This is a genomic window from Streptomyces sp. NPDC026673 (genome assembly GCF_040638135.1).
Classification (GTDB): Bacteria; Actinomycetota; Actinomycetes; order Streptomycetales; family Streptomycetaceae; genus Actinacidiphila.
The window spans coordinates 1-57,671 of record NZ_JBEZXR010000048.1 but is presented as its reverse complement, the minus strand read 5'-3'; the positions used below and the strand labels follow the sequence as shown (position 1 = coordinate 57,671).

Below are 57,671 nucleotides of genomic sequence, written 5' to 3'. Positions count from 1 at the left end.
AGGCGTCGCGGCCTTCCTTGACGGCGATGGCGGCTATGACGAGGGCGGCGATGGGGTCGGCCCACGACCAGCCAAGGGTGGCGTTGAGCACCAGGCCGGCCAGGAGTACCGCGGACAGGTAGGTGCACAGCAGGGTCTGCTTGGAGTCGGCGACCGCGGAGGCGGAGCCGAGTTCGCGTCCGGCGCGGCGCTGGGCGGCGGACAGGGACGGCATCACGGCCAGGGACAGGGCGGCGATGACGATGCCGGGGATGGAGCGTTCGGCCTCGCCGGTGCCGGTCAGGGCGCGGATGGCGTCGATCGTGACGTAGGCGGCGAGCGCGAAGAACGAGACGGCGATGATCCGCAGGGTCGTCTTCTCACGTGCCTCGCGCACGGCGTGGTCACGGGCGGAGAACTGCCAGGCGACCGCGGTGGCGGAGGACACCTCGATGATCGAGTCGAGCCCGAAGCCGATCAGGGCGGTGGAGGAGGCCAGGGTGCCGGCGGTGAGGGCGACGATCGCCTCGATGACGTTGTAGGTGATGGTGGCTGCGACCAGGAGGCGCACACGTCGGGTGAGTGCGTCGCGGCGGGCCGGGGAGGGCCCGAGGGATATCGCGGTCATGTCAGCAGCAGCCCTTCTCGTCGGCCTCGGTGCAGGTCGGGTCCGTTTCGACCGCGAGGACGGTTGCGAGCAGGTGGTCCAGTGCGTGGCCGAGGCGCTGGTCGGCGAGCTCGTACCGGGTGCGGCGGCCGTCGGGGACGGCAACGACGAGGCCGCAGTCGCGCAGGCAGGCCAGGTGGTTCGACAGGCGGGTCCGGGAGATGGCGAGGGCGTCGGCGAGGTCGGCCGGGTAGGCCGGCGCCTGGCGCAGGGCGAGCAGGGTCCGGCAGCGGATCGGGTCGGCGAGCGCGCGGCCGAAACGGGCCAGCACCTCGACGTCGGAGGCAACGGTCAGCACACCTACGACAATACATAGATTCCTGAATTCAGGGAATCTTGAATCATGGGCGGCTCTACCGCACGGGCATGTCGGCCGGCCTTCGGTCGCCTCTCACGACATGGGCGCGCAGATGCGGCTTGCATCCTGTACCCAGGTACAGGTTTACCGTCGAAGGTGTCCCGGAGAGCCGGGGCGGGACGACGGGAGAGAGGTCATGGCTCAACTGGACTGGGTGCCGCAGGCGTGCACGCTTCCCACCGCCGAGCGGCCGCTGCGGGTCGCGGAGTGGGACACCCTCTTTGCCCGGCGGCTGCGTGTGGTGACTCGGGCCTCGTCGAGCCGGGTCCGCCTGGAGCTGATGGGCGGGCCGGGCGTGGAGCACGACGTGCGGGCTCTGGCGGAGCGGGAGGCCGGCTGCTGCTCGTTCTTCACGTTCACTGTCACCGCCGAGGCCGGCGCCGTACAGCTGGACGTGACCGTGGACCAGGCGCACAAGCCGGTCCTCGTCGCCCTCGCGGAGCGGGCCGAAGCCGTCGCCGGGAGCGTGCGGTGAACGGCGGCCTGCGTAGTGGGCAGGTCGCAGAAGCGGCCGGGGTGAACCTGCAGACCCTGCGCTACTACGAGCGGCGCGGGCTCCTCGCCGAACCCGAGCGGAGCCCGGGCGGGCACCGCCTCTACGGTGACGAGGCCGTGACCGCACTGCGGGTGATCAAGGCCGCGCAGCGACTCGGGTTCACCCTCGACGAGGTGGCCGAACTGCTGGAAGCCGGCCGCCATCGGCACGGCCGTGCCGTCCCCGGTCTTCAAGAACGCGCATCCGCGAAACTCGCCGAGGTCGACGCGAAGATCACCGATCTCACCACCATCCGCACCGCCCTCATGGCCGCAGTGGAGGCCGGGTGTGACGACCTGACCAAATGCGCCTCCAGCCCGTGCTGCCCCATACCGTTCACCGACCTCGCCGAGGAGAACCGCCATGCCGGACCCTGCTGCTGACCGCCCATCACGCCACCGGCCCGCGAAGGCCCTCGCGTCGCTGGCCGGGCTGGCCTGCGTCGCCTGCTGCGCCCTGCCCGCTCTGATCACCGCGGGCGTGGTCGGCGCCGGAGCCGCGACCGTCGTGGCCTGGCTCCCCGCCCTTGCCATGGGGCTCGCCGCGCTTGCCGTGAGCGCCTGGTGGTTCGGCCGGCGCCGCCGCTCCTGCACGTGTACCGCGTCTGCCTCTCAGAGCGGCTGCAGCTGCGGAAAGGCCGCGGTCCCGGACCCTTCCCGGCCCACGGTCGACGCGTAGGCTCGGCCCTGTCCGCGCCGCTCGGTCGGCGAGAACCCCCAGGCGAGTAGAAAGTGACAGCGGTGACAGCGCAGCAGGACCACCAGGACCAGAGTGTGGTTGAGGCGATGGAGCGGCACCAGGTCGCCGTATATCTCGGGGCGATGGTGGCCGGCACGGCGCTCGGGCTGGCCGCCCCCTCGGCGGGCCCCGCCCTGGAACACGCGATCAACCCCGTCCTCGCCGCCCTGCTGTACGTCACCTTCCTCCAGGTGCCGGCCGCCGACCTGCTGCGGTCCCTGCGCGCGGGCCGGTTCCTGGCCGCTGCCCTGGTGGTGAACTTCGTGGTGGTTCCGGCCGTCGTCGCGGCCCTCTTCGTGTTCGTCCCAGATGACCAGGCGGTGCGGATCGGGGTCCTGCTGGTGCTGCTGGCGCCGTGCGTGGACTACGTGATCGTCTTCAGCGGGCTGGCCGGTGGCAGCAACCAACGACTGCTCGCCGCGACCCCGCTGCTGCTGATCGGGCAGATGCTGCTCCTGCCGCTGTTGCTGTGGATGTTCATGGGCCCGGACCTCGGCGACGTCGTGGAGGCCGGGCCGTTCCTGGAGGCGTTCGTCTTCCTCATCGTCATCCCGCTCACGCTCGCGTGGCTCACCCAGGCGTGGGCCACCCGCCGCGCTGCCGGACGGAAGACCGCCGACGGGGCGACGGCGGCCATGGTGCCGCTGATGGCCGCCACCCTGTTCACCGTGGTCGCCTCGCAGATCCCCAAGCTCGGTGGCAGCCTCTCCGACGTCGCCCGCGTGATCCCCGTCTACGCGGCGTTCCTGGTGGCGATGGCGTTCGCCGGCCTGGGCGTCGCACGCCTCTTCCGGCTCGACGTCCCCGACAGCCGCGCGATCGTCTTCACCGGGGCCACCCGCAACTCCCTCGTCGTCCTGCCCCTCGCTCTCGCCCTGCCGGACGACCTGGCCGTGGCCGCCGTCGTCGTGGTCACGCAGACCCTCGTCGAGGTCATCGGCATGGTCGTCTACGTCCGCGCGGTCCCCCGCCTCGTCCCCGCCCGCTGAACCATCACGACGGCCTGCCTGCCACCTGACCTCGCCGAGTCACCGGCGCTGGGGAAGGCTCACTGCCCGCCGAGCCGTATCACAGCCACCACGTACAGACTCACGGACACCGTCAGAAACACGAAGGCGAGAATCGTGTGGACAACGAGCCCTCGGTCCGGGGCAAGACCCAGATGTGCCCGGGCCGCACGGCTGACCCGGGCCCCGGCGATACCTCGTGCGGCATTCGCGTCCGCCTTCTCGATCGCTCGGCGCAGTTTCCTGCGGCTCGTCTCGGTCGTGACGCCGAGCCGTACGCCATGCGCGTCGCGCACCACCAGGGTGCGGTGCGCGCCGCCGTACGAGAAGGTCGTCAGCAGCCGGACGGTGGTGATCCCGTTGAGGTCGACGGACCGTTCACCGGTCAGGGTGTGTGCAGTCAGGCACGACGACGAGTGCCGGAACGGCGCTCGCTCCTCGCACAGTGCGGGAAGGAACACGAAGCCGCCGATCACGGACAGCAGACCGAGGAGGATCGGCGTGCCTTCGGGGACTACCCCCGTCCGGGCCGGCCCGTAGGCTCCGAAGGGCAGCAGGAAGACCGCCACCACCAGGCCCGACCCTGTACGCGCCCGCGCCACGGTGCGGGTTGCGCTTGCTCGCACTGACACCCCCTCGCTGCCGGAGGACACCAGCATGACCGAGCGGCAGGCTTTGCGTATTGCCGCTGTCCGGCAATCTTCGGTCGATGTCGGTTTCCCGAGCCGGGAGCCTCGCGGGACGCGGGTGTGTCGAATACCCCTGTTGAGCCACTCCGGGAAACCCGTATCCCGGAGACGACGCCGATGGATTTTCCAGTCGCGGACATAAGCCTTCCGTCAATGTTCCGAACGGAGCGGAAGAGGCGGATCTCCTGGCTGTTAGCCTCCGGACCGTTATCCCGGTCCTGTCCGGGATTGCGCGTGGGTCGTCGCTCCCGCGTGCCGCATCACGGTTTCCCGAAAGGCATTCGCATGCTCCTCTCCACGGCCGAGTCGTGGTTCCGCCGGTACTCCGGAGACGGCCATCCCGCCTTGCGACTGGTCTGCTTCCCCTATGCCGGCGGCTCGGCGTCGCTGTTCCGCGGGTGGGGCTCCCGGTTGCCCGACGGTGTCGAACTCCTGGCGGTGCAGTATCCGGGCCGGGAGGACCGCAGGCGTGAGGAGCTCATCGGAGACATGGACGAGCTGCTCGACCGGGTCAGCGGTGCCTGGGCCGAACTCCCAGAAATGCCCTATGCGTTCTTCGGGCACAGCATGGGCGCCATGGTGGCGTACGAGCTGGCCACCCGGCTGGAGCGGACGACCGGGCAGGGCCCGGTCCATCTCTTCGTCAGCGCCGCGCACGCGCCCGGTACGGGCACCGTGCCGACGGACGCGCCACCGGAGGAGCTGGCGAACCACATCGACCGCTACTTCGGCGGTCTCCCCGCGGAGATCCGCGACGACGAAGCCTGGGTCCGCCAGTTGACGCAGCTCTTGGCCGCCGACTTCGCGCTGTACCGCTCGTACCGTCCGCGTCCCGGCGCCCCGTGGCGGCTCGGCGCGGCCATCACGGGCTTCGCCGGCGACCAGGACCAGGTGGTGCCCGCCGCGCACATGGCGTCCTGGGCGGACCGCACCGCCGCGGGGTTCGAGCTGCGCAACGAGCCGGGGGCCCACCTCTTCATCCGTGAAGGGTGGGCCCCCGTCGTCGACACCGTCAGCGCCGTGCTGCGCCCCCGCCTGCTGGGCTGAGCAGCGCCGAATCCGCCTCGTCCTGCAGGGCGTCCGCCTGGCCCTGCAGGACGTCGAGGTCCTCGGAGATGACGCTGCCGGTGGGGATGTCGGGCAGCCTGTCCTCGATGCGCCGCAGCGGACGGTAGCGCAGCCCGAGAACGCCCCAGCAGGACAGCAGGAGCCCACCCGTGATCATCAGCAGGCCCATGCCGCGGCTCGGTCCGTCGCCCAGTACGGTCTGGAACACGTGGCTCCCGCTGACCAGCGGGCCGAAAACGTGCTCGTTGAGCACCGGGGTCAGCAGGAAGCCGAGCGGCATCATGGCGGTGGCCAGCATCTGGTTGGTCGCCACGACCCGGCCCTGGAGCTCCAGGCCGACCTTCGCCTGGATGATCGCCAGCCAGTGCGCGTTGAGCACGGCGTTCAGTGCCCACCACAGGAACAGGCCGATACCCATCAGCACCGGTGCCGGCCGCAGGCCGATCAGGGCGGTGGCCAGGCCCATGCCGACCGTGGTGGCGATCATGCCGTCGGCGCGGCGGCGGGTGCCGCCCCAGAAGGCCATGGCCAGTCCGCCGACCGCCGCGCCCAGGCCGCCGGCGGCGGTCACCAGGCCGAGGACGGCCGGGGTGCTGAAGGACAGCACGAGCGGGGCGGTGAGCACCGTCGTGGTGGCGGTGATGTAGTTGACCACCACGAAGAAGACCACCATCGCCACCATGGGTTTGCGGCGCACGATGAAGCGCCAGCCGCCGGTGATGGCGGAGGCGAAGGTCTCCCGTCGCTTGCGGAACAGGCGGTCGGGGAAGCGCACGGCCAGCAGGACCGCCGCGCCGCCCGCGAGGCCCACCAGGTCCAGGGCGATCACGCCGCTGAGTCCGGCCAGAGTGATGAGCGCTCCGCCGAGGACGGGTGCGATGAGGGTGCTGAGCGCTGTGCCGAGTTGGGCCACGCCGTTGGCCTGTGCCAGGTAGGGCTTCGGTACGAGCTGCGCGACGGCCGCGAGGTAGGCCGGGCGCTGGAACGCCGCGGTAAGCGAGGTCAGCCCGGCGAACACGGCGATCTGCCACACCTGGAGCGCGCCGGCGGCCGCGACCGCGGTGAGCGCGGCCAGCGCCGTGCCGTAGACGGCGGTGCAGCCCAGCATGACCTTGCGCCGCTCGTAGCGGTCGGCCACCGCGCCTCCGAGGGGGGCGCCGAGCACGGCGGGCAGCAGGGCCAGCATGGTGATCATCGAGTAGTAGCCGACGTTGTGGGTGCGCTGGTAGACCCATACGCCGAGACCGAAGGCGGTCAGGCTCGCGCCCGTCAGCAGGATCGTCTGGCTCAGCGCCAGCAGGGCGAATCTCCTCAGGTCGCGCAGGTCCTGACCGGCGGGCCGGCCGGGACGCGCGGGGGCGGCTGACGGCGTGCTGCCGGGCGTGGCGTCCGCGGCCGGACGGGCGGTGATCCGTGCGGAGACGATGTCGGCGAGTTCGCCCGCCTGGTGCTTGACGAAGTAGTGGCCGGCGTCGGGGATGCGGGCCAGGTCGACCCGGTCGGCGAAGGCGTACCACTCGGCGTACCGCTCCTCGGACAGTTCCGTGGTGCGGTCTCGGTCGCCGACGACGCACAGCACGGGCGTGCGCAGGCGCGCCGCCTCGGGGGTGCCGAGCCGGGCGCTGAACCAGTCCACGGCCTGGCGTACGTCGTGCCGTACGCCGCGGATCACGGCCTCCTCGGTCGCCTCCTCCAACTGGCCGCCGAGGGCGGAGAGCACCTCGCGGTAGGCCCGGTCGGAGGTCCAGCGGTCGCTGGGGAACCAGCGGTCCACCAGGGAGGAGAGGCGTCCGGGGAGCCGGGCCGTGGGAAAGGACGCGCCGAGGACGACGCCGGCCAGTTCGGTGCCGCGCGCCTCGAGTTCCAGGGCGAGGCCCACCGCGGTGGCGGTGCCCACGCAGTGCCCGTAGACCAGCACGGGGCCTTCGCGTCCGGCGAGTTCGTCCCGGCAGCCGTCGATCAGCTCGGCGAGGCTCGGCATGACCTCGTCGGGACGGGCCGGGTCGTGCCCCGGCGGTTCCAGGGCGAGGACCTCCGCGTTCGGGTGACGTGCCGACAGCTCGGCGGCGAGCGGACCGTAGGAGGCGGCGGAGCCGCCCGCGTACGGGACGCAGAGCACGGTCAGCCCGACGGCTGTGCCTTGTGCCGGTCCGGCCAGCCGCTGGAGGAGACGGGTGTCGCGCTCGGCGGGCCCGTCCAGGAAGAGCGCCAGGTCGCGCACGGTGGGGCGGGTGAACAGGTCGATGACCCGCAGGTCCGGGTCGATGGCGCGGGCGGCCCGCAGGGCGCGGAAGGAGTCGCCGCCGAGGGCGAAGAAGTCCTCGTCGACGTCGAGGTCGGCGTCCGGGAGTTCCAGCACCTCCTGCCAGACGGCGGCGATGCGGCGCTCGGTGTCCGTGCGGGGTGTGACCCGCTCGGCCGGGGCCTGGGCCGACGGCTGGGGCAGGGCGGCGCGGTCCACCTTCCCGTTGGGGGTCAGCGGGATGGCGGGGATCGCCGTCAGGGCGGTGGGCACCATGTGGCTCGGCAGGTCGGCGCGCAGCGCGGTGCGGGCGGCCTTGATGTCCAGCGGCTCGTCGCCGGCGGGGACGAGCCAGGCCGCGAGGTGGCGCTGGTTGCCCGAGCCGACGGCCAGGACGACGGCCTCGCGTACGCCCGGTAGGGCGCGGCAGGCGGCGGCGACCTCGCCGAGTTCGACCCGGTAGCCGCGGACCTTGACCTGGTCGTCGAGGCGGCCGAGGAACTCGATGAGGCCGTCGGCGCGCACGCGGACGCGGTCGCCGGTGCGGTAGCAGCGGCGGGTGCCGTCCAGCGGATCCGGGACGAAGGCCCGTTCCGTGGCCTCGGCGTTGCCGAGGTAGCCGCGGGACACACCGGGGCCCGCGATGAGGAGTTCGCCGGGGACGGTGGCCGGCAAGGGCCGCCCCGCCGGGTCCACGACGTGGCAGACGGCGTTGGGGAAGGGCGTGCCGAGCGGGGCCACCGGTCCGCCGCGCCGGTGCGGGTCCACCTGGCCCAGGTCGCAGCCCAGGACCGAGATGGTGGTCTCGGTCGGGCCGTAGTGGTTGTGCAGGACCAGATCCGGGCGGGCGGCGCGGATGCGGTCGGCCAATTCCCACGGGCAGGGCTCCCCCGCCAGCACCAGGGTGCGACGCGGCAGCACGGCCGCCAGATCGCCGTGGGCGGCGAGGAGTTCCACGTGGCTGGGGACCATCTTGACCACGTCCACCGGGTGCGTGGTGAAGTACGCGGCGAGCCGTTGCGGGTCGGTCGCGGTCTCGCGGTCGACGAGGTGCAGGGTGCCGCCGCTGATCAGGGCGCCGAAGACCGACAGATAGCCGAGGTCGGCGGCCGCGGTGGACAGCAGGGCGAAGGAGCGGCCGTGGCCGTCGACGCGTTCCAGGCCGCCGTGCGCGTAGTGCACGAGGCTGCGGTGCTCGACGGCCACGCCCTTGGGCGTGCCGGTGGAGCCGGAGGTGAAGATGACGTAGGCGAGGTCGCCCGGGGAAGTCCTGGTGTCAGGCCTGGTGTCCGGAAGCGTCGCGTCGGCGGCTGTCCCACCGATGAGCGTGGTCGCGACGGCGTTCACGCGTCCGGCGAGTTCGGCCTGCACGAGCAGGTGCTCGCTGCCCGATGCCGCCAGCGTGGCCGCCAGCCGCTGGTCCGGGTAGGACGGCTCCAGCGGTACAAAGGCCGCCCCCGCCTTGAGCACGCCGAGCATGGCGGCCGCCAGGTCCACGCCGCGTTCGGCGAGGACGGCGACCGGGGCCTGGGGCCGTACTCCGGTCGCCAGCAGCCGGTGGGCGACCCGGTTGGCCCGGCGGTCCAGCTCGGCGTAGGTCAGCGAACCGTCGGCGGCGACGACCGCCACGGTGTCCGGGGTGCGGTCCGCCCAGTCCTCGACCAGGGCGTGCAGGGGGCGGTCCAGCGGGTACGCACGGACCGGTCCGTGGACGACGCCGGCGCCGGGCTCGTCGAGCGCGAGTGAACCCACGGGGGCGTCGGGGTCGGCCAGCAGCCCGTCCAGCAGGCGGAGGTACCAGCCGGCGAGGCGTTCGGCGCTGTCGGGCTCGAATCGCTCGGCCCGGTACTCCAGGATGCCGCTGAGGGTGCCGTCGGACTCGCGCTCGAAGAGCTGGAGGGCGAGGTCGGCCTTGACCGAACCGGTCGTGATCTCGCGGAACTCCGTGGTCAAGCCCGCGAAGAGCTCGCGGACGTCGGGCCGGCGGTAGAGGTTGGCCATGGTGTCGAACAGGGGGTTGGCGCCTGCCGAGCGCTCGGGGCGCACCCGTTCCACCACGCGCTCGAACGGCACGTCGCCGTTGCCGATCGCGTCCAGGACCGTACTCCGCACGCGGTCCAGGAGCGTCCGCCCGGAGGGGTCGCCGGACAGGTCGGCGCGCATCACCACGGTGTTGACGAACAGGCCCACCGCGCGGTCGCTGCCAGGGGTGCGGCGGCCGCCGTCGGGGACGCCGACGGGGATGTCCGTGCTCCCCGAGATACGGGCCAGCAGCGCCTGCCAGGCCGCGAGCAGCACCATGAAGGGCGTGCAGCCAGACGACGAGGCCAGCGCGCGCAACCGCGCGCGAACCTCGGCGGAGAAGACCAGCGGCACCGCGCCGCCCAGGTCGGAGGGGACCGGGCGGTGCGGACGGTCGGCGGGCAGGTCGAGTCCCGCGCCGCATCCGGACAGTCGTTCCTCCCACCAGTCCAGGCGGGCGTCCTCCAGTTCCGCGGGGAGCCGCTCGGCGACGGCGGCGTACTGCGGTGCCGACTCAGGTACGGGACCAAGGCCCCGGCGGGCGGCGTACAGCGCGGCCAGGTCGTCGATCAGCAGGCCGTTGGACCAGGCGTCGGTGGCGATGTGGTGGACGACCAGCAGCAACGCGTGGTCCTGCTCGCCCACGGTGAAGCAGGCGGCCCTCAACGGGCACTCCTGGTCCGGCGCGATCGGGCGGCGGACGCGTTCGCGCACCTGCCGGTCCAGCTCCTCCTCGGGATCGGGGTGGGCGGTGAGGTCGACGTCCTCCACGGGCACGTCGGCGACGGGGCGGATCCGCAGCACCGGCCGCGGTCCGGAGGCGTCCACGACACCGCGCAGCACCCGGTGCCGCTCGGCGAGGTCGCGTACCGCGCCGAGCAGGGCCTCCCGGTCCAGCGGCCCGCGCAGCCGCAGCAGCACGGGCACCAGGTAGGCCGGGCTGTCGGGCTGCAACTGGGCCTGGAACCACAGGCGTTCCTGGGCAGTGGTGAGGGGTGCGGGAGCGTCGTCGTCACGGGGGGCGCCCTGCCGGGCGGCCGCGGCGCGCGTGGCCAGCAGGGCGCGCAGCCGGTCCTGGTCGGTTGCCGGGGTACGGACGGGGGACGTGGTCATCGGGCACCGCCTTCCGCGTCGAGGAGGGCCAGCGCGTGGCGTTCGACCTCGGCCGCCAGATCGATCAGCACGGGAAGTTCGAAGACGCTGCGGACGGGGAGTTGCACGCCGAGCGCGTCGTGGACCTCACGGGTCATCCGGATCGCGGTCAGCGAGGTGCCGCCGAGTTCGAAGAACGAGTCGGAGGCGGTGACCCGTTCGGTGCCCAGCAGTCCCGTCCAGACGTCCGCGAGGAACTCCTCGATGACGCCGGTGGGTTCCGTGCGCCGCTGTGCGCGGTCGGCGGCCGGCGCTGCGGGACTCTCCACGGGTGGCGGCTCGGGCAGCACGATCGCGGAGCACGGCCGGTCGGGTTCGGCGACGCCTTCGGTCAGTACCCGGAGGAAGCCGTCGAGCAGCGCCGCGGCGGCTTCCGCGTCGAAGCGCTCGACGTCGTGGACGAGGTGGATCTCGGTGCCGGCGGCCGTCTCGTTGACCAGGAAGGTGGCCTCGTTGGGTGCCGCCCCGGTGTCGAGTTCACCGAGTGCGGTCAGTTCCACCGCTCCCGCACGGGCCCGTACCGGGGCGCCGGCGGGGCGTACCGACAGCGTCACCGGGGTCAGCGGAACCCCGGGCAGCCGTGCCACGCCCGCGGAGTCGGCGGCGGCGGACAGGGCGTCGGCGGACAGGTCGGGGTGCCGGAGCGTACGGTTGCGGGCCAGCGTCGCGAGGGCGGCCACCGACCGGAAGGTCTGCCCGGGTTCCCAGCGCACGCGGACGGGCAGGACGGCGAGGAGCGGGCCGACCACCCCTTCCAGCTCCACCAGGTCACGGCGGACCGCCGGAACGCCGACGAGCACGTCGCGGTCGCCGGTCCAGTGGCCCAGGAGCACGTCGAGGGCCGCCAAGTAGACGGCGAACTCGCCGAGCCCTGCGGAGGCGCCGAGGCGGCGAACCGCCTGCGCCGTCTCCGCCGCGAGGGGGCGGACCAAGCGGGTCCCGCGCTGTGCGGACGGTCCGGTGCGGGCACGCCGTGCGAGGGCGTACGGGGGCCGGGCACCGGTCAGTTCGCCGTCCCAGAAGGCGCGGGCGGCCCGGTCCGCGGCCGCGTGGACCTCCTGCTCCCAGCGGGCCACGTCGCCCGGTTGGAGGGCGGGCTCGACCGGTGCGGCGCCCGCCAGGTGCGCGGCGAGTTCCTCCAGGAGGATGCCGGCCGACCATCCGTCGAAGGCGAGGTGGTCGACGGCGATGACCAGGCGCGCGGCGTCGTCGGCCGTGCGCACCAGGGTGGCACGCAGCAGTGGTACGTCCTCGTCGGGCGCGAAGGTCTGCCGGGCGGCCCGGTCGACCAGGGCCTGAGTCTCGTCCGCGGTCAGGGTACGGGCGTCGTGTTCGGTGAAGGGCACGGGGGCCGCCGGACGGACCTCTCCCCCGGGAACGTCCGGGACGTCCGTTCCGCCGGCGCCGGGCGCCGGCTCGCGCACGACGGTGCGCAGGGCCTCATGCCGGGCGGCGAAGGAGTCCAGCGCCGCGATCAGCTCGGCGGTCCCGACGCGGCCGACGATGCCGATGGCGAACGCCTCGGCGGTGACCCCGGGAAAACCGCTGACCTGACGGGTGGTCCACAGCTGCCGCTGCATGTCGGTGAGCGGTACCCGCGCGCTGCCCGAGTCCCTGACGGGCAGCGGCACCGGCGCCTCGGCGGCTCCGGCGACACGGCTCGCCAGCGCCGCGACGGTGGGCTCGGTGAGGAAGTCGCCGGGGCTCACGGCGACACCGAGTTCCGCGCGGACGCGGGCGACCACCTTCGCCGCGGCGAGCGAGTGTCCCCCGAGGGTGTCGAAGCGGTCGGTCCTGCCGACGCGGGGCAGTTCCAGGACGGCCGCGATCACGGCGGCCACCCGCTCCTCGACTCCGTCACGGGGTGCCTCGTACGGGTCGCCCTGCGGTGCGCCGACGGGTGCGGCGGGCATGGGGGGCAGCGCCGACCGGTCGACCTTGCGGTTCGTGGTCTGGGGCAGTGCGTCCACCACCATGATCCTGGACGGGACCATGTACTGCGGGAGTTCGCCGCGCAGGTGCCGCAGCAGGCCGTCCTCGTCGACGCGCAGGTCGCCGTCCGGCACGGGGGCCTCGGCGTAGGCGTGCAGCACCCGCGTGCCGTCGGCGTCCTCACGGGCGACCGCGACGGCGTGCCGTACCCCGGGGTGGCGGAGCAGCGCGGCCTCGACCTCGCCCAGCTCGACCCGGAACCCGCGGATCTTGACCTGGTCGTCGATGCGCCCCAGGTAGTGCAGGACGCCGTCCACCCGGCGCACCAGGTCACCGGTGCGGTAGCGGCGGCCGCCCGGGGAGGCCGGGTCGTCCACGAACCGCTGCGCGGTCAGCTCCGGCGCACCGAGGTAGCCTCGGCCCACCAGAGGTCCGGCGACCCACAGTTCGCCCGGTTCGCCGTCGGCGACCGGCCGCTGCCCGGCGTCGCGGACGGTCAGCTCACCGCCGGCGATGGCCGCGCCGATCGGCGCGCTGTCACCGCCGTCGCGTTCCAGGACGTGGACGCTGCACGCCACGGTGCACTCGGTGGGCCCGTAGACGTTGACGACGGTCTCCACGCCGGGCTGGGCGTAGACCCGGTCGACCAGCGGCCGGGTGACCGCCTCGGCACCGATGTTGACGCGGCGGATGCCGCGGGGAAGTGGCTGCTCCAGCAGGGTGGCGAGGGCCGAGGGCGTCGCACCGATCATGGTGATCTCGTCGCGTGCCGGGAGCGTGGGCAGTGCCAGGATGTCGTCCGCCAGGACCACGGTGCCGCCGGTGGTGAGAGGCCCGAAGATCTGCAGGACCGACTGGTCGAAGGAGATCGACGCGCTGGCGAGTCCGGCCCGCAGGTGCTGCGGGTCGTAGCTGCCGGCCACCCAGTCCAGCAGCGCGACGACCGAGGCGTGCTCGATGACGACGCCCTTGGGCGTGCCGGTGGAGCCCGAGGTGAACAGGACGTAGGCCGTGCCGTCTCCGGCGGGGACCGTCCGGTCCCCGCTCTCCTCGGCGGGGACCGCGCCGGTGCCGTCGTCGACCAGTACGGGCGTGGCGCCGGTCGCGGCGACCGTGGAGGCCGCCTCCTCGGTCGTCAGCACCTCGCGCAGTCCCGCCTGCTTGACCATCGCCGTCAGCCGGGACAGCGGCAGGGCGGGGTCGAGCGGGACGTAGCCGCAGCCTGCCCGCCACACCGCCAGCAGTGCGGCCGGCAGGCGCTCGTCGCGTCCGAGGCAGACGCCCACCAGGCCGCCGGCCGGTTCGGACAGCAGGCCGGCGAACCGGGCTGCCAGCGCCGCCAGTTCGCGGTAGGTGGTCCGGTGCTCACCCGCGATCACCGCGGTGGCGTCCGGTACGCGCTCGACCTGTGCTCGGAACAGGTCGTACACACTGGTCATGGGGTCTCTTTCGAAAGACTCGATGTGCTCGTTGCCGCTCGTGCGACCGCTCATGCGACCGACAGCCCCCCGTCCACGTGGAGCAGCGTGCCGGTGATCCAGGACGCCGCGGGGCTGGACAGGAACAGCACGGAGGAAGCGATGTCCTGCGGGGTGCCCAGGCGGCCGAGCGGGAGGGAGTCCGCCCGCCCGGCGAACGCCTGGGCCGGGTCGCCGTCGGGGACGGCCAGCATGTGCGCGGCCACACCCTCGGTGGGTACCGGGCCGGGTCCGACCGCGTTGACGCGGATGCCGTACGGTCCCCACTCCCGGGCCCAGGAGCGGGTCAGGGAGACGATGGCGGCCTTCGCGGCGCCCGCGTGCGCGAAGCCGGGGAAGCCGCGGTCGGGTTCCGGCACGACGATCGAGGTGATGGCGGCGTTCCCGGCGGCCCTGAGGTCCGGCAGAAAGGCCATCGTGGTGTTGAAGGTGCCCGTCAGGTCGATGTCCACGACGGTGCTGAAGCCCCGCAGCGTCATCTTCTCCGCCGGGGCGCGGAAGTTGCCCGCGGCGTTGTTGACCAGGACCCGGGCCGGGCCGAGCCGTTCGGTGACGGTGTCCCGCAGCGCCTGGACCTGTTCGGGGCGGCGTACGTCGCACACGACGTCCAGGCAGGGGCGTCCGGTGCGCGCGGTCAGCCCTTCGGCCGCGGCGCGCAGTCGTTCGGCGTTGCGGGAGGCGATGGCCACCCGGGCGCCGTGGCGCAGCAACGCCTCGGAGATCGCCAGGCCCAGGCCGGAGCCGCCGCCCGTCACGACGGCCACCTGACCGTCCATCAGGGAGGGGTCGAAGAACCGCTGCCCGCTCACGCGCCCCTCACCTCCTGCGCCATCAGGCGCACGGTGGGGCGCTCGAAGAGGGTGCCGATGGAGATGTCCACGCCGAGTCGGTCCTTGATCCGGGTCATGAGCTGGACGGCGGTCAGCGAATCGCCGCCGAGGTCGAAGAAGTCCTGGTCGGGGCCGAGGTCCGGGATGCCCAGGGCCTCCGCCCACAGTTCCCGCAGCGCCTCTTCCGCATCGTCCGCGGCAGGGGCCGCGGCGGGAGCCGCGGGGACGGGTCCGGCAGCCGCTGGGCTGACCGGAGCCGGTGCCGGAGCAGACGCCGGGGAGGGTACCGGCTCGCTCGTCACCGGTGCCGGGGACGCCACGGGCGCGGCGGGCACTACGGGTACTGCGGGCTCTGCCGGCGTCGTGGCGCCGGGCAGCGTACTGCCCGCCGGGGTGACGGCGACCTGGCCCAGGAGCTGCCCGGACAGCAGGCGCAACAGCTGCCTGGTGCCCTGCCCGGGCGTCAGCGCGTCCGTCAGTTCGCCGGACGACGCCGGTGCGGAGGCCGCGACGGGCGCGGGGGCCGCGACGGGCTCCGCGCGGCGCATCCGGAAACCGCGGACCAGCAGCACCGGGCGGCCCTGTGCGTCGTGCACGTCGACGTCGCCGACGACCATGCGCGACTCCGCGCGCAGGCCGTGGGCGCGCACCAGGATCTCGCCCGGCAGGTCGGCGAGGACGGTCACCCGCTCGTAGTGGAACGGGAGATGACCGGCGTCGCCGCCGCCCTGGATCAGACCGGTGGCGCGGTCGAGCAGCGCCGGGTGGACCGGGTGGTCGGCGAGGTCGGCGGAGTACGGCGCACCAAGGGTGAACCTGGCGAGCCGGTCGCCGTGGTCGGTGCCGACGACGTCCACCGCGTCGCCCCATCGCGGACCCATGTCCACCAGGGAGTCCGCGCCACGGGAGGGTGCGTCCAGCCCGACCACGTCGAGGCTGTCCAGCAGCGCCGGGACGAGGTCGGCGGCCTGCGCGGAGGCGCCCGCGCCGATGCGGCAGCGGGAGTACTCGGCCCAGCCGTCCTGCTGCCCGGCGGGCCGCGCCAGCAGGCGTACCGCGCCGGCCGCGAACTCCACACGGACCTCGACCGGTCCGTCCGCGGCGAGCGGAGCGGTGAAGACCAGGTCGGCCAGCTCGATCGGGCTGCCGGCGCCGGCCTGGCCGGACTCCCGCGCGGCACGGACGACGAGGTCGATCTGCCCCGTCCCCGGCACCACGGGCCGTCCCGCGACGCGGTGTTCGGCCAGCAGCCAGTCCGCCTCGGGGTCCAGCACCAGGCTCCACACGGCGTCCGCGGTCGAGGAAGGTTCGGTGGCGGGGGCGCCGGTCAGGCCGCCGCGGCCCGCGGCGGCCCGGGTCCCGGAGGAACCCCCGCCCGCGGCGCGGACCTCGGCCAGGGTGGAGGAAGTGGCGGCCATTCCCACGCCGCTCCACGCGGGCCAGTTGACGGAGATCACCGGGGCGCCGGCGATGGTCGTGCCCGCCCAGGCGTCGAGGTAGGCGTTGGCCGCCGCGTAGTCGCCGCTTCCGATCAGGCCGGTGACGGCGGCACGGCTGGAGTAGAGGAGGACGAAGTCGAGTTCGGGTTCGTCCGCGAGCAGCCGCGCGAGGTTCCCGGTGCCGGTCACCTTGGGCGCCAGAACTGCCTCGGCGCGCTCCGCGTCGCGGAGGGCCAGGAGTCCGCCGCCGGGGATGCCCGCGGCGTGCAGCACACCGTTGACCTGGCCGTAGCGGCGCCGCACCTCGTCGAGGGCGGAGCCCAGTGAGGCCTCGTCGGTGACGTCGGCGGTCAGCGCGACGGCGGACGCTCCCAGCTCGGCCAGGTCGTCGAGCACCTCGCGTACGGGGTCGCCTGCCGGGCCCTCGGGCACGCCGCGCCTGCCCAGCAGGACGAGACGGGGCCGGATGCCGGTCTCGGCGAGCGCCAGCGCGCTCTGCAGACCGAGGCCGCCGAGGCCGCCGGTGACGACGTAGACGCCGCCACGGCGCAGCAGTTCGGGCCGCGCGCCGGTCAGGTCGGCGGCGGTCCACCCCGGCAGCCAGCGGTGCTGGCCGCGCAGCGCGGAGACCCGGTGGTTCGCGTCGAGCAGTTCCGACGCGAGAACCTGCGGCGCCACGTTGCCGCCCAGGTCGATCAGACGGGGCGTCAGCCGCGGCATCTCGTCCGCGATGGTGCGGACCAGACCGGTGAGCATCGCGGCGGACGCGTCGACCCGCTCGCCGCCCGTGACGTTCACCGCGCTCGTGGTGAGCACGGTCAGTTCGGTCGCGGCCGAGGCCAGCGCACGGCACAGCGCCATGGCGGTGCCGAAGCCACGGGCGTTGTCCGCGCCTTCGGTCACCAGGAGCACCACCCGGGCGGGCATGCACTCCAGGGACGCGAGGAGCTGCTCGATGTCGGCGGCCTCGCCGGGACGTACGGAGCGGTCGCGGCCGTCCGTCCGCAGCCGGTCGCCGAGTACGACGCGTACCGGCCGGTGTCCGGCGGCGCGCAGGGCGTCTGCGGCGGGGCGGGCCTCGGGAACGCCGGCGGTGTGGAGGAGGAGTGCGGTACCGCGCTCACCGGGTTCGCGGTAGTCGACGGGACGGACCAGGGCGTCACGGGTCCAGTACGGGGTCCACAGCCCCACGCCGGTGGTGGCCGGCGCGGCCCCGGGCACGGCCGTGGGGGTGGCCGGGACGGCTTCGGCCAGGACAGCCGGGACCGGGGCCGGGGCCACCGCCGCGGGCTCCGGTCGTACGGCCTCGGGTGCCTTCTCGGCGGTCACGTCGGCGCGGAACGCGGGCGGCTCGATCCAGAAGCGCTTGCGCCGGTAGGGGTACGCGGGCAGGTCGACGCGTCGTGCGTCGCCGTCGTGCAGGGCGGCCCACTCGACGTCGCCGCCGCCCACCCAGAGCGCGCCCAACGCGTCGAGGAGGCCCTCGCGCTCGGCATCCGCGCGGTCGGACAGCGCCGTGGCGAAGACGTGGTCGCCGCCGGTGCCGCGCAGCAGGGTCGTCAGGGTGGTGCCCGGGCCGACCTCCACCACGGTCGCCGGTCGGGCGAGCGCGACGACGGCAGCCTCGGCGAACCGGACCGGGGAGGTCAGCTGTCCGGCCCAGAACTCGGGGTCGCAGGCCTCGGTGTCGGTGAGGACCGCTCCGGTCGCGGCGGAGACCACGGGGATCTCCGGGCCCTTCAGGCGGCAGTCGCGCAGCACCTCCGCGAAACGCCCGGCGGCCTCGGCCATCATCGGGGTGTGGAAGGCGTGCGAGGTGGCCAGGGTCCGCACCTTCAGCCCGGCGTCCGCCAGTTCGCGCGCCTGCTCGGTGATCCGCTCCGGTGCGCCGCCGAGCACGGTCTGCCGGGCGGCGTTGAACGCCGTCACCGACACCCCGTCGAGCAGTCGTCCGGCCAGCTCGGCCGGGCCCGCCTGGACGGCGAGCATCGCTCCGGCCGGGGCGTCGCGCATGGCGAGGGCGCGAGCGGCGACCGCCCGGACGACGTCCTCCTCCGCAATAACGCCGGCGGCGGCCGCGGCCACGAGCTCACCGAGGCTGTGCCCAAGGACCAGCTCGGGCACCACGCCGTACTCCCGCAAGGTGCGGGTCAGCGCGAGTTCGGTCGCGCACAGCAGCGGCTGGGCCAGTTCGGTGCGGGCGATCCGCGCCGCGTCGCCGGAGCGTGCGACCTCGGCCAGGTCCTCGCCAAGCTCGTCGGAGAACGCCGCCAGCAGCGGGTCCAGGTGGGAGCGGAAGACCGGGTCCGTCTCGCGGAGCGCCATGCCCATGGCGGGCCGCTGCGCTCCCTGCCCGGGGAAGGCGAATACCGGGGCGCGCAGGATGCCGTCGGAGCGGCGCAGTCCCGCAGGGGCCTCCTGGGCCAGCCGCCGGGCGGCGTCGGCGATGTCACCCGCGACCAGCGCGGCCCGCGCGGCGCGGTGGCCGGTACGGCTGGCCTGCAGGGTGAACGCCACGTCCGCGGCGCGCAGGGCGGTGTCGGCGCGGAAGCGCTCGGCGAGCCGGGTGCGCAGCGCGCGCTCGTCCTCCTCGTCGCGCGCCGACCAGACGAGCAGCTGCGCCCGGTCGTCGGGCCCCGGCGCGTCGGCGACGGGGGCCTCCTCCAGCACCACATGGGCGTTCGTGCCGCCGATGCCGAACGAGCTGACGCCCGCACGGCGGGGCGCGTCGACGCGGGGCCAGGGGGTCACGTCGGTGACGACGTGGAACGGGGTCTCCTCCAGCCGCAGGTGCGGGTTGGGGGTGGTGAAGTTGATGGACGGCGGGATCTGCTCCCGGTGCAGCGCCAGTACGGTCTTGATCAGGCCCGCGACGCCGGCCGCCGGGCCGAGGTGCCCGATGTTGGACTTCACCGAGCCCAGACCGCAGGCGCCGGGGGTGATCCCGGCCTCGCTGACCAGCTCGAACGCCTGGGTCAGCGCGCTGACCTCGACCGGGTCGCCGAGCGCCGTGGCGGTGCCGTGCGCCTCGACGTAGCCGACGGTCGCCGGGTCGACGTCGGCGACCGCGTAGGCCTCGGCCACGCAGCGGGCCTGCCCGTTGACGCTGGGGGCGGAGAAACCGACCTTCTCCGCGCCGTCGTTGTTGATCGCGGACCCGCGGATCACGGCCAGGATGCGGTCGTTGTCGGCCCGAGCGTCGGACAGGCGCTTGAGCAGCACCGCGCCGCCGCCGTTGCCGAACACCGTGCCGCCGGCCTGGGCGTCGAACGGCCGGCAGCGGCCGTCCGGAGAGTAGATCCCGCCCTCGGCGTGGCGGTAGCCGCGTCCGTAGGGCATCTCGACCTCGACGCCGCCGGCGATCGCCATGTCGCACTCCCCCGCCCGCAGCGCCTGGCAGGCGAGATGGACCCCGACGAGCGAGGTCGAGCAGGCGGTGGCCACGGACAGGCTGGGGCCGCCGAGGCCGAGCTTGTAGGAGACGAACGTGGCCAGGTAGTCGGGGTTGTTGCCGACGTCGACGGCGAGTTCCCCGTAGCGCCGCACCGTGTCGGGGTTGCTGCGCAGGTTCTGCTCGGCGTAGCGGTTGGCGGTGGCGCCGGCGAAGACGCCGACCGCGCCGGGGTAGCGCGCCGCGTCGTAGCCGGCGTGGCCCAGCACGGTGTGGCACAGCTCGAGGAACAACCGGTGCTGCGGGTCACGCAGTTCGGCCTCGCGCGGCGTCATGCCGAAGAACCGGGCGTCGAAGCGGTCGACGTCGGCCAGCAGCGGGCGGGCCCGCACGTACGCCGGGTCGGCCAGTGCCTCCGGGTCCTCGCCCGCGGCCAGCAGTTGCTCGTCGGTCAGCTCGGCGATGCAGTCGCGGCCGGCCAACAGGTTGGTCCAGTACTGCTCGACGTCGCCGGACTCGGGCAGCCTTGCGGCCAGCCCGATGACGGCGATGGGTTCGACAACGGACATCGCTTTTCGGTGTTCTTTCTGTTCTTGGTGTGCGGGGCGCGGCGGGACGCCGCCGGGCGGGAAGGCGGTGGTCAGCGCGCGGAGAAGGCGTCGCGGATGGCACGGCGGGTCTGGAGTTCGCCCTGTGCCTTCCGGGGACGCGGGACGGTAGCGGGGTCCGCGCCGCCCGACCGGCCGGCCAGATGGGCGGCCAGGGAGGCGAGGGTGGGGAACCGGAAAAGGGTGACGACGGCGAGGTCGGGTCCCGCCGTTTCGAGGAGCCTGCGGTGCAGGCGCAGCATGTCGAGCGAGGTGAGGCCCGCGTCGAAGAAGTGCTGTTCCGGCGCGGGGGTGCGGCCGCAGGTCTCCCGGACCGCGGCGGCGATCGTGTCCTGCAGGGCCTTCGTCGAGGCCGGACCGCTGGGACCGGCGGGACGGGCCGGGAGCGGGGCCACCTGGCCCGGCCGCGCCGGGGCCGCCGGCGCGGGGAGCGTGCCGAGGTCCGGCTTGCCGTTGCGGTTGAGCGGGATCGCGGCGACCTCCACCACCTCGGGGACGGCCCAGGACGGCAGGTGGGCGCGGAGCCGCTCCTCGGCCTCCTGCCGGGCGGGCAGGCCCGTCGCGGGGACGACCAGGGCCACCAGTACGTCGGGGCGGTCCGGATGGATGCCGACCGCGGACTGGGCGACGGAGGGCACGGCGTTCAGCACGGCCTCCACGGCGGCGGGTTCCACGCGGTGCCCGCGCACCGACACCTGGCGGTCGGTGCGTCCGCAGATCTCCACGTCGCCTTCGGGTGTGCGGCGGCCGAGGTCGCCGGTGCGGTACTCCGTTCCCGAGGCGAGCCCGGCACCGCGGACGACGACCTCGCCCAGCTGGCCCACGCCCGCCGGGGTGCCGGAGGAGGTCACGACCTCCAGGGTCCGGTAGCCGGTGCCCGTGCCGACCGGCACGGTGGCCCGGTGCGCCGCCCGGCCCGTCGGCTCGCTCCACCGGTGGACGCTGCTGGCCTGGGACGTCTCCGTGGTGCCGTAGACGTTGTAGAGCCGCGCGCCGGGTGCCAGCCGCCGCAGCGCCCTGGCAACGTTGTCCGTCAGCGGGGCGCCGTAGCTGCTGACGACGCGTACGCCGGGCAGGGTGCCACCGCCGGCCGTGATCAGCTGCGCGTGACCGGGCGTCACGTTGAGGACGGTGCAGCGGCGTTCCGCCAGCACCTGCAGCAGCTCTTCCGGGTCGAAGCGTTCGGCCGCCGACGGGACGACGACCGTGGCGCCAGCGGTGAGTGGCAGCACCATCTCGCGCAGGACGGGGTCGTGGCCGGCGCCCGCGAGGGCGCAGAAGACGTCCCGGGGACCGAGGTCGAGCTCCTCGGCGTACCAGGCGAAGGCGGTCGCCAGGGCGTCGGCGGGGACCCGGACGACGGACGGTTCCCCGGTGGTGCCGGAAGTGAGCAGGGCGTGGCTGAAGTCCGAGTGGAAGGCGGCGGGTCCCGGTGCCGCGGGCGCGGCGTCGAGCAGTTCGGCGACGTCCAGCACCGGCACTTCGGGCGTCCCCTCCCCCGGGCTTCCGCCGGGGCCGACGTGCAGGACGGCGGCGGCGTTCATCCGGTCGACGGCGTCCTGTCGCCACCGCTCGGGGGTCTCGGCGTCGAGCAGGAGGACGGGGCGGCCCGAGTGCCAGGCGCCGAGGAGGGCGACCGGGAGCATCGGCTCGCGGTGGGCGACGACGGCCACCGTGGCTCCGGGGGCGACGCGGGCCGACAGCGCGGCGGAGCAGCGCAGTACGGCGTCGCGCAACGCGCCGTAACCGAGGACGGCTCCGTCCGGGCCGATCACGGCAGGAGCCTCGGACGACTCTCCGGCCCGGGCGAGGATCCCGTCGACCATCTCGCCGACCGTCACTCGTTCCGTCGTGGGCGCGACGGCCGCTGTCGCGGGGGCGGCACCGCCGAAGCCGGTGACCGGACTGGCGAGGTCGCGCGTCATGGCCCGCAGCGCCGAGCGCCACTGGTCCAGCGCGGCCAGGGCGACGTCCCTCTCGTACCGGTCCTGGGCGTGCACCACCTGGAGGCGGTAGCGGCCCTGGTCACGGTGGAGGTAGAAGCCGAGGTCGAACAGGGACCAGCCGACGGGCACCTCGACCGGTTCGGCGGGCGCGCCGGCGAAGCTGCCGGGCGCGGTGGCCTCGCTGAGGTCGTTGAACCAGGTCTGGAAGTACGGGTTGCCCAGCGGAGTTCGGGAGGGGCGCAGCGCGGCGACCACCTCGTCGAAGGGGACGGCGCTGTGTTCGACGCCGCGTGCGAGCGCTTCGCGCACTCGCTCCAGGGCGTCGCCGAGGCTCGGGCGGTCACCGACGTCCAGTCGTACCGGGACCGTGTCGACGAAGAAGCCGACGGTCCGCTGGAACTCGGCGCGGTCGCGCGCGGAGGCGGCCACGCCGATCACGACGTCCCCGCGGGAGCTCCAGCGGGCCAGGACCAGCGCGGCGGCGGTGAGGAAGACCATCGCCGGGGTGCATCCGGCGCGGACGGCGAGGTCGCGGACGGCACGGTCGTCCTCCTCGTCCAGTGTCACGGCCGTGGCGTCACCGGTGAAGGTGGGCACCGCGACGGGCGGGAGCGCGAAGGGAAGGTCGCCTGCGGCCGGGGCGTCGGTGAGCGCGGTGCGCCAGTAGTCCACGGCGCTCTCCACCGTGGCCTCGCGCCGCCGGCTCTGCAGGGCGGCGTACTGACGGTAGTCGGCGGCCGCGGGGAACGCGGGCGCGGCCGATGCTTCGCCGCCGCTCGCCCGGGCGTACTCCGCGGCCAGTTCCTCCAGGAGCACGTCGAGGGTTCGCTGGTCGGCGATCGCGTGGTGCAGGGCCACCGTCAGGACGGCGGTGCCGTCACCGGTGTTGAGTGCGGCGACGCGGTAGAGCGGGCCGCGCTGCGGGTCGAGGACCGTGTCGCGGTTGCGGCGCAGGAAGGCCTCGACCTCGCCCGGCGCGCCGCGCTCCACCGTGACCGGGGACGGGGACGAGGGGTCGACGGTGAGCAGCAGTTCGCTTCCGTCGTCGTGCAGTGCGGCGCCGAGCATGGGGTGCCGCCGGGCCACCGCCGTGACCGCGGCGGACAGGGGTTCCCGTTCGATCTCGCGGTGGATCCGCAGCGCGCCGACCACGTTGTAGGCGGGGCTGTCGGGGAACATCTCGGACAGCAGCCACATGCGGCGTTGCCCGGGCGCCGCGGCGACCGGGCCGGCCGGTACCTCGGGGAGGTCGGCGGGGCGGTCGGCAGCGGCCACGGCGGCGCGCAGCTCGGCCAGGGTCGGGTCGTTGCGCAGGAAGTACCCGAGCGGCAGGGAGACCCCGAGCCGATGGTGGATCTCGGCAGCCACCCGCGCGCCCAGCAGGCTGTGCCCGCCGAGCGCCACGAAACGGGCCTGCGGATCGTCGACGTCGGCGGCCTGTGGGAGCACCTCGTACCAGATCGACGCCACGGCGTCGGGGTCGTCCTCCTCGGCGGAGGCGGCCGTCCGGCCGGAGCGTTCACGCATCAGGCGCTGCAGCAGCGGTCGTCCGCCGCCCGCCTGGCCGGACCGTGACGCGGGCCGCCGGGCGTTCAGCTGCTCCTCGGCGCGCTGCCGGAGCAGCTTGCGGTCCCGCTTGCCGCTGCTGCTGAGGGGGAGCTCGGTGACGATGAGGAAGCGGGTCGGCACGTACGCGGGCGGTACCCGGTCGGCCAGGTGCTCACGGAGCCTGCGGGGCAGTCCGTCCCCGGCCTGTGTCCCGGCGCCGTCGGCGGCGGGACGGACCCAGGCCACCAGTTCCACGTCCTCGCCCACCTTGGCCGCCACCACGGTGCCCTCGGCCACTTCGGGGTGGCCGTTCAGGTGGTGTTCGACCTCCTGCGGCTCTATGCGCTGGCCGCGGATCTTGACCTGGTCGTCGACGCGGCCCAGGTACTCCAGGCCGCCGTCCACCACCCGTACCCGGTCTCCGGTGCGGTACCAGACGGGCACCGACGCGCCGGCGTCCGCGGGGACGAACGCCCGCTCCGTAAGGTCGGGCCGGTTGAGGTAGCCCAGGGCCAACGGCATGCCGCCGATGCGCAGTTCGCCTTCCTCACCGGTGGGGACCGGCTTGCCGTCGCCGCCGAAGACGCCGAGGACGCAGTTGTCGACGGGCAGCCCGATGAGGATCCGGTCGATGTCGGCCGTCTCCCGCGGGCAGGTCCAGTGCGTGACGTCGATGGCGGCCTCGGTGGGGCCGTACAGATTGTGCAGCCGGGCGGTCAGGTTCGTGGTGAAGTCACGCGCCACGGCGACGGGCAGGGCCTCGCCGCTGCAGAACACATGCCGCAGCGACGTGCACTCCCGCGCGCCGGGACCGCGCAGGAACTCCCGGAGCATCGACGGCACGAAGTGGCACACGGTGATCCGGTGTTCCTGGACGGCGCGCGCCACCAGGGCCGGGTCGCGGTGCTCCTCCGGTGGCAGGAAGACGCAGGTGGCCCCGGAGATCAGCGGCAGCCACAGCTCCCAGCCGGAGACGTCGAAGGTCACCGGGGTCTTCTGCAGGATCCGGTCCCCCGGCCCGATGCCGTAGGTGTCGCGCATCCACAGCAGCCGGTTGCACAGCGCCATGCCGGGCAGGACGACGCCCTTGGGCGCGCCTGTCGAGCCGGAGGTGAACAGGACGTACACCGGCTGGTCGTCGGCCACCCGCGGCAGCGGATCCGCCACGAACCCGGGACCGGCGAAGTCCGCCGCGACACGCGACGCGTCGACCTCGACGGTGCGCAGCCCGTGCGCGGTCAGGACCGGTCCGGCCTCCCCGCCGACGAGCGCCAGCCGGCTGCCGGCGGTCTCCAGGACGGAGGCCAGCCGGGCGGGCGGATCGTTGGGGTCGACGGGCAGGTAGGGCAACCCGGCCTTCAGGACGCCCAGCAGTGCCGCGAGCAGCCCGTTGCCGCGGGGCACGGCCACCACGACCGGCACCCCCTCCGGAGCCCGGTCACGCAGGGTCCGGGCGATGGCGTCGGACCATGCGTCCAGCTGCCCGTAGCTGAGGGTCTCCGTCCCGGACCGCACGGCCGGGCGGTCCGGGTGCCGTTCCGCCACGTCCCTGATCAGACCGGGCAGGCCGGTCGGACAGTCCCGTTTGACCTTGGGTCCCGTGAGTTCCACGGATCCGGCACCCGAGTTGTGTTGCACGTCCCTTGCTCCTCTCGCCCGGACAGGGCCGCGAGTCACCCTAGGAACAGGCGCTCGAAAGCCACAGAGGCGCTGATGAGTCCTTAACAACCGTGCGATTCCGGCCTCTTGTCCGCGTTCACCCGAATGCGCCGGGAAGCGCGACGGGCGCGTCGGCACCTGCGACGGGCCGGGAAGTCGGCCACCGCACCGGCGACGCGGCGCGCACTCCCGGACGGCCGGTCGGCCTTTCGGGGCCGTGCGCCCCGGCCGCCGTTGGCCAAGGACCCGAACGACGTGGGAATCGGATGGGCCGATCCGGAGCACCGAGGGCCCCCGCACCCGTGGGCCGGTGACGGCGATCCGCCGGCGCCGTCGCCTGCTACCGCAATCATTTTTTTGACGGGGCCCTGACGACAGGTCCGGACGGACGCCGCCTCCCCGCGCCGGCAGGAAGGTGTGGGTATCGTCCGCCGTATCGCACCCGGCCCGCGGCACAGCGGCCCGCGCGGAGGAGGAGCACCATGGCCGATGGCCGACACGGAACCCCGCCGGACGGCGGACCCGCGACGGGCTCGCCCGAGGGCCACGGCCGGGGAGCGCACGACGCGGTACGTCTCGCGGTGGTGGTCGCCGCTCTCGGCGTGGTCTTCGGCGACATCGGGACCAGCCCGATCTACACCCTCCAGACCGTGTTCAACCCGAGCGATCCGCATCCCGTCCCGGTCTCCACGGAGAACGTGTACGGGGTGGTGTCGCTGGTGTTCTGGTCGGTCGTGGTCATCGTCCTCGTCACCTACGTGCTGCTGGCGATGCGCGCCGACAACGACGGCGAGGGCGGCATCATGGCCCTGATCACCCTGCTGCGGGGGTGGAGCGCGCAACAGGGCGCACGGGTCACCGCCGTGCTGGCCGCCCTGGGCATCTTCGGCGCGTCACTGTTCTTCGGCGACAGCATGATCACCCCGGCCATCTCGGTGCTGTCGGCCGTCGAGGGGCTCAAGGTGGTCCAGCCCTCGCTGGAGAGCGTCGTCGTACCGGTGACCGCGGTCATCCTGGTGCTGCTGTTCCTCGTGCAGCGCAGGGGCACCGCCGTGGTGGGCCGGGTGTTCGGGCCGGTGATGGTCGCCTGGTTCCTGGCCATCGGCGCCTGCGGAGTGGCGGGCATCGCCGACCATCCGCAGATCCTCAGGGCGCTCTCGCCGACCTACGCCCTGGGTTTCCTCTTCGGCCACTTCGGAACGGCCTTCTTCGCCCTGGCCGCGGTCGTGCTCGCGGTGACCGGGGCGGAGGCGCTCTACGCCGACATGGGGCACTTCGGCCGCCGGGCGATCACCCGCGGCTGGCTGTTCCTCGTCTTCCCCGCCTGCGTGCTCAGCTACTTCGGCCAGGGCGCGCTCATCCTCGCGGACCCGGCCAACATCAGCAGCCCGTTCTTCCTCCTCGTCCCGGACTGGGGACGGCTGCCCATGGTGCTGCTGGCCACCGCGGCCACCGTGATCGCCTCACAGGCGGTGATCACCGGGGCGTACTCGGTCGCCTCACAGGCGGCCCAGCTCGGCTACCTGCCGAGGCTGCGGATCGCGCACACCTCCGAGTCCACCATCGGCCAGGTCTACGTCCCGTGGATCAACTGGCTGCTCATGGTGTCCGTCCTCACCCTGGTCTTCGCGTTCCGCAGTTCCACGGCACTGGCCTTCGCCTTCGGCATGGCGGTCACGGGCACCATCACCATCACGACCCTGCTGTTCTTCTATGTGGCCCGCGCGAAGTGGGGCACGCCCGTGTGGCTGCTCGCCGCCGGCGCCACGGTGCTGCTCTTCGTCGACCTGCTGTTCGTGGCGGCCAACCTGACCAAGCTCGTGCACGGCGCGTGGCTGCCGCTGCTGATCGGGCTCACCGCGTTCACCGTCATGACCACCTGGCAGCGCGGCCGTGAGATCGTCACCGCGGAGCGGGCACGGCGGGAAGGCTCGCTGCGCGAGTTCGTCTCACGGCTCCGCAGCGGGCAGGTGCGCACGCTGCGGGTGCCCGGCACGGCCGTCTTCCTCAACCGGGGCAAGGAGACCGCACCCCTGGCCCTGCGGGCCAACGTCGAGCACAACCACGTGCGGCACGACCAGGTCGTCATCCTGGCCCTCAAGACGGAGCCGGTCCCCCGCGTCCCGGCCGACCGGCGGATCGCCGTCGACGACCTGGGCTACGCCGACGACGGAATCGTCCACGTCACCGCCCGGTTCGGCTACATGGAGACACCGGACGTGCCCGGAGCGATCGCCATGCTCGACCCGGCGGTGACCGAGGGGCGGCTGCGGCTCGACGAGGCGTCCTACTTCCTGTCGAAGATCGAGCTCCGGCGTGGAAAGGCCCCCACCATGGCCCCCTGGCGCAAGCGCCTGTTCATCACCACCTCGTACATCACCGCCGACGCCGCCGAGTACTTCGGCCTCCCCCGCGACCGGACGGTGATCATGGGTTCGCAGATCGAGGTCTAAGCGCGTCTGCCCCCGGCGGCTCCCGGCTGCCCTGGCCGAGGCCTTCCCCACGGCAAGGTCGGCAGACGTTCGGTGCGAGCGATGGCCGAGGCGATCAGGCCTGAAGACGGAACCCCATGTCTCTCCCGCGCCTTGCCGACAACCTGGCGCGGCAGGCCGCGGTGTTGACGCGATTCCGACGACATCACCAGCGCCCGTCACAGGACGTCAGGAACTCGTCAAACTCTCCCAGCCCGACGTCAAGGCCGCGACAGTGAAGCCGCGCGCCTGCCGGCACCGCGCGAACGTGATGGCTCGCGGGGCAGAGTGGCGCAAGGCCACTTCGGGGGCGCGACGGGGAGGCACAGCGCGATGACGGACACCGTCGCCATGGCCACACGTGAAGGGACCGATCCTTCAGATCCGGAGAACCGGTCTGAAGTCCCGTCGGGTGCGAACGGCCCCGGTGGGTCCCGCCCTTTGCCGTCACCCGCTCCCCCAAGACGGTCCCGGTTTCCGCGCCGCCCCATGGCGGCACTGCGCGGCCGCCGCCCCGGTACCGTTCCCTCCCGGCTTCGGCTGCTGCGCGGCGTGCTCTTCGCGACCGCGGCCGGACTCGCGGGCATCCTCGCGACGGGCGGCGTCACGCTGAGCGCATCGTGGTCGGACATCCGCGACCACTCCGCGCCCCAGGTGACCAGTGCCACGGGCCTGTACTTCACCCTCAACGACATGGACGCCCAGCTCGCCAACCGGCTGATGCCGGGGGCCCAGCGGGCCGAGGCTTCCACGCTCTACGACCAGCGGCGTGCCGAGGCCGCCGGCCACCTCCGTGAACTCGCGGAAGCGACCGAGGACGACCCGGCCGCCGAACGCGACGTCGCCGAGGCCATCACCGACCTCGGCGCATACGAGGAACTGGCGGCCCGCGCCCTGCTCCTCAGCGAGCAGGGCCGCCGCCCGACGGCGGTGGCCACGTACAACTCCGCGTCGGACCTCATGCGCACGCGCCTGCTGCCAGAGGCCGATCGTCTGGTCATCGTCAACGACGCCGCCTTCGAGCGCACCTACCAGGAGAGCTCGGACGCCCAGTCCGTGGTCCGGAAGGCCTTCCTCCTGACGGGACTGTTCCTGCTCGCCCTTCTGGCCCTCTTGCAGGTGTACCTGCTTTCGCGTTTCCGTCGTGTGATCAACCCCGGTGCGGCCGCCGCCAGCGCGCTCATGCTCGTCGTGCTGGTCACCGGGCTCGTCGAAATCTCCGGCCAACGCGAGCAATTGCGCATCGCGCGGCACGACGCCTTCGATTCCGTCGTCGCCCTCACCCGGGCGAGGGCGGTCTCGTACGACGCCAACGCCGACGAGTCCCGATACCTCCTGGACCGCGCCGGCGCCGCCGGGCACGAAAGACACTTCCTCGCAAAGAGTCAGCAGCTCATGCACCTGCCCGGTGCCACCATCAGCACCTACGACGCCGACCTCACGGCCGCCCTCGGCAGGTACCGGAGCGACACCGCCGATCTGCCCTTCACCGGCTACTTCGGCGACGAATTCCGCAACATCACCTTCGCCGGCGAGCGGTCCGCAGCCGAGCGTGTGCTCGCCGCCTACCAGATCTACCAGCGCGACGACCGCACCATCCGCGCCCTGGCCACCGCCGGGAAACTCTCCGAGGCAGTCGCCTTCTGCACCAGCCATGCCCCCGGAAACTCCAACTACGCCTTCGACCAGTACGACAAGGCACTCGGCGAGCTAATCGCCATCAACGTCGCGGCGTACGAAGACGCCTCCGCCAAGGGCGCGGACCGGGCGCTGACCACATACCTGGGCCTCGCCGGCGCCGCACTCGCAGCCGCGGGACTCGCAGCCCTGGGACTGCGCCCCCGACTCGCCGAATTCCGCTGAACGGCCAAGAGACGTCGTGGGGCCGCCCTCGTCCGGCTCCCGGGCTGACCGATGGCCGACAGCGGGATCTCCGCGACCACAAGCCGCTGCATGCCCTCGGCATCTCCCCTTGACGGAATCCCCCGTCCACCGGCATTCAGCGGCCCTCTCGGGTTGCCGTGGCCGAGGTCTGCCCCACTGCCCAGGTCGGGACCTGCTCGATGCGAACGACGGCGCAAGTGATCGAGACACCTCCACCATGCGCCACGATCAGCACATGGTCGCCCGCGCCGACTTCCCGCGTTGTGACGAGGTGGTTGAGGCCCACGATCTGGTCGTTGACCGTCATGTGCCCCAGCCCTCGCCCGAATTCGAGCAGCCCCTGCTCGGTGCGGAGGCCCATGGGGTCGAGGATCCCTCTGAGGTAGCCCTCCCGGCCGGTGAAGATATGTGCCACGCGGGTGATGTCGCCGACGTCGAGGTCGGCCTCGGCCATCGTCCGCAGGGCGAGCTCCGTCCGGAGTTCCCCCTGACGCCCCACGGCTTCGGAGATCGCCTCGTCCAGGGGTTCGGCCGTCGCCGGCCGGTCCTCGGCGTCCACGCCGGTCACGGGAGGGAACTCCTCGCCGCGGAAGCGCTCTTCGACCTCGGCGGTGGATCCGCTGTTGATCGACAGGAGTCTGGCGAAACCGGGCTCCTTGGTGAGCACGACGGCACTGGCACCGTCGGCGATGACCCCGTTCTCGAGGGATGCCCAGCGGTTGAAGTGCGGGGTGCTCACGTTGTCGGAGCCCGTGAGGAGCGCCGCCGCGCGCTCGGGAACGGACTGGAGGTAGCAGGCGGCGAGTTCGAGCGAGCCGATCAGGCCGTTGCATCCCTGACTGACCTGGAAGGAGGGGATGTCCCGGTCGGTGACCTGGCGCAGGATGTAATGCTGGGCCGACCAGGCTCCGGGCCCCTGTTTGTGCATGCCGGCGTGGATGTGGAGGGCGAGGTCGTGGGGGTGGGTACCGGCGCGCTCGATGGCCTGGCGCGCCGCCCGTACGGCCATGTCCGGTGCCGGCGTGTCGCCGGCGACGGCCGCGCCCGTCCATCCTTGGTACTCGTGGTCCTCCGGGTCGTACAGGCCCAGTTCCACCGCTCTCCTGGCATCGAGGACGGTGGGGACGTGTACGCCGAGCCCTGCGATGTACAGGTCGGGGGTCTTCACTTCGAGGACGCTCCTTCCGGCGCGTGGTCGGCCGCCGTGGCGGCCTTCGTGTCGGCGATGGCCTGGGCGAGGGATTCGACGGAGCTGTCCCGGAGGATCTTGACCATCGGCAGCCGGACCTTGAGTCGCCGGTCGATGTCGTTCCTGAGCTGAACCGCCATCAGCGAGTCCATGCCCATCCTGTTGAGCGGCCGGCTCGCGCTCACACGCTCCGGCTTCAGGCCCAGGACGGTGGCCGCGATCTTCTTCAGCGTCTCGACCACCCCGGAATCCGTCCCTTCACGGGGCACGGGGACGGGGCCGGCAGCAGGCTGCCGTGTCGGGGGTGCCGGCCGGGCCGCGCGGGACGCGGATCGCGCCGGGTCAGCCGGAGCGTGCGGCCGTGCCGGGGTGTCGTGCCGGGTCAGTTCGCCGAGCAGCGGGACCTGTGCCGCGTCGGGATGGACGCGCGCCCATGAGGGCCAGTCGGTTCGCAGGACGACGGAGTGCGAGGTGCCTTCGGCGAGGACCCGCCCCAGAACGGTGAGCCCCTCCTCGGGAGAGAAGCTCCCCATGCCCTGGGGGACGAGGCCGCGGCCGTTCTCCTCTTCCTCGCGGGCGACCATGCCGACGCTGTCCCAGTACCCCCAGTTGACCGACGTGGCCGGGGCGCCGGCGGCGAGACGGTGGTGCGCCAGGGCGTCGAGGAACGCGTTCCCGGCCGCGTAGCCGCCCAGAAGGGGCGACGACAGGATCGAGGAGCCGGAGGAGAACAGGACGAACATGTCCAGCGGCGTGTCCCGCACCAGCCGGTGCAGGTTCCACGCCCCCGACACCTTGGCCCGGAGAAGTGAGTCGAGGTGCCGCGCCGTCGTGCCGCTCACCGGGACGGAGTCGTAGGTGCCGGCGGCGTGGAACACACCACGCAGGGGTGCCTTGCCCCTGTGGGCCCTGTCGGCGAGGAGCGCGCTCATGGCCTGGTGGTCGGCCACGTCGACGGCCGCGTACTCGACGTCGACGCCCCGCAGCGCGAGATCCCGCAGCAGGACCGGCAGTCCGGCCTGCGGATGGTCGGGGGCAACCGTTGCCGGATCGGGCAACGGGGTTCGGCCGGTCAGGAGGAGCGTACGGGCTCCCTGGTCGACGAGCCACGCAGCGAGTCGTGCTCCGATGCCTCCCGCGCCACCGGTGATGAGGTAGGTGCCCGCGCGCACGGGTGCGGAGGACGTGGTCCTCCCGCGGACCGGCGCGGCGGGCAGCACGTCGTCGGGGAAGGCGAGGACGGTCTGCGTGGTGCGCCGCCCGGTCCGGCTCTCCGGCTGGGGGGCCTGGCCGGCTTCGGCGGCGCCGAGTTCGCGGTGGGGCAGTGGGGCGAGCGCCCCCTTGCCGACGAGATCCGCCGTCGCCCGCAACACCGCACCGGCACGGTGGGGCTGATGCCGGAGCATGTGGGCGATGTCGACCGCGTGGAAGGAGATGTTGGGCACCAGGCGAGCGGGCTCCAAGGGGGCGGCATCGGCGCTGTCGGGCCCGCTGAGCTCCACGTAGCGTCCGTAGGGTGCCAGCAAGGAGAGGCCGGCATCGGTGCCGTGGCCCGTACGGGTGCGGAGGATGACGTCGAATCCGTCCTCGCCGGCGGCCTCACGGAGCGCCGCATCGCCGGAGCTTCCGGCGACGTCGTGGACGTCCGCGCCCAGCCATCGGGCCACATTCACCGCGGCCGGGCCAAATCCGGCGGCCTCCGCGTGGACGAGCACGCGGTCCCCCTGTGCGACACGGGCGACGTCGTGGAGCGCGTGGTAGGCGGTGAGGTACGCCCGGGGCAGTGTCGCGGCCTCGGCGGGCGCGACGCCCGCGGGCATCGGCGCCGTCAGGACGGACTTGGTGACGACGTGCGAGGCCGTCGCGTTCTCGGCGAGGGCGACGACCAGGTCGCCGACGGACACGTCGCGCACGCCCTCCCCAACGGCGATCACGGTCCCGGAGCAGCCCGTGGCCAGCGGGACCCCCGGAAGGTCGAGTGCGGCGTGGGAGACACGGATGACGACCTCGTCCGCGTCGGGCACGGGAGGCGCGAACGGGGTCAGCCGACAGTCGTCGGCTGTGCCCGGTCGTGGGAGCGAAAGGCGTACGGCCGCCACCGGCCCCGCGTCCGCGGAGGACTCCTGACGCGCGACCAGGCGGGCGACACGGCGCACGCCGTCACGCAACGCGATCTGGTCCTCGTCGTCGGGTCCGAGGATGTCCGCGATCAGGGCGTCGACACTCTTGGGGTTGCGGTCGAGGTCGACCAGTCGCGTGCGCAGCTCCGGGTGTTCGGCGGACAGCGTACGTCCCAGCCCCCACAGCAGCGCCTGGAAGGGGGCGACGTGCCGGTCGTCGGCCGCGACACGCTGGGCGTGGCGGCTGATCAGCCACAGACCCGGGTCGCCGGAATGTTCCCGGGCGTCCAGCGCCTGCGCGAGATGGATGACACTGCCGCACGACAGCAGCCGCGCTCTGTCGATCTCCTTGGCGGTGGCGTCGAGTCCGGCTTCCGCGTCCAGGGACCACAGGTGCACGATGCCACGGAGCCGCCCGCGGTCCGCGACGTCGGCCAGCACCGCGGCGTAATGCGCGGGGTCGGCGGGGTCGATGCGGAACCGGTCGCCGGCGGCCTGGTAGCTCGCGGCAGCGGTCACGACGACGGTGTCCTGGCCTTCGGCGGCGAGCCCTCGGACGACGGCCCGCCCGAAGGGGCCGCTGTCGCTGAAGACCAGCCAGGTCCCGTGGCGGGAGGGGACGCCGACGGTGTCCGGGCGCGGCCGCGTCTTCCACCGCAGTTCGTAGCGGAGGCTGTCCAGGTCGTCGGCGGGGGCCGTCGTCTCGGGGGCTTCCTCGAGAGCGGGGGCATGGCCTGCGAGGTACTGGAGTCGCGCACCGCGCATCTCGGCCAGGAGCCGGCCGGAGGAGTCGGCCAAGCGGATGTCGGCGGCGAAGGAGTCCTCGCGCGTGGTGGGAACCAGACGCGCGTGGCTGAAGACTTCGTGCCCGGGCCGGTGGTAGGAGCGGAACTCGTCGATGCCGCCGAAGACGAACACGGCCTCCGCGTCCGCCACGGTGCGGGGACGGGCAGCCGCCATCGCGTGGCAGCCGGCGTCGAGCAGCGCGGGGTGGAAGTGGTGGTCGCCGAGGGCGGCGCGTACTCCCTCGGGACTCGCGAGGCGTGCCAGAGTCTCGCCGTCCCGGCGCCACAGCTCCGCCACGCCCTGGAACGCGCCGTTCCACTGGTTGCCGCGTTCGGCGTTGTAGGCGTAGAACTCGGCGGCGCTCTGGTGCGTGGTGAGCCTGTTGCGCACGGCCGTCAGGTCGACCGGGGCCCGGTGTTCCGGCTCGTGAAGGGCGCGCCCCTCCGCTTCGGCGTGCAGGACCCACGGGGCGTCGTCGGTGAGTCGTCCGTGAACCTGGAGGGCGACCCGCTCCGCGTCGAGGACGGCGCTCACCCTCAGGGTGGGGGCCGGGCCGTTCCCGTCGAGGTAGAGGGCCTGCCGGTAGCGGACGTCGGTCAGTGCGACCGGTCCGTCACCGAGGATCCGGCGGGTGGCTTCCGTGAGCAGCTCCAGGTAGAGCGTGCCGGGCACGACGACCGTGTCCTGGATCCGGTGGTCGGCCAGGTAGGCGTGGCGGTGCGGATCGAGGGGGCCCTCCCACGTGCGGGTGTCTCCGGCGGCCGTCGTGCGGGTTCCCAGCAGCGGGTGGCCGGGCGCGGTTTCCGGCTCGGGCCGCGCGGGCTTCGGAGCGGCGGCGGACTCGGGCAGCCAGTGCCGGGTGCGCTGCCAGGGGTAGCCGGGCAGCGGAACGTACCGGCCGCCGTCGACGATGGCGGTGAGGTCCAGCGGCACCCCCGCCGTGTGCAGGCGCCCCGCGGCGGTCAGCAGGGCGGAGCGTTCGTCCTCGTCGCGCTGGAGGGAGCCGACGGCGGTGGTGTCGTCGCGGCCCGACGCGCGACCGGTCTCCTTGATGGCGTTGACCAGTACCGGGTGGGGGCTCACTTCAATGAACACGGTCTCGGCGGAGTCCAGTTGGTGACGCACCGCGCCGACGAAGTCGACGGCCTCACGGATGTTGCGCGCCCAGTAATCGGCGTCCATGCCCGAGCCGTCGATGACCTCGCCGAGGAGCGTCGAGTGGATCGGGACGACCGCACGGCGCGGGGCGAGGCCCTTCAGCGCCTCCAGCAGGCCGTCACGGACCACGTCCATGTGCGGGGAGTGCGAGGCGAAGTCGACCTTGACCAGCCGGTTGGGTATCCCCCGTGCGTCGAGACCCACCAGGACCTCTGCCAGGGCGTCCACGTCTCCTGCGAGCAGCGTCGACGACGGACTGTTGGCGGCCGCGACGGAGACGGTGTCCTCGTGGCCCGCGAGGGCCCGGCCCGCCTCGTCGGCGGGCAGGGCGACCACGGCCATGGCACCACGCCCGGCGAGGCGCTTGGCGATCCGGCTGCGGCGGCAGATGACGGCCGCGGCGTCCTCGAGGCTCAGGGCTCCCGCGATGTAGGCGGCCGCCGATTCGCCCATGCTGTGGCCGATGACGACGTCGGGTTCGACGCCCCAGGAGCGCCAGACCTCCGCCAGGGCGATCTCCATCGCCCACAGCGCGGGCTGGACGACGTCGAGTTCGGCGAAGCGGTCCGCGGGGCCGTCCTGGAGGAGTTCGATGACGGACCACCCGGTCTCGGCGCGGATGGCGGCGTCGCAGGCCCGCATGGCGCGGGCGAAGGACGGTTCGCCGTCGAGCAGTTCGCGGCCCATGCCGATCCACTGGGAGCCCTGGCCGGGGAAGACGAACGCGACCCTGGGGCGCTGCGCGGGATCGGTGTCCTCCGAGTAGGACAGGGAGGGGTCGGGCTCCCCCTGCGCGAAAGCGGTCAGTGCCCGTGCGGCCTGCTCGTGCGAGGCGACCGGAACGGCCAACCGGGCGTCGAGGTGGGAGCGGTGCAGCGCCGCGCTGTGGCAGACGTCGCGCAGAGGGCGGGAGCGGCCGCTCGGGGCCGTGAGGAATCGCGCGTAGGAGCCCGCGAGTTCGGTGAGGGCCTCGGGTGTCGCGGCGGAGAGGGTGAGCAGTTCCGCGCGGTCCGTGGCCTTTCCGCCGACGGGCTCCGCGGCGGGCACGTGTTCCTCCAGCACGAGGTGGGCGTTGGTGCCGGAGATGCCGAAGCTGTTGACGACCGCCAGAGCGGGCCGGTCGGCGTCGGGCAGCGGCGTGTTCCGGGTCGCGACGGTCAGCGGAAGCGTCGCCCAGGGCACGGCCGGGTTGGGCTCGTTGAAATGCAGGCTCGGGGGGACGACGCGCTTTTCGAGGCAGAGGACGGCCTTGATGAGGCCGGCGATGCCCGCCGCCGCCTCGGTGTGCCCGATGTTGGTCTTGACCGATCCGACGAGGGCGGGACGATCGGCGGGCCGGTCCTTGCCAAGGACCTCGGCGAGCGCTTCGAGTTCGACCGGGTCGCCGACGGCGGTCCCGGTGCCGTGTGCCTCCACGTAGTCCACGTCGGCCGGATGCACGCCCGCGTCGGCATAGGCGCGCTCGAGCACGTCGCGCTGGCCCTTGACCCCAGGGGCGATCATGTATCCGCCGGACCGGCCGTCGTTGCCCACCGCGGAGCCACGCAGGACCGCCCGGATCCGGTTCCCGTCGGCAAGCGCCTCGGCGAGGGGCTTGAGGATCACGCTGCCGACGCCTTCGCTGCGGACGAAGCCGTCCGCGGACGCGTCGCCGAACTTGCAGCGGCCGTCCCTGGCGAGCATGCCCGCGCCGGAGTACGCGACCCCTGCGTCCGGCTGGAGAACGAGATGAACCGCGCCGACAACGGCCAGCCGGCATTCGCCGAGGCGGAGGGCCTGAACGGCATGGTGCACCGCCACCAGGCCTGATGAACATGCCGCGTCGACGGTGATGCTGGGGCCTCGCAGGTCGAAGGCGTAGGACAGCCGCCCTGACATGGGCGCGCGGAGGCCGCCTCCCGTCATGTCGTACAGGTCGTAGTGGTCACGTGCGGCACGCTGGGCGTGCCAGTAGTCGTCGCTGATCTGGCCGATGTAGACGCCCGCGTCGGAGCCGGCCACCGCGGCCAGCGGGACGCCCGCGTCCTCCAGGGCCTCGTAGGCGACTTCCAGCAGCAGCCGCTGCTGGGGGTCCATCTTGTCGGCCTCACGCCGGGAGATGCCGAAGAAGCCGGCGTCGAAGTCCGTGACCTGCCGGACGAATCCGCCCCACCGGCTGACGGTGCGGCCGGGGGTGCGCGGGGTCGCGTCGTAGACCGCGTCGACGTCGTAGCGGTCGGCGGGGATCTCGGTGATCGCGTCGGTGCCGTCGCGCAGGAGCTCCCACAACTCGTCGACGGTGTCGGCGCCGGCGAACCGGCCGGCCATGCCGATGACGGCGATGGGTTCGGCGGGCTCCCGCCCCGGTGTGCGGCTGGGGTTGTCGTGCACGGGCACGTTCTGTTCCTCATGTCTGGCTGGGTGGCTCTGGCGAGGCCACGGGGGGTACTGCCGGCTGGACCGCTTCCGCGGAGAGGCTCACACCACGGTCGACTCAGCCCTTGCTCCGGATGGCGGCGAACCGGGCGTCCGCCTGCTCCTGGACGAGGTCCAGGTCGTGTTCGGTCTCGGCACCGGGTGTCGCGTCGGGCAGGTCGTCCTCCAGCCTCCGCAGCGGCCGGTACAGGAGTCCGACGGCGCCCCATACGGCTATGCACAGCCCGCACACGATGAGCAGCAGGGCCATGCCGCGTCCGGGGCCGCTGCCGAGCATGCCGCCGAGCCCGGGATGCCCCCGCAGGAGTGGCGCAAAGACGCCGTCGGCGAGCGGGCCCGCCGCGAGAAAGCCCACGGGCTGGGTGGCGAGCGCGAGCATGACGTTGGTGGCCAGGACCCGGCCCTGCAGTTCCTGCCCGACCTTGACCTGAATGATCGACAGCCAGTGGGCGTTCATCACGGCCATGGCGCCCATCCGCAGCGCCAGGCCGATCGCCACGACGGGCAGTGACGCGTGCACGCCCATCAGGACGGTGCCGGCGCCGACGCCGAGGGTGGCGCCGATCATGCCGGTGGCCCGGCGCCGGGTCCCACCCCAGGGGATCATCAGCAGACCGCCGACCACGCCGCCGAGTCCGCCCAGGGTCGTCACCAGGCCGAGCTGCGGGACTCCGGCGAAGGACAGCACGAGCGGCTGCACCGCGACGAACACCGTCGAGGCGAAGAGGTTCAGCACCGCGGCGAAGCCGGTCAGCAGGAGCAGCGGCCTACGGCTCGCGATGAACCGCCAGCCGCCGGTGAGGGCCTGACCGAAGGACTCGCGTTGCCGCCGGAACATCCGGTCGGGGAAACGGACGGCCAGCAGGGACCCGATGCCCGCCGCGAAGGCGCATACGCCCACTCCGACGACGCCGGACACTCCGACGAGGGCCACGAGCGCGCCGCCGAGCAGCGGTCCGACGACACCGGCGAAACCGAGTCCGAGCCCCACGAGGGCGTTGGCCTGCGGCAGGTAGGGCTTGGGCACCAGCTGGGCGGTGGCGGCCAGATACGCGGGCCGGTGGAAGGCCGTCGCGATCGACGTGATCGTCACGATGAGGCACACGGCGGCCAGGGACGTCCGGCCCGTGGCCAGGAGCACCGCCAGCGCCGCCATGGCGAGCGCGCTGGTGCCGTCCGCCGCGAGCATGACGCGGCGGCGGTCCACCCGGTCGGCGACCGCTCCCCCGACGGGTGTCGCCAGTACGGCGGGGAGCGTGGCGAGCATGGTGACGAGGGCCAGGTCCAGGACCCGGCCGCTGCGCTGGTAGGCCCATACGCCGAGGGCGAACATGCTGAGGCTGCCGCCCAGCATGGACAGGAACTGCCCGGCGGCGACGGTGTGGAAGGGGCGCAGACCCGAGGGCCGTACCGGGACCGCGGCGACCGGTTCTGGCAGGCGCCCGGCGGTCCAGTCCGTGATCCGCTCCTTGAGCAGGGCGGCGAGGGCGCCGGCCTGGTGACGCAGGAAGTAGTGGCCCGCCTTCGGGAGGGTGGCGAGCTCGACCCGGTCGGCGAAGGCACCCCATTCGCGGTACCGCTCCTGGTACAGCTCGGTGGAGTGGTCGGCCTCGCCCACCACGCACAGGACCGGCGCCTTCAGGGCGGCGCGCGGCGCGGCCAGCTCCCGGCCGTACCAGGCCCGGGCCTGCGTCGAGTCGTGGCGCATGGCCCGCAGGGCGGTCTCGGTGGTGGTGTCGTCCATGTCATCGAGGATTCCGCCGGTCGTGCGGAGGATGTCGCGGTAGTGGCGGCTGGAGGCCCAGCGCTCCAGCGGCAGAACGCGGTTGGCCCAGGCGGCCACCCGTCCCGGCAGGCCCGCGGAGGGGAAGTTGCCCGCCACGACCACGCCGAGCACCTCGCGTCCGCCGGCCTCCAGCCTGCGGGCGAGCGCGACGGCGGCGGCCGATCCCACGGAGTGCCCGTAGACGAGGACGGGCCCGGCGACCGTCGCCCGGATCTCCTCGGCGAGCCGTTCGGTGAGCTCGTCGAGGGGCAGGAACTCCTCGGCGGGGCGCGCGGGATCGTGTCCGGGCAACTCGACGGCGAGCAGGGCCAGATCGTCCGGGAGTGCCACGGCGAGCGGCTGGTAGACGGCCGCCGACCCGCCTCCGTACGGGAAGCAGACCACGGTGGCCGCGGCGTTCCGCGACCCGCTCAGGCGGTGGAGCAGACGGCCCCGCCCGGTGTCGGACGCGTCGAGGTGCGCGGCCAGTTCACGGACGGTGGGCCGGGTGAACATGTCGATCACCCGCAGCCCGGGGTCGCAGGCCCGTACGGCGCGGACCGCGGTGAACGAGTCGCCGCCGAGCGCGAAGAAGTCGTCGTCAATCCCGATGCCGGGCAGTCCGAGGACCTGTGCCCACACCTCGGCGAGGTGGTGCTCTGTACGGGTGCGGGGCGGCACGCGTTCGTCGGCGTCCTGCGCGGTGGGGCGCGGCAGGGCGGCCCTGTCGACCTTGCCGTTCGGTGTCAGGGGGAACCGGTCGAGCACCGTGAGGGAGGCGGGCACCATGTACTCGGGCAGCCGGTCCCGCAGCCCGGTGCGGAGCTCGCGGGAGTCCAGCGGGCTTCCGGGGTTCTGCACGACCCAGGCCGCCAGGGCCTGGCGCTGTCCTTCGCCGACGGGCAGCACGACCGCTTCGGCGACGCCCGGCAGCGCGCGCAGGGCTTCGGCGACGTCGCCCGGCTCCACCCGGTAGCCGCGCACCTTCACCTGGTCGTCGACGCGGCCGCGGAACTCCACCCAGCCGTCCGGGCGCATCCGCAGGACGTCGCCCGAACGGTACAGCCGCTGCCCGTCCACGGTGACGAACCGCTGCGCGGTCAGCTCCGGTGCGCCGATGTAGCCGCGGGCGACTCCGGGGCCGCCGACGAGGAACTCCCCCGGTATGCCCGCGGGCAGCGGGCGGCCGTCCCGGTCGGCGAGGAAGCCCATGGTGTTGGGCACCGGATGGCGGCCGAGCGGGACGATGCCGCTGCGCAGGCCCTCCGGAACGTCGTCGACGTCGCAGACCATGCGGACCATGGTGGATTCGGTGTGCCCGTAGTGGTTCTGCACCCGCAGTTCCGGGCGGGCGGCTCGGGCCCGCTCGACGATGGACCAGGGCAGCGCCTCGCCGGCGAACATCAGCAGCTTGCGCGGCAGGACGGCGCCGATGTCGCCGTGGGCCGCGAGCAGTTCGAAGTGGCTCGGGACGAGTTTGATGACGTCCATGGGGTGCTCGGCCAGGTAGCCGGCCAAGGCCACGGGATCCATGGCCGTCTCGCGTGCCACGAAGTGGAGGGTGCCGCCGGTGGTCAGGGCCGCGTGGAAGCAGGTGTGGGCGAAGTCGGCCGCGATGGTGGACATCACGGCGAAGAGGCCGCCGTGGACGTCCTGGCCCAGCCGTTCCAGGACGCCGTCCAGGTAGTCGGTCACGCTGCCGTGCTCGACGGAGACGCCCTTGGGCGTACCGGTGGACCCGGAGGTGAAGATGACGTGCAGCAGGTGTCCGGGGCGCACCGGCACGTCGGGCCGGTGATCGGGATGGTCCCGGAGCGTCGTGGGATCGTCGAGTACCACGACGTGCCTGCCGTCGCCCTCAACGAGTGATGCGAACTCCCGCACGGTCACGACCGTGCGGACCTCGGCGGTCTCCAGGATCGAGACGATCCGGCTCGCCGGGTACATGGCGTCCAGCGGCACGTATCCGGCACCCGCCTTCAGGACGCCGTGCAGGGCGGCGGGCAGGGCGACCGAGTGCTCCAGCAGTACGCCGACGGGCTCGTCGCAGGTGACTCCGGCGGCGATCAGGGCGTGGGCGATGCGGTTGGCGGTGCGATCGAGTTCCCCGTAAGTGAGGCGTCCGTCGGGCGCCACCACGGCGAGCGCGTCGGGGGTGCGGTCCGCCCACCGCTCGACGAGCGGGTGCAGGGTACGCGGTGCCTCCTCGCGCACCGGGCCGCGCAGTTCCGGCGCGGCGTCGGGCGTCAACGCCGCGGCGCCCACGGGCCCGTCGGGGTCGTCCAGCAGCTGCGCCAGCAGGTTCCCGTACCACGACGCGATGTCCCGGACGGTCTCCTCGTCGAAGAGGTCGCTGCGGTAGTTCAGGGTGCCGGTGAAGCCGGCCGGTCCTTCCGCAAGGGTGAGGTGGAGATCGGACTTGGCGGACAGCACCGGTGGGCTCAGCGAGGTCACCTCGAGGCCCGCGAAGGCCGGCGGTTCGTCGTCCAGGACCAGGAAGTTGAACAGCGTCTGGACGATCGGGGCGGAGGTGGCGCTGCGGTCGGGCCGGAGCCGCGCGACCACCCGCTCGAACGGCACGTCGGCGTGGGCGAACGCGTCCAGCGCCACCTCCCTGGTCCGCTGCAGCAGTTGCGCCCACGTCGGGTCGCCGGACAGGTCGGTGCGCATGACGACGGTGTTGATGAAGCAGCCCACCATGGCGTCCGTACTGGGATGGCGGCGGCCCGCTTCCACCACGCCCACCGGCACGTCGGTGGTGGCGCACATGCGGGACAGCAAGGCCTGCCAGGTCGCGAGGAACACCATGAACGGGGTGCAGCCGGTCCGCGCGGCGACCGCCCGGACCCGCTCGGCCCGGTCGCCGGCGATCGCCAGGTCGACCTCGCTGCCCGCAGGGCTCGCGATCGCGGGCCGGGGCCGGTCGGAAGGGAGGTCCAACTGAGGTGCGAGACCGGCCAGTCGCTCCTCCCACCAGTCCACGTCGTCGTTCTGCTCCGGACGGGAGGCCTGCCACGCGGCGTAGTCGGTGTGCTGCTCCGGAGACGGCGGGGCCTCGGCGAGTCCGAGCATGGCGGCGTACAGCACGGGGAGTTCGGCACGGATCACGCCCAGGGACGTGCCGTCGATCGCTATGTGATGGAATGTCAGGGCAAGTGTCGACGCGTCACCGCTGCGGAGCAGCGCGGCGCGCATGGGCGGCCGCCGTGCCAGGTCGAAGGGCCGGTCGGCCTCCGCCGCGAGTGCCGCGTCCAGGTGATCGGCCGGAACGTCCTCGACGGTCACCGGTACGTCCGCGGCGCTGCCCACGACGGTGACGGGTTCCCCGTCCCGTTCCTCGATCCGGCTGCGGAGCACCTCGTGGCGCTGCGCCAGTTCCCGGACGGCACCGAACAGGGCCTGCTCGTCCAGGGAACCGCGCAGCCGCAGCACGACGCGGGAGTGGAACGCGGAACCACTGGTGCCGAGCTGCTCGAGGAACCACAGTCTGGTCTGTGCGGACGTGAGCGGGATCGCCGCGGACGGGTCGGAGCGGCGTGGCAGCGTGTCGGCGGGCTTGGCGAGTGCCGCCGCCAGCCGCCGCTCCAGCAGCTCGCGGGAGCGCGTCCGCACATCGTCCGCGGTCGCCAGCGAGCCTTCACCGAGAGCCCCAGCTCCCATGGTGTCCATCCTCCTTCAAGGTGCCGACCGCCGCCGGCCGGTGGTCCGGACGACGCCGCCTCATCGGCACGACGTCACCGGGGCTTCTCCGCCCGTGACGGTCCGGTGCCCGGTGTCGATGTCCGGTCGGCGTTTGTGCTGTGAACTCTTGTGAAGGGGGCGTCTCTCCTCCGGAATCCGGAGTGATGCGGAGACACCCCACGCGCCGGTTCCGGGTCAGTTGACCCGGACCGCGCGGGCGCATCCGATGGCCGCCCGGGAAAACCTCATGATCCGTACGTTCCGGGCGAGGGCCGCATCGTGATCCGCAGGCGGTTCACCGCCTCCTCCGCCCTGCGTACGGCCTCGTCCGGAGTCGCCGCACAGCTGATGGCGAACGCGGCGCAGTCCATCGAATGGCGCAGCTCGTAGACCCGTGTGCCGGGCTCCACCAGGAAGCCGCAGTGGATGACGTCCGGTACCGCATACGCCTCCTCCAGCCCGCCGACCGTGTCGACCACGCCGGGCCCGGCGTGCAGGAAGCGGACCGCCGCGAAGCGCCCGGCCCGCCGCGGTAGCGGGGGCGTCGGGATCTCACCCTTGTGGAGGTTCCAGTACGCGCGGAACAACTCCGTGTCGTAGGCCCACTCGATCAGATCGACCATGCGGTCGCCGGGCAGGCGTCCGGCGCACTCGACCAGGTAGGGCGTGCCCGCTTCGACGATCCACTCGCAGCAGACGAGGCCCGTGTCGAAACCCACCGTGCGCACGACCGCCTCGGTCTGCTCACGCAGGCGCGTTTCGAGCTCCTCGGGAATGTCGGCGGGCGTCAGCTTTCCGCGCTCGACCGGCCTGGGGCCCGGGTACAGCTCCGTCTCCGTCACGTTGGCGAACAGCGTGCGGCCGGACGACACCAGCAACTCCACGCTGAACTCGCGCCCTTGGACGAAGCGTTCGACGAGCATCCGCACGGCGGCCGACCGGTCCGGCCCCGAGACGCTCACGTCCAGGGTGCGGCACTCCTCGACGCACTGCGCCCAGGCCGCGTCGATCTCGTCGGCGGACCGGAGGACGTACGTGGCGAGGGACCCCACCCGGTCGGCCGGCTTGAGGATCGCCGGGCCCGGGTGGGCCGTCATGAACGCTCGTACCTCTTCCGCGCTGTCGACGGCCCGGGACTCGGGGTTGGGGATACCGGCCGCCCGGGTCACCCTGCGGAGCAGCGATTTGTCGCGCAGCAGTCGTGCTGCGCCGAGCCCGGCTCCGGGGAGGCCGTAGCGCTCGGCGAGCCGCGCGGCGAACGGAGTGGCGTACTCGACGGCCGGGGCTATCGCGGCCGGGGCGAGATCGGGATGGGCGTTGAAGAACTCGTCTGCGGTACCGTCGAGTTGGTACTCCCATCCGACCACTTCACGGATCACCGCCGCGTCCTTGAGCTGGGATCGCAGGTCGCGGTCGTGGATGGTCTCCGGTTCCTCGATGAGGATCACCGAGGCGTCGGGCTGGAACACGCCGATGGCGGCCACCGCCACCCAGGCGAATCCCACCATGATCACGGGAGGGGTCGTCGTCATTCCTGCTCTCCTCGGGCGTTCAGGATCGTTCTCCGCCGGCACACGGCTCTGGCCCGATCCGTCATGCCGGTCCTTCGCCCTGCTCGGCGGCGAGGCGCTCCAGGATCGTCCGCTCCACTTCGTCGGCGAAGTCCGCGAGCACCCGCCGGTCGAAGAGGGTCCGCACCGGCACTCGCTGGCCCAGCGCGTCGCGCAGCCGCCCCAGCATCCGGGTCGCGGACAGCGACGTGCCGCCCAGCGCGAAGAAGTCGCCCTCGGGGCCGATCTCCTCCACGTGGAGCACTTCGGCCCAGATCCTCGCCACGAGCTGTTGCATCGGCGACATGGGGGCCACCGCCGTCGGCTCTGCCACGTCGGGCGCGGGCAGCGCGGCACGGTCGACCTTTCCGTTCGCCGTGGTGGGGAGCGCGTCGAGGACGATCCACCGGCGCGGGACCATGTACGCGGGCAGCGTGGCCCGCAGATGCTCTTCGAAGGGCTCGGTCCGGCGGCCACTGTTTCGGGTGACGACGTAGCCGGCCAACTGCCGCTCGCCTTCCCGGCCCACCACCGTGACGACGGCGTCGGCGACCTCCGGATGGCGGCGCAGCACGGCCTCGATCTCACCCGGTTCGATGCGGTGTCCGCTCACCTTGACCTGGTTGTCCGTCCGGCCCTGGTACTCGAGGGTGCGGCCGTGCCACTTTGCGAGGTCACCCGTCCGGTAGCAGCGCTCGCCGTCCGGACCGGTGACGAACCGTTCCTCGGTGAGGCCGGACCCGCCGAGGTAGCCGTGGGCCACACCCGCGCCGGCGATCCACAGTTCGCCGGTGACGCCGGGGAGCGTGAGCCGCCCCCGCCGGTCCACGACGTGCACCCGGGTTCCGGCGATGGGGCCGCCGACCGGCACCGGTTCGTCTCCGACCGGCCGGTCGACGCGCGCGATGGTCGAGTAGATCGTCGTCTCGGTGGGCCCGTAGGCGTTCCACAGCTCGCCGACGCGCCCCGCGAGTCCCCGGGCCAGCGCCGGGTCGAGCACTTCGCCGATGCTGATCACCCGCAGCGCGGGCCGGCGGGGCCAGTCGGCCGCCATCAGGATGCGCAGCGCGGTCGGCGTCGCCGTCGCAACGGTGACGCCGGTCTGCTCCATCCACGCGGCCAGGCCGTGGCCGTCCGCCGCGGTGTCCCGGTCCGCGAGGGCCAGTCGAGCACCTGAGGCCAGGGTCACCCACAGTTCGTAGCCGAACACGTCGAAGGTGAACGGCACCACACCGAGGGTGACGTCGTCCTCCGTCATCCCGGGACTCGCCGACAGGGCGGCGACGAAGGCGGCCAGGTTCGCATGGGTCACCTGCACGCCCTTCGGCCGGCCGGTCGAGCCGGAGGTGAACAGGACGTACGCCGTCTGCCGCGCCTCCGGCTCCATCAGCTCGGCGGGAGGGGCCGTCGTCTTCGCGGCCTCGTCCACGTCGATCACGGTGACCCCCGGCACCGCACGCGCCGCGGCGAGAGCCGTGCCGCCGGCGACGACCACACGCACCCCGGCGTCCGAGGCCAGCCCGGACAGCCGGGCGGTCGGGTGCTCGGGGTCCAGCGGCAGGTACGCCGCCCCCGCCCGCAGGACGGCGAGCAGCGTTCCGGGCAGCAGCCGGCCGCGTGGGAGGCAGACCCCGACCGGTTCACCCGGCCGGACACCCTGCGCCACCAGGGCGGCCGCCACCCGCCCGGACCACTGGGCCAGTTCGGCGTAGCTCACCGCGCCGTCGGCGGCGAGGACCGCGACCGCGTCCGGCCTGCGTCGCGCCTGCTCGAGAACGGCGGCGACGACCGTGGCCGGGCGCTGCTGCGGCAGTGACGGGCCGGTCGCCGCCGAACGCAGTTCCGCGCGTTCCCCGGCGGACAGCGGGTCGAGCGCGAGGATCGGCCGGTCCGTCGCGTCGAGCACCGCGTCGAGCACCGCGTCGAGCAGTGCGAGGAACCAGCGCGCCCAGCGCCGCACGGTGGCCTGGTCGAACAGACCGGTCCGATAGGTCAGCGTGCCCGCGAACCCGGTGCCGTCGTCGGCCAGGGCCAGCGCGAGGTCGGCCTGCGCCGCTGTCCTCGGCGTGTCCATCCGCGTCGCGGCCACGTCGGCGAACATGTCCGTGGGGAGGGGCAGGTCGATGACGTTGAGCATGGCCTGGAACAGCGGTGTGGAGTCCGGGTCGCGTTCCGGATGCAGTCGCCCCACGACGTCCTCGAAGGGCGTCTCGGCGTGGTCGAGGGCCGCCAGCACCCGGGCCCGCGTCCGCAGCAGTGCCTGTCCGACCGTGGGGTCGCCGGACAGGTCGCCGCGCAGCACGAGCGTGTTGGCGAAGCAGCCCACCATGCGCTCCGTGCCGGGCTGGGTGCGTCCGGACACCGGTACACCGACCGGTACGTCCTCGGTGCCGGCGAGTCGGGCCAGCAGCGTCTGCCAGGTGGTGAGCAGCACCATGAACGGGGTGCAGTCCAGCTCCGCCGCGACCTTCCGCAGTCGCGCGGCCAGCGGCGCGGGCAGGACGACCGGCTCGGACGCGGCCGACCAGCCGGCCTCCGGTCCGCGCGGCCGGTCCACCGGGAGGGCGAGCGGGGACAGACCGCGCAGGTGCGCCGTCCACCAGTCCAGTTCCGCGTCCGCGGCTTCGCGGTCGCGCCCGTGGCGCTGCCATTCGGCGACGTCGGCGTACTGGACGGTGGGTGCGTCCGGAGCCGGTCCGGTGCCGCGCCGGGCCTCGTACAGGGCCGAGAGGTCGTCCACGATGGTCGACCACGACCAGGCGTCGACGGCGATGTGATGAACCGTCAGCACGAGGATGTGCTCGGCCGCCGAGCCGCGCAGGAGCAACGCCCGCAGGGGCGGTTCGCCGTCCAGGGCGAACGGGCGCGAGATCTCGGCCCGCACCGCGGCCTCGACCCCTTCCGCGGCGACCTCGACGACGGGCATCGCGAGCGACCCGGGGGCGACCCGCACGGCCACCGGACCGGTCTCCGTCTCGGCGACGACGGTGCTCAGCACCTCGTGGCGCGCGCCGAGTTCGTGCAGCGAGGCACGCAGGGCGGCCACGTCGAGCGGGCCGCTCAGCCGCAGCGCCACACTCGTGTTGTAGGCATCGCTGTCGGGACGCAGCCGCCACAGGAACCACAGTCGTTCCTGCGCGGGCGTGAGCCGTACCGGCGCGGCGGGATCCGGGCGCCTCGGCACGGGCCCGGACACCACCGTCCCGACGGTACGGCGTTCCAGCTCTGCGGCCAGGTCGCGCAGCACGGGGTGCTCGAAGACGACGCGCACCGGAAGCTTGCAGCCGGTGGCCTCGGCCAGCAGGCCCACCATCCGGGTGGCCGCGAAGGAGTGGCCACCGAGCGCGAAGAAGTCGTCCGTCGCGCCGACCCGGGGCAGGCCGAGCACTGCCGTCCACACCTGGGCCACCGCCCGCTCGGCGGGGGTGCTCGGTGCAGCCGGGGCTGCCTCGGCCTCGGCGGGCCTCGGCGCCTCCCGCAGGGCCGCCCGGTCGGGTTTCCCGTTGGGGGTGAGCGGGATACCGGTCACCACGACGATGGAGTCCGGCACCATGTGTTCGGCCAGCGACTCCCGCAGCCGGGAACGGATCGCGTCCACCCGAGGCGTGTGGCCGGGTGCGGGCACGACCCAGCACGCCAGCCGCCGCTGGTCCCCGTCCCCCTCGGGCAGCACGACGGCGTCGGCCACCTCGGGCAGTGCCCGCAGTGCGGCGGTCACCTCGCCGGGTTCGACCCGGTGGCCGCGGACCTTGATCTGGTCGTCGGTTCGGCCGAGGAACTCCACGACTCCCCCGTCGCGCAGCCGGACGAGGTCGCCGGTGCGGTACCAGCGTCCGCCGTCCGGGCCGTCCACGAACCGTTCGGCGGTCAGGTCCGGTCGTCCCACGTAGCCGCGGGACACGCCGGGGCCACCGAGCAGGAGTTCACCGGGGACACCCGCCGGCCGGGGCCGGCCGGAGCGATCCACGACCAGGCCGGTGACATTGGGCAGCGGGCGGCCCAGCGGCACCAGACCGGTGCGCGCTTCCTCGGGGATGTCGTCCACGTCGCAGATCAGCGACATCATGGTCGTCTCGGTGGGCCCGTAGTGAGTGTGGACGGCGAGGTCCGGCCGCAGCCGGCGGACCTCCTCCACCAGGGACCACGGACAGCCCTCCCCGCCGAGGATCAGCAGCTTCGCGGGCAGGACGTCGGCGAGGTCTCCGTGGCGGGCGAGCATGGTGAGGTGGCTCGGTACGAGCTTGACGACGTCCACCTGGTGTCGCGTCAGATACGCGGCGAAGGCCCTCGGATCGGTGGCCGTCTCCCGGTCCGGCAGGTGGAGCGTGCCGCCGGTGAGCCAGGCTCCGTACAGGCAGGCGAGCCCGAGGTCGGCGGCGACCGTGGACACGATCGCGAAGGTTCCGCCCGCCACCTGGGGCATGCGAGCGGTCAGACCGGTGACGCAGTGGGCCAGGTTGCCGTGGCTCACGGCGACGCCCTTGGGGGCTCCGGTCGATCCGGAGGTGAAGACGACGTGGGCCAGCCGATCCGGGCCGACCTCCACGGCCGGCCGTGCGTCGGGCCAGACGTCGTGGGCGGAGCCCGGTTCGACGACGGCCGCCATGTCGCGGACGCGGTCGGCGGGTTCGCCCGCCGTCACGACCAGCCGGGCGCCGGAGGTGCGCAGCATGCCGCCGATGCGGGAGGCGGGGTGGGCCGTGTCCATGGGAAGGTACGCGCCACCCGCTTTGAGGATGCCGAGAACGGCCGTGGCGAAGTCGCATCCGGGATCCAGCAGGATCCCGACCGGCTGGTCCGGGCCCACACCCAGGGCGATCAGCCGGTGCGCCAGCCGGTTGGCGCGCGCTTCCAGCTCGCGGTAGGTGAGGGTGCCGTCGGGACCGGTCACGGCGATCGTGTCGGGGCGCTCGTCCGCCCACCGTTCGAACCGCTCGTGCACCGGCACCGCGGACGGTTCCGCGGCCGGGCCCGCGAGGGCGGGGCCTGTCGCCGGTTCCAGGGGTATCGCGGCGACCGGGCGTTCGGGATCGGTGGTCATCCCGTCCAGCAGGGCGAGGAACCACCCCACCAGGTTCTCGGCGGTGCGCGGGTCGAACAGGTCGCGGCGGTATTCGAGCCGGCCGCTCAGCGCGGAGTCCGGCCCGCCGTCGGCCAGTTCCATGCTCAGGTCGAACTTGGCCGTGGCCGGCTGCACCAGCCGCCACTCGGCCCGCACGCCGGGCAGGGCGGGCGGGGCCACCTCGTCGTACAGGTTGAGCAGCACCTGGAAGAGCGGCGTCGCCGACAGGGTCCGCTGCGGCCGGAGCCGCTCCACGACGCGCTCGAACGGGGTGCGGGAGTGGCTGAACGCGTCCAGTGCGCCGGCCCGTACCCGGGCGATCAGATCACGTCCGGTCGGGTCTCCCGTGAGGTCGGTGCGCACCACGATCGTGTCGAGGAAGCAGCCGACGACCGCCTCGCTCGCCTCGGAGTGCCGTCCCGCGTGGGGAACACCCACCGCGACGTCTTCGGTGTCCGCGAGCCGGCCGAGCAGGGCCTGCCAGGCGGCCATGACCACCATGAACGGGGAGGCGCCCGACTCCACGGCGAGGGCACGCAGCCGGGCCGCCGTCGCGGGCGGCACCGTCACCGGCGTCGCCCCACCCGGCCAGGCCGATTCCGAGGTTCGCGGCCGGTCGGTGGGCACGTCCAGTACGGGCGGCAGGCCGGCGAGGTACCCGGCCCACCAGTCGAGGTCCACTGGATCCTCTGCGCCTTCCGTCGGCACGTCCGCGTACTGCGGTGCGCGGGCCGGCGGCTCGCCGTCACCGCACCGGGCGGCGTAGAGGGAGCCCAGGTCCGCGAGGAGCAGCCGCTGTGACCATCCGTCGGTGGCGATGTGATGCAGCGTCAGGGTGAGCATCCAGCAGCCGGGCAACCGGAACACCACGGCCCGCATCGGCGGCTCGGCGGTGAGCCGGAACGGGCGACCCGTCTCCTCGGCCAGCACCGCGTCCAGAACCTGCTCGTCCACGTCCTTGACCGACACCGGCACCTCGGCGGCCGGGCAGGTACGCACGAGCGGCTGGGTTCCGTCCGCATCGATGACACCGCGCAGCACCCGGTGCCGCTCCGCCAGGTCCCTGAGGGCACCCAGCAGGGCCTCCTCGTCCAACTGCCCGGTGAGGCGCAGCACCAGGGGCACGTTGTACGCCGGGCTGTCCGGTTCGAGCTGCGCGAGGAACCACAGCCTGCGCTGCACGGCCGACAGTGGAACAGGGCCTTCCCGACCGTTGTCCGCGGACCGGACGGTTTCCACCGCCAAGGCTTCCCGAGCGGCCGCGAAACGCGCCTTCAGCAATGCGTGCGGCTCGTCGCCTGTGGTGTTCATCGTTTCCGTTCCTTGAGGTCGTTCGGCCTGCTCGTCGAGAACGGACGCATTCCCCTCACGCGTACGGCGCGGGCGAATTTCATCCACTCGGCAATGACCAGCGGCGACGAAAAGCCTAACCCTCCTGAAGATCCGTCAAATCGATTCTTAACGCGTCCATGACGGCTACCAGGCCGCCCTTGACGTGAATTTCACACACGACGGTCGCAGGGTGCGGCAATGCACCGGGCCGAGGTGAGGCCGCCGTCAGGACCTCGTACAAGCAGCGGGACGTCCGGCCCGGCCGGTGGCTCAATTCACCGCTATCCAGGGTGCTACAGTCGACCTGGCCGCAACGCCGAACACCGAGAATTCCGCGCGACGGACGCCTGCCGGGAAATCCGCGAGAATTGGCTGCTACGGTTTTCCGGCGACCGTGAAACTCATGTGGCCGGTCACCCTGTTTCACCGCCCGGCCGCCGGTCGGCGTATCGGGCGGACCGAGGCATCTCACCGACCGAGCAGCAGACGGGCCGCGGGTTTTCGCGGACGCGCCACCGACCGGCGTCCCGGACCGCAACCGAAGTCAACGGTCCCGCACGGCGTACGGCGACGACTCCGCCGGACCGGAACGGCCCGGAACCGCAGTCCACTGGACGAACGACGAGAGAGGTGACGCGCGATGGCGACGACCGGGTCGGACCGCACGTCGGTGCGCCGGCGACTGGGAACGGATCCCGCGCCCGCGGCTGGCGACGCCACCTTGGCGGATCTGTTCGAGGCGCAGGTGCTGCTGCACCCCGGCCGCACGGCCGTCACCTGCGGCACCGGGCACCTCGACTACGCGACCCTCGACGAGCGCGCCAACCGCCTGGCCCACGCGCTGATCCGGCACGGCGCCGGCCCCGAACGGGTCGTCGCCCTGGCCCTTCCGCGCTCGATCGACCTCGTGGTCGCCGTCCTCGCGGTCCTCAAGTCGGGCGCGGCCTATCTGCCGTTGGACCTGGACCACCCCCGGGAGCGTCTGGAGCGCACCCTGCACGACGCGCGCCCGGTGCTGCTGCTCAGCCTCGAACCGATCGCACTGCGCACCGACGTCCCGCCGCTGGTCCTCCGGGACCCGCGGACCAGGGCGGACCTGGCGCACGGTCCGGCGACCGCGCCCACCGCGGCGGACCGCCACGGCCCGCTCACTCCGCAGACGGCCGCCTACGTCATCTACACCTCCGGCTCCACAGGCCGGCCCAAGGGTGTGGTCGCGTCCCATCACAACGTCGTCCGCCTCTTCACCCGCACCTCCTCCTTCTTCCGTTTCTCCGAGCACGACGTGTGGACGCTCTTCCACTCCTACGCCTTCGACGTCTCGGTCTGGGAGATGTGGGGTGCGCTGCTGCACGGCGGACGCCTGGTCGTGGTCTCCTACGACGTCAGCCGCTCTCCCGAGCGCTTCCTCGAACTGCTGGCCGACGAGCGGGTCACGATCCTGAGTCAGACGCCGTCCGCCTTCTACCCGCTGATGCACGCCGACCAGGACCGCCCCGCGACCGGGAGTCCACTCGCCCTGCGCACCGTGGTGTTCGCGGGGGAGGCACTCGACTTCGCCAGACTGGCGCCCTGGTACGAACGGCACGCCGACGACGCGCCCGTCCTGGTCAACATGTACGGCATCACCGAGACCACGGTCCACGCCACCATCACGGCACTCACCCGCGACGACGCCGTCGCCGGCGCCCCGAGCCGGATCGGCACCGGCATCCCCGACCTGCGCCTCCACGTCCTGGACGAGGCACTGCGCCCGGTGCCCCACGGTGCCGCGGGCGAACTCTACGTCGCCGGACCGGGGGTGACGCGTGGCTACCTGGGCCGCCCCTCCTTGACCGCCGCGCGCTTCGTGGCCGATCCCTTCGGACCGCCCGGCAGCCGCATGTACCGCAGCGGCGACGTGGTCCGCCGCACCGACCGGGGCGACCTGGCGTTCCTGGGCCGCGCGGACGAACAGGTGAAGATCCGCGGTTTCCGCGTCGAACCCGGTGAGATCGCGGCGGCGCTGGAGGCCCACCCGGTGGTGCACCAGGCGGCGGTCGTCGTCCGCGAGGACTCCCCCGGCGATCGGCGCCTGGTCGCCTACGTCGTCCCCCGCCGCAGGTTGCGGGCCCCCGCCGACACCATGGCACACGTCGACGACTGGGCGAAGGTCTTCGACTCCCAGTACGCGGACGCCGGGGCGACGGGCGGCATCGCCTTCGGCGAGGACTTCACCGGCTGGCACGACACCTACGCCGACGGCGCTCCCCTGCCCCTCCCCCACATGCGGGAGTGGCGCGACGCAACGGTCCGGCGCATCCGCGAACTGCGCCCCCGCAACGTCCTGGAGATCGGCGTGGGAACCGGGCTGCTGCTGTCGCAGCTGGCTCCCGGATGCGTGGAGTACTGGGGAACCGAGATCTCCGCACGGGCGGTCGACGCCCTGCGCCGCGAGACGGCCGCACGGGCCGGTCTGGCCGGGCGGGTCCAGCTCAGCCATCGGGCGGCCCACGACATCGGCACCCTGCCGGCCGGCCACTTCGACGTGGTGGTGCTCAACTCCGTCGTGCAGTACTTCCCCGACGGCGACTACCTGCTCGACGTGCTGGGCAAGGCCTGGAGCCTGCTCCGCCCCGGCGGGGCCCTCTTCGCCGGGGACGTCCGCGACGCCAGGTCCCTGCGCTGCCTCTCCAGCGCCGTGGTCCTGCGTCGCGCGTCCGCGCGGGACGACCGGGCCAGGCTTCGGCAGGCAGTCGAGCGCGCCCTGAGCCTGGAGGCCGAACTCCTCGTCGCCCCGGATTTCTTCCACGCCTTCGCCCGGCGGGAGCCGACGGTGGGCGCGGTGGACGTCCAGGTACGCCGCGGCCGCCACCACAACGAGATGACCCGGTACCGGTACGACGCCGTGCTGCACAAGGCGGGCGCAGCGGTGCCCCCCACCGCGCCGGAGCCCGTCCGGCTGCGCTGGTCCGAGGACGTGGCGTCCGCCGCCGGCCTCGCCTCCCGGCTGCGCGAACAACGCCCCGAGCAGCTGAGGGTGACCGGCGTGCCGAACCGGCGGACGGCCCAGGAGGCCGCGGCCGTCCGCGCCTTCGACCATGGAGCGGACGTCGCCGAGATCCGGGACCTGCTGGCGGCAGCGCCGCACGGGGTCGATCCGGAGGCGCTGTACGCCCTCGGCGCCGAACTGGGCTACCAGGTGGCGGTCGCCCCGTCGGCGACGGCCGTAGACGAGGTGGACGTCCTGTTCTCCAGCGTGGACGGGATGCTCGCCGCATACGAGCCGACCGTCCCCCTGGCGGAACCGGCGATCTACACCAACAGCCCCATGGCGGCACGCGACAGCGCACAGGAGACCCCCCTCCTCCGGGCCCACCTGCGTGAGCGGCTGCCCGACTACATGGTGCCCGCGGCCGTGGTGTACCTGGAGCGGCTGCCGCTGACCGTCAACGGCAAGCTGGACCGCGCGGCGCTGCCCGCGCCGGAGGCGGGAGGAGACGGCACCCTCATCACCCCGCGGTCCCGCGACGAGAAGGCGCTGTGCGAGCTGTTCGCGGAGGCCCTCGGCATCGACCGGATCGGGATCGACGACGGCTTCTTCGACCTCGGCGGCCACTCGTTGCTCGCCGCGAGGCTGGTCGCCGCGATCCGCGCCCAGCTGGACGCGGACCTCGGTGTCCGCGATCTCTTCGAAGCGCCGACCGTCGCCGCTCTGGCGCAGCGGCTGCGGACACCGGCGCAGCGCCGCAGCTTGACCATTTGAGAATCTGCGGCCGCCCGATCGGGCGGCCGCCGCCGGGCGGACCACCGGTACGGCCCGGCGGTGTGAGCACCAGTTTCGTGTTTCGGAAAAGTGAGGGACCGTCATGATGAGCCTTGAACCGGTGGAGGAGCAGGTCTCCGCCACTGATTCCCGATACATCTGGTCCTATCCGGTCGACCAGCCGGCCTCAGAGCCGCGGGCGAAGAAGATCCGGACCATCTGGTACGTGGGGCTTCCTCTCACGTCCGCCCATCGCGGCAGCCACTCCGGCGGAGGAGCCCTCATCGACGAGGCGGGGGACCAGTCCCGCTACGCGAACGAGGGCACGGTCTACCCGCATTCCGCGCTGGTCGAGATGATCACTTACCAGAACGCGTGCTTCCCCCATCTGGACTGGCAGTACCTGGACATGAGCCACCTCGACTGGGACGTCGTGCGGGCGAGGATCCAGGCGGATCCGCCCGACATGGCGGCGTTCACCGTCTACTCCTCGACCGCTATGTGGGCGTACATCGTCGCCGCCGAGATCAAACGGGTGAATCCCGACGCCGTGATCGTCTTCGGCAACGACCACCCCGGGATCCTGCACCGCGAGGTCCTCTCGGGAACGTACGGCTCGAAGATCGTGGACTTCGTCTGCACGGGGAACAACGGCCCGTTCACCATGATGGGACTGCTGTCGTGGCTCGAGGGGAGGATCGACCTCTCGCGGATTCCGTCGCTGGCGTACCGGGGCGGCGCCGGGGAGATCCACAACCAGTCGGCGCCCACGTATCCCCTGTCCGAACGCATGCTCCCGGACTACCGGCTCATCGAGGACCAGCTCAAAGCCCACTACGACGACGCGTTCGAAGTCTGGTACGCGTCGCACTACGACTTGAAACGCATGGTCACCCTGCCACTGGACGGCGGCTGCAACTGGGGCCGGCGCCCCACACGCCGGTGCCTGCACTGCTCGATCCAGGGGCTGACGCCGAAGACGACGGACGTCGGCACGGCCGTCTCCACGCTGGAAGTCCTCGTCGGCCAGCTGAAGTCGAACGTCTACGCCGCGGGCGACTCCACGTTCGGGATGTCGAAGGCCCAGTGGGGCGGGGGTTCCTCGTTCCTCGACGAGCTGGCCGAGGCCTGCGCCGGTTCGGAGATCCTGCGGGGGCAGCGGTTCATGCTCGCCTACGGCCTGGTCTACGAGTTCCTGCAGGCGGCCGAGCTCTGCAAGGGATTCGTGAAGACCTGGAACGTCGGTATCGAGGCCTTCGACCCCAAGCTGCTGAAGGGCAACTCGAAGGGCATCAACAAGGGACCCGACCGGGTGATCGAGGCCTTGCAACTGGCGCAGAGCCTGGACTACAAGATGTACCTCTCGGGGATCCTCGGCCTGCCGGGCACCACCTTGCGGCAGCTCAGGGAGGAAGTGGACAACTGGCTCTCCATAGCGGAGACCTACGCGGGATCCATCACGACGATCTCCGTCGCCGCGCCCGCGATCATCCCCGGCTCCCGCATGTACCGTGACGCCTTCAAACAGCACGCGAGCGTCAGGGAGTGGCACGGCGAGCTGCTGCCCATCAGGAAGCTCTCCGAGCTCTACATCCGGGAGAACACCGAAGTGGAGCTGGCGGACGTCGAAGCGGCACTGGCCGATCTCGGACGGGGCGTCATCGCCTTGGACAACGCCGGCGGCAACGTCAAGTTCGGCGGCTACATGCTGGGCGGGGTGGACCACGAGGAGACATACGAGCGTCGTCTGCTGCACGAGATCTTCGCCGAGCTCCGCTGACCGCCGCCCCGGCCTCCCTCGGTCAGGGCTCGCAGCCCGCACCCACCCGACGACAGCACTGGACCAGCCGTGACGCATCCCTTCGAAGACCCGAGCGCACCCTGCTTCGTACTCTCCAACGAGGAGGGGCAGCACTCCCTTTGGCCGGCCCGCGCCGACGTCCCCGAAGGGTGGGACATCGTCTTCGGGGAGGCGGCGCGTCAGGAATGCCTCGACTACGTCGAACGCTCCTGGGTCGACATGCGCCCCAGGAGTCTGGTCGCGGCGATGGAGGAGAGCCCGGTGTCGGTGGACGGCAAAGAGTAGAAGCAGACCTCGTCGAGATGGCCAGACTTAACGACGGCGACGCACTCGCCGGAGACTGGTTCCGGGTGCTCAAGCGCTCGGCAGAGCCCCGTGCCCGGCTGATCTGCTTCCCCCATGCCGGAGGCGCTGCGAGCTTCTTCCGGGACTGGGCGGACCTGGTCCCCGACCACGTGGACCTTGCCGCAGTCCGGTACCCCGGTCGTGAGGACCGGTTCCTGGATCCCCCGCCCGCGTCCATGGCGGATCTGTCGCGCCCGGTGGCGCGGGCGTGCCTGGCGTCGGACGACGTCCCTCTGCTGTTCTTCGGCCACAGCATGGGAGCGTCCGTCGCCTACGAGGTGGCGCTCCGTATGCAGTCCTCCGGTGGCAGCCAGGTGGCGGAACTGTTCGTCTCCGGTTCCTCGGCACCGGGGCGGAGCTCGAGTTCGCGGGACCCGCTCACCATGACCGACGCCGAGATCCGGAAGGACATCGCCGAGCTCGGGGGTGCGGACGCGAACACCCTCGCCGATCAAGAGCTCTGGGAACTGCTGATCCCGTCGATCCGCGCGGACTACCGGCTGATCGGACGCTACCGGGCCGCGTTCTCCGGGCGGGCCCCGCTCGACGTGCCGGTGGTCGCCTACTACGGCCGCGCGGACAGGGATGTCGATGCGGCCTCGGTTGCCGCCTGGGCCGATGCGACGAGCTCCACCTTCGCCATGAGGTCCTTCGACGGCGGCCACTTCTATCTCAAGGACCATGCCCCTGATCTCGTCGCCGATCTTCTCGGTCGTCGAGCAGCCTTCCGCGCGTGAACGTCCCTGCGCCTGCCCCCGCCGACGCCTGACGCCTCGGTCACCCTGCCGATGCCCGGCCGCGCGGTTCGATCCGCCGCGGCACGTGGTACCGCCCGCACGGATCCGGAACCGGTACGGCACGACCGGGATCCCGCGGGCGAGCGGCGTGCACCCCCGTGGTCCGATCCCGCGGACCGGCCCGTCGCGCTACCCGCGGCGGGCCGGTGTTCGGCAACCGGCGATCCCTCAGCACCGCGACGGGTGCCGTGACCGGCCGCATGCGGGTCCGAAACACAGAGGCGGCGCCGACGACGCGGTCCTCGAGACCCGCCGCCAGGCGGACGATGTCCGCGTTGTCCC

The 57,671-nt window shown here is 72.9% G+C and carries 24 protein-coding genes (1 of these 24 running past the window's edge); 11 read left to right on the top strand and 13 right to left on the bottom strand.

All coding sequences use genetic code 11. The features are described from left to right. Positions 1 to 607, bottom strand: the 5' portion of a protein-coding gene (locus tag AB0F62_RS27950) for a cation transporter (RefSeq protein ID WP_361804870.1). 107 nt of this gene lie to the left of the window's left edge; 607 of the gene's 714 nt are visible here — the first part of the coding sequence; the start codon lies at positions 605 to 607; its stop codon lies beyond the left edge, outside the window. 1 nt (position 608) lies between these two features. After that, positions 609 to 944, bottom strand: a complete 336-nt coding sequence (locus tag AB0F62_RS27945) for a metalloregulator ArsR/SmtB family transcription factor (protein WP_361804867.1) — start codon at positions 942 to 944, stop codon at positions 609 to 611. 196 nt (positions 945 to 1,140) lie between these two features. Here AB0F62_RS27945 and AB0F62_RS27940 point away from each other — a divergent pair, with 196 nt between their 5' ends. From AB0F62_RS27940 to AB0F62_RS27925, 4 genes are all read left to right on the top strand, one after another. Further along, positions 1,141 to 1,479, top strand: coding sequence for a hypothetical protein (locus AB0F62_RS27940; protein WP_361804864.1), 339 nt, complete (start codon positions 1,141 to 1,143; stop codon positions 1,477 to 1,479). Next, a complete protein-coding gene (locus AB0F62_RS27935; protein WP_361804861.1) occupies positions 1,476 to 1,922 on the top strand; it encodes a MerR family transcriptional regulator in 447 nt (148 codons plus the stop codon). Before AB0F62_RS27940 ends, AB0F62_RS27935 begins: the two co-directional genes overlap by 4 nt. After that, the gene (locus AB0F62_RS27930; RefSeq protein ID WP_361804858.1) at positions 1,903 to 2,217 is read left to right on the top strand and encodes a hypothetical protein; all 315 of its coding nucleotides are present in this window, start codon (positions 1,903 to 1,905) and stop codon (positions 2,215 to 2,217) included. Before AB0F62_RS27935 ends, AB0F62_RS27930 begins: the two co-directional genes overlap by 20 nt. 107 nt (positions 2,218 to 2,324) lie before the next feature. Further along, a complete protein-coding gene (locus AB0F62_RS27925) occupies positions 2,325 to 3,266 on the top strand; it encodes a bile acid:sodium symporter (protein ID WP_361804912.1) in 942 nt (313 codons plus the stop codon). 59 nt (positions 3,267 to 3,325) lie between these two features. Here the strand turns inward: AB0F62_RS27925 and AB0F62_RS27920 are convergent, their stop codons facing one another. Beyond that, the gene (locus tag AB0F62_RS27920) at positions 3,326 to 3,856 is read right to left on the bottom strand and encodes a hypothetical protein (protein WP_361804855.1); all 531 of its coding nucleotides are present in this window, start codon (positions 3,854 to 3,856) and stop codon (positions 3,326 to 3,328) included. Positions 3,857 to 4,258: 402 nt separating this feature from the next. Here AB0F62_RS27920 and AB0F62_RS27915 point away from each other — a divergent pair, with 402 nt between their 5' ends. Then, complete coding sequence (locus tag AB0F62_RS27915; RefSeq protein ID WP_361804852.1) at positions 4,259 to 5,020, top strand: alpha/beta fold hydrolase; 762 nt, start codon at positions 4,259 to 4,261, stop codon at positions 5,018 to 5,020. Here the strand turns inward: AB0F62_RS27915 and AB0F62_RS27910 are convergent. From AB0F62_RS27910 to AB0F62_RS27890, 5 genes are all read right to left on the bottom strand, one after another. Beyond that, on the bottom strand, positions 4,986 to 10,418 hold the full coding sequence (locus AB0F62_RS27910) for an amino acid adenylation domain-containing protein (protein WP_361804849.1): 5,433 nt from the start codon (positions 10,416 to 10,418) through the stop codon (positions 4,986 to 4,988). The genes AB0F62_RS27915 and AB0F62_RS27910 overlap by 35 nt on opposite strands. After that, the gene (locus AB0F62_RS27905) at positions 10,415 to 13,828 is read right to left on the bottom strand and encodes an amino acid adenylation domain-containing protein (protein WP_361804846.1); all 3,414 of its coding nucleotides are present in this window, start codon (positions 13,826 to 13,828) and stop codon (positions 10,415 to 10,417) included. The genes AB0F62_RS27910 and AB0F62_RS27905 overlap by 4 nt, the downstream gene beginning before the upstream one ends. Before the next feature lie 50 nt (positions 13,829 to 13,878). After that, positions 13,879 to 14,676: an SDR family oxidoreductase gene (locus tag AB0F62_RS27900; RefSeq protein ID WP_361804843.1), complete on the bottom strand. Its 798-nt coding sequence runs from the start codon at positions 14,674 to 14,676 to the stop codon at positions 13,879 to 13,881. Then, positions 14,673 to 20,096, bottom strand: a complete 5,424-nt coding sequence (locus AB0F62_RS27895) for a type I polyketide synthase (RefSeq protein ID WP_361804840.1) — start codon at positions 20,094 to 20,096, stop codon at positions 14,673 to 14,675. Before AB0F62_RS27895 ends, AB0F62_RS27900 begins: the two co-directional genes overlap by 4 nt. A gap of 71 nt (positions 20,097 to 20,167) precedes the next feature. Then, a complete protein-coding gene (locus AB0F62_RS27890) occupies positions 20,168 to 25,267 on the bottom strand; it encodes an amino acid adenylation domain-containing protein (RefSeq protein ID WP_361804837.1) in 5,100 nt (1,699 codons plus the stop codon). 503 nt (positions 25,268 to 25,770) lie between these two features. On the opposite strand from AB0F62_RS27890, the gene AB0F62_RS27885 reads away from it, so the two are divergent. Further along, a complete protein-coding gene (locus AB0F62_RS27885; protein ID WP_361804834.1) occupies positions 25,771 to 27,741 on the top strand; it encodes a potassium transporter Kup in 1,971 nt (656 codons plus the stop codon). A gap of 507 nt (positions 27,742 to 28,248) precedes the next feature. After that, positions 28,249 to 29,622 (top strand): hypothetical protein, encoded by a 1,374-nt coding sequence (locus AB0F62_RS27880; RefSeq protein WP_361804831.1) that lies wholly within the window; start codon positions 28,249 to 28,251, stop codon positions 29,620 to 29,622. Between the two features lie 136 nt (positions 29,623 to 29,758). Here the strand turns inward: AB0F62_RS27880 and AB0F62_RS27875 are convergent, their stop codons facing one another. The 5 genes from AB0F62_RS27875 to AB0F62_RS27855 all read right to left on the bottom strand — a co-directional run bounded on the left by AB0F62_RS27875 (position 29,759) and on the right by AB0F62_RS27855 (position 50,680). Then, a complete protein-coding gene (locus tag AB0F62_RS27875) occupies positions 29,759 to 30,811 on the bottom strand; it encodes a ketoacyl-ACP synthase III family protein (protein ID WP_361804828.1) in 1,053 nt (350 codons plus the stop codon). Next, a complete protein-coding gene (locus AB0F62_RS27870; RefSeq protein ID WP_361804826.1) occupies positions 30,808 to 37,272 on the bottom strand; it encodes an acyltransferase domain-containing protein in 6,465 nt (2,154 codons plus the stop codon). The genes AB0F62_RS27875 and AB0F62_RS27870 overlap by 4 nt, the downstream gene beginning before the upstream one ends. Before the next feature lie 97 nt (positions 37,273 to 37,369). Continuing rightward, positions 37,370 to 42,736 carry an amino acid adenylation domain-containing protein gene (locus AB0F62_RS27865; protein ID WP_361804823.1) on the bottom strand — a complete coding sequence of 1,789 codons (5,367 nt, stop codon included), beginning with the start codon at positions 42,734 to 42,736 and terminating at the stop codon, positions 37,370 to 37,372. Positions 42,737 to 43,002: 266 nt separating this feature from the next. After that, complete coding sequence (locus AB0F62_RS27860) at positions 43,003 to 44,289, bottom strand: ATP-grasp domain-containing protein (protein WP_361804820.1); 1,287 nt, start codon at positions 44,287 to 44,289, stop codon at positions 43,003 to 43,005. Between the two features lie 61 nt (positions 44,290 to 44,350). Further along, positions 44,351 to 50,680, bottom strand: coding sequence for an amino acid adenylation domain-containing protein (locus AB0F62_RS27855; RefSeq protein WP_361804817.1), 6,330 nt, complete (start codon positions 50,678 to 50,680; stop codon positions 44,351 to 44,353). A 661-nt stretch (positions 50,681 to 51,341) separates the two neighbouring features. On the opposite strand from AB0F62_RS27855, the gene AB0F62_RS27850 reads away from it, so the two are divergent. The 4 genes from AB0F62_RS27850 to AB0F62_RS27835 all read left to right on the top strand — a co-directional run bounded on the left by AB0F62_RS27850 (position 51,342) and on the right by AB0F62_RS27835 (position 57,329). Beyond that, on the top strand, positions 51,342 to 54,446 hold the full coding sequence (locus AB0F62_RS27850) for an amino acid adenylation domain-containing protein (RefSeq protein WP_361804814.1): 3,105 nt from the start codon (positions 51,342 to 51,344) through the stop codon (positions 54,444 to 54,446). Positions 54,447 to 54,552: 106 nt separating this feature from the next. Next, positions 54,553 to 56,226, top strand: coding sequence for a hypothetical protein (locus AB0F62_RS27845; RefSeq protein WP_361804811.1), 1,674 nt, complete (start codon positions 54,553 to 54,555; stop codon positions 56,224 to 56,226). A gap of 69 nt (positions 56,227 to 56,295) precedes the next feature. After that, positions 56,296 to 56,532: an MbtH family protein gene (locus AB0F62_RS27840; RefSeq protein WP_361804808.1), complete on the top strand. Its 237-nt coding sequence runs from the start codon at positions 56,296 to 56,298 to the stop codon at positions 56,530 to 56,532. Positions 56,533 to 56,549: 17 nt separating this feature from the next. After that, positions 56,550 to 57,329: an alpha/beta fold hydrolase gene (locus AB0F62_RS27835; protein WP_361804805.1), complete on the top strand. Its 780-nt coding sequence runs from the start codon at positions 56,550 to 56,552 to the stop codon at positions 57,327 to 57,329. The last annotated feature ends 342 nt before the right edge of the window (positions 57,330 to 57,671 follow it).

Bases quoted from the DNA above. Each gene is read 5' to 3' on its own strand.
- AB0F62_RS27835 (WP_361804805.1), top strand. From the start codon at position 56,550: ATGGCCAGACTTAACGACGGCGACGCACTCGCCGGAGACTGGTTCCGG.
- AB0F62_RS27915 (WP_361804852.1), top strand. From the start codon at position 4,259: ATGCTCCTCTCCACGGCCGAGTCGTGGTTCCGCCGGTACTCCGGAGAC.
- AB0F62_RS27865 (WP_361804823.1), bottom strand. From the start codon at position 42,736: ATGGGAGCTGGGGCTCTCGGTGAAGGCTCGCTGGCGACCGCGGACGAT.
- AB0F62_RS27860 (WP_361804820.1), bottom strand. From the start codon at position 44,289: ATGACGACGACCCCTCCCGTGATCATGGTGGGATTCGCCTGGGTGGCG.
- AB0F62_RS27940 (WP_361804864.1), top strand. From the start codon at position 1,141: ATGGCTCAACTGGACTGGGTGCCGCAGGCGTGCACGCTTCCCACCGCC.
- AB0F62_RS27905 (WP_361804846.1), bottom strand. From the start codon at position 13,828: ATGACCAGTGTGTACGACCTGTTCCGAGCACAGGTCGAGCGCGTACCG.
- AB0F62_RS27880 (WP_361804831.1), top strand. From the start codon at position 28,249: ATGGCGGCACTGCGCGGCCGCCGCCCCGGTACCGTTCCCTCCCGGCTT.
- AB0F62_RS27855 (WP_361804817.1), bottom strand. From the start codon at position 50,680: ATGAACACCACAGGCGACGAGCCGCACGCATTGCTGAAGGCGCGTTTC.
- AB0F62_RS27850 (WP_361804814.1), top strand. From the start codon at position 51,342: ATGGCGACGACCGGGTCGGACCGCACGTCGGTGCGCCGGCGACTGGGA.
- AB0F62_RS27910 (WP_361804849.1), bottom strand. From the start codon at position 10,418: ATGACCACGTCCCCCGTCCGTACCCCGGCAACCGACCAGGACCGGCTG.
- AB0F62_RS27845 (WP_361804811.1), top strand. From the start codon at position 54,553: ATGAGCCTTGAACCGGTGGAGGAGCAGGTCTCCGCCACTGATTCCCGA.
- AB0F62_RS27925 (WP_361804912.1), top strand. From the start codon at position 2,325: ATGGAGCGGCACCAGGTCGCCGTATATCTCGGGGCGATGGTGGCCGGC.
- AB0F62_RS27895 (WP_361804840.1), bottom strand. From the start codon at position 20,096: ATGTCCGTTGTCGAACCCATCGCCGTCATCGGGCTGGCCGCAAGGCTG.
- AB0F62_RS27885 (WP_361804834.1), top strand. From the start codon at position 25,771: ATGGCCGATGGCCGACACGGAACCCCGCCGGACGGCGGACCCGCGACG.
- AB0F62_RS27930 (WP_361804858.1), top strand. From the start codon at position 1,903: ATGCCGGACCCTGCTGCTGACCGCCCATCACGCCACCGGCCCGCGAAG.